56 protein-coding genes and 2 tRNA genes (2 of these 58 cut by a window edge) are annotated in these 55,474 nt (G+C 73.6%); 25 read left to right on the top strand and 33 right to left on the bottom strand.

The features are described from left to right. On the bottom strand, positions 1–1,141 hold the 5' end (the start) of the coding sequence (locus HN031_RS09065; RefSeq protein WP_172269147.1) for an alpha-L-rhamnosidase C-terminal domain-containing protein. The gene continues 1,610 nt to the left of window position 1, outside the view; 1,141 of the gene's 2,751 nt are visible here — the first part of the coding sequence; the start codon lies at positions 1,139–1,141; its stop codon lies off the left edge, out of view. A 76-nt stretch (positions 1,142–1,217) separates the two neighbouring features. Between HN031_RS09065 and HN031_RS09060 the strand changes: the two genes are divergently transcribed. Then, a complete protein-coding gene (locus HN031_RS09060) occupies positions 1,218–1,634 on the top strand; it encodes a hypothetical protein (protein ID WP_172269144.1) in 417 nt (138 codons plus the stop codon). 15 nt (positions 1,635–1,649) lie between these two features. Here the strand turns inward: HN031_RS09060 and HN031_RS09055 are convergent, their stop codons facing one another. After that, complete coding sequence (locus HN031_RS09055) at positions 1,650–2,246, bottom strand: DapH/DapD/GlmU-related protein (RefSeq protein WP_367650706.1); 597 nt, start codon at positions 2,244–2,246, stop codon at positions 1,650–1,652. Further along, positions 2,243–2,776: a cyclophilin-like fold protein gene (locus HN031_RS09050; protein WP_367650705.1), complete on the bottom strand. Its 534-nt coding sequence runs from the start codon at positions 2,774–2,776 to the stop codon at positions 2,243–2,245. The genes HN031_RS09055 and HN031_RS09050 overlap by 4 nt, the downstream gene beginning before the upstream one ends. A 111-nt stretch (positions 2,777–2,887) precedes the next feature. Between HN031_RS09050 and HN031_RS09045 the strand changes: the two genes are divergently transcribed. Together HN031_RS09045 and HN031_RS09040 are read left to right on the top strand one after the other, a co-directional pair. Next, positions 2,888–3,772, top strand: a complete 885-nt coding sequence (locus HN031_RS09045) for a helix-turn-helix domain-containing protein (protein WP_172269141.1) — start codon at positions 2,888–2,890, stop codon at positions 3,770–3,772. Positions 3,773–3,997: 225 nt separating this feature from the next. Then, positions 3,998–5,062, top strand: coding sequence for a phosphatase PAP2 family protein (locus HN031_RS09040; RefSeq protein ID WP_253943040.1), 1,065 nt, complete (start codon positions 3,998–4,000; stop codon positions 5,060–5,062). A gap of 25 nt (positions 5,063–5,087) precedes the next feature. Here the strand turns inward: HN031_RS09040 and HN031_RS09035 are convergent, their stop codons facing one another. The 4 genes from HN031_RS09035 to HN031_RS09020 form a co-directional block, all read right to left on the bottom strand. Beyond that, entirely contained in the window at positions 5,088–5,780 is a 693-nt protein-coding gene (locus HN031_RS09035) for an NADPH-dependent F420 reductase (protein WP_172269138.1), read from the bottom strand. A gap of 142 nt (positions 5,781–5,922) precedes the next feature. Further along, on the bottom strand, positions 5,923–9,603 hold the full coding sequence (locus tag HN031_RS09030) for a family 78 glycoside hydrolase catalytic domain (protein WP_172269135.1): 3,681 nt from the start codon (positions 9,601–9,603) through the stop codon (positions 5,923–5,925). A gap of 213 nt (positions 9,604–9,816) precedes the next feature. Next, positions 9,817–10,533 carry an SDR family NAD(P)-dependent oxidoreductase gene (locus HN031_RS09025; protein WP_172269132.1) on the bottom strand — a complete coding sequence of 239 codons (717 nt, stop codon included), beginning with the start codon at positions 10,531–10,533 and terminating at the stop codon, positions 9,817–9,819. Between the two features lie 56 nt (positions 10,534–10,589). Continuing rightward, positions 10,590–10,662: transfer RNA gene (locus HN031_RS09020), tRNA-Thr, on the bottom strand. A gap of 129 nt (positions 10,663–10,791) precedes the next feature. Here HN031_RS09020 and HN031_RS09015 point away from each other — a divergent pair. Next, positions 10,792–11,235, top strand: a complete 444-nt coding sequence (locus HN031_RS09015; RefSeq protein WP_172269129.1) for an OsmC family peroxiredoxin — start codon at positions 10,792–10,794, stop codon at positions 11,233–11,235. 305 nt (positions 11,236–11,540) lie between these two features. Here the strand turns inward: HN031_RS09015 and HN031_RS09010 are convergent, their stop codons facing one another. Genes HN031_RS09010 through HN031_RS08995 form a run of 4 tightly spaced genes read right to left on the bottom strand, consistent with a single transcriptional unit; the run spans position 11,541 to position 16,406 of the window. Continuing rightward, entirely contained in the window at positions 11,541–13,100 is a 1,560-nt protein-coding gene (locus HN031_RS09010; RefSeq protein ID WP_172269126.1) for an alpha/beta fold hydrolase, read from the bottom strand. Continuing rightward, a complete protein-coding gene (locus tag HN031_RS09005; RefSeq protein ID WP_172269123.1) occupies positions 13,097–14,284 on the bottom strand; it encodes a DNA polymerase III subunit delta' in 1,188 nt (395 codons plus the stop codon). Before HN031_RS09005 ends, HN031_RS09010 begins: the two co-directional genes overlap by 4 nt. Continuing rightward, positions 14,281–14,919: a dTMP kinase gene (gene tmk / locus HN031_RS21480; protein WP_172269120.1), complete on the bottom strand. Its 639-nt coding sequence runs from the start codon at positions 14,917–14,919 to the stop codon at positions 14,281–14,283. The genes HN031_RS09005 and tmk overlap by 4 nt, the downstream gene beginning before the upstream one ends. Positions 14,920–14,957: 38 nt before the next feature. Further along, positions 14,958–16,406, bottom strand: a complete 1,449-nt coding sequence (locus tag HN031_RS08995) for a hypothetical protein (RefSeq protein ID WP_172269117.1) — start codon at positions 16,404–16,406, stop codon at positions 14,958–14,960. A 285-nt stretch (positions 16,407–16,691) separates the two neighbouring features. On the opposite strand from HN031_RS08995, the gene HN031_RS08990 reads away from it, so the two are divergent. Further along, positions 16,692–17,084, top strand: a complete 393-nt coding sequence (locus HN031_RS08990) for a rhodanese-like domain-containing protein (RefSeq protein WP_172269114.1) — start codon at positions 16,692–16,694, stop codon at positions 17,082–17,084. Positions 17,085–17,099: 15 nt separating this feature from the next. On the opposite strand, the gene topA is transcribed toward HN031_RS08990, so the two are convergent. The 4 genes from topA to HN031_RS08970 all read right to left on the bottom strand — a co-directional run bounded on the left by topA (position 17,100) and on the right by HN031_RS08970 (position 22,992). After that, the gene (gene topA, locus HN031_RS08985) at positions 17,100–19,805 is read right to left on the bottom strand and encodes a type I DNA topoisomerase (protein WP_172269111.1); all 2,706 of its coding nucleotides are present in this window, start codon (positions 19,803–19,805) and stop codon (positions 17,100–17,102) included. A gap of 113 nt (positions 19,806–19,918) precedes the next feature. Continuing rightward, positions 19,919–20,269, bottom strand: a complete 351-nt coding sequence (locus HN031_RS08980; RefSeq protein ID WP_172269108.1) for a DUF3140 domain-containing protein — start codon at positions 20,267–20,269, stop codon at positions 19,919–19,921. A gap of 51 nt (positions 20,270–20,320) precedes the next feature. Then, positions 20,321–21,448, bottom strand: a complete 1,128-nt coding sequence (locus HN031_RS08975; RefSeq protein WP_172269105.1) for a Vms1/Ankzf1 family peptidyl-tRNA hydrolase — start codon at positions 21,446–21,448, stop codon at positions 20,321–20,323. Between the two features lie 47 nt (positions 21,449–21,495). Further along, positions 21,496–22,992: a class I SAM-dependent methyltransferase gene (locus HN031_RS08970; RefSeq protein ID WP_172269102.1), complete on the bottom strand. Its 1,497-nt coding sequence runs from the start codon at positions 22,990–22,992 to the stop codon at positions 21,496–21,498. 98 nt (positions 22,993–23,090) lie between these two features. Here HN031_RS08970 and HN031_RS08965 point away from each other — a divergent pair, with 98 nt between their 5' ends. Further along, the gene (locus HN031_RS08965; protein ID WP_172269099.1) at positions 23,091–23,984 is read left to right on the top strand and encodes an aminoglycoside phosphotransferase; all 894 of its coding nucleotides are present in this window, start codon (positions 23,091–23,093) and stop codon (positions 23,982–23,984) included. 97 nt (positions 23,985–24,081) lie between these two features. Here HN031_RS08965 and HN031_RS08960 read toward each other — a convergent pair whose 3' ends face one another. Then, positions 24,082–26,379: a sodium-translocating pyrophosphatase gene (locus tag HN031_RS08960; RefSeq protein ID WP_172269096.1), complete on the bottom strand. Its 2,298-nt coding sequence runs from the start codon at positions 26,377–26,379 to the stop codon at positions 24,082–24,084. 215 nt (positions 26,380–26,594) lie between these two features. Beyond that, on the bottom strand, positions 26,595–26,930 hold the full coding sequence (locus tag HN031_RS08955) for an anti-sigma factor antagonist (RefSeq protein WP_172269093.1): 336 nt from the start codon (positions 26,928–26,930) through the stop codon (positions 26,595–26,597). A gap of 161 nt (positions 26,931–27,091) precedes the next feature. On the opposite strand from HN031_RS08955, the gene HN031_RS08950 reads away from it, so the two are divergent. Together HN031_RS08950 and HN031_RS08945 are read left to right on the top strand one after the other, a co-directional pair. Beyond that, on the top strand, positions 27,092–29,440 hold the full coding sequence (locus HN031_RS08950) for a DEAD/DEAH box helicase (protein ID WP_322425694.1): 2,349 nt from the start codon (positions 27,092–27,094) through the stop codon (positions 29,438–29,440). A gap of 9 nt (positions 29,441–29,449) precedes the next feature. After that, on the top strand, positions 29,450–29,758 hold the full coding sequence (locus tag HN031_RS08945; RefSeq protein ID WP_172269090.1) for a hypothetical protein: 309 nt from the start codon (positions 29,450–29,452) through the stop codon (positions 29,756–29,758). A gap of 9 nt (positions 29,759–29,767) precedes the next feature. Here HN031_RS08945 and HN031_RS08940 read toward each other — a convergent pair whose 3' ends face one another. From HN031_RS08940 to HN031_RS08930, 3 genes are read right to left on the bottom strand one after another with little or no spacing between them, the layout of a single operon-like run. Next, on the bottom strand, positions 29,768–30,148 hold the full coding sequence (locus HN031_RS08940; RefSeq protein WP_216652091.1) for an Rv3654c family TadE-like protein: 381 nt from the start codon (positions 30,146–30,148) through the stop codon (positions 29,768–29,770). After that, on the bottom strand, positions 30,145–30,507 hold the full coding sequence (locus tag HN031_RS08935) for a TadE family type IV pilus minor pilin (RefSeq protein ID WP_172269087.1): 363 nt from the start codon (positions 30,505–30,507) through the stop codon (positions 30,145–30,147). Before HN031_RS08935 ends, HN031_RS08940 begins: the two co-directional genes overlap by 4 nt. Further along, the gene (locus HN031_RS08930; protein WP_172269084.1) at positions 30,507–30,680 is read right to left on the bottom strand and encodes a DUF4244 domain-containing protein; all 174 of its coding nucleotides are present in this window, start codon (positions 30,678–30,680) and stop codon (positions 30,507–30,509) included. The genes HN031_RS08935 and HN031_RS08930 overlap by 1 nt, the downstream gene beginning before the upstream one ends. A 171-nt stretch (positions 30,681–30,851) precedes the next feature. Here HN031_RS08930 and HN031_RS08925 point away from each other — a divergent pair, with 171 nt between their 5' ends. Beyond that, positions 30,852–31,355: a GNAT family N-acetyltransferase gene (locus tag HN031_RS08925; protein ID WP_172269081.1), complete on the top strand. Its 504-nt coding sequence runs from the start codon at positions 30,852–30,854 to the stop codon at positions 31,353–31,355. A gap of 11 nt (positions 31,356–31,366) precedes the next feature. Here the strand turns inward: HN031_RS08925 and HN031_RS08920 are convergent, their stop codons facing one another. From HN031_RS08920 to ssd, 4 genes are read right to left on the bottom strand one after another with little or no spacing between them, the layout of a single operon-like run. After that, positions 31,367–32,053 (bottom strand): type II secretion system F family protein, encoded by a 687-nt coding sequence (locus tag HN031_RS08920; RefSeq protein WP_172269078.1) that lies wholly within the window; start codon positions 32,051–32,053, stop codon positions 31,367–31,369. Beyond that, a complete protein-coding gene (locus HN031_RS08915; protein WP_172269075.1) occupies positions 32,050–32,727 on the bottom strand; it encodes a type II secretion system F family protein in 678 nt (225 codons plus the stop codon). Before HN031_RS08915 ends, HN031_RS08920 begins: the two co-directional genes overlap by 4 nt. Next, entirely contained in the window at positions 32,724–33,899 is a 1,176-nt protein-coding gene (locus tag HN031_RS08910) for a TadA family conjugal transfer-associated ATPase (RefSeq protein WP_172269072.1), read from the bottom strand. The genes HN031_RS08915 and HN031_RS08910 overlap by 4 nt, the downstream gene beginning before the upstream one ends. Further along, positions 33,896–34,906, bottom strand: a complete 1,011-nt coding sequence (gene ssd / locus HN031_RS08905; protein ID WP_172269069.1) for a septum site-determining protein Ssd — start codon at positions 34,904–34,906, stop codon at positions 33,896–33,898. The genes HN031_RS08910 and ssd overlap by 4 nt, the downstream gene beginning before the upstream one ends. A 133-nt stretch (positions 34,907–35,039) precedes the next feature. Between ssd and HN031_RS08900 the strand changes: the two genes are divergently transcribed. Next, a complete protein-coding gene (locus HN031_RS08900; protein ID WP_172269066.1) occupies positions 35,040–35,837 on the top strand; it encodes an HAD family phosphatase in 798 nt (265 codons plus the stop codon). Positions 35,838–36,142: 305 nt separating this feature from the next. On the opposite strand, the gene HN031_RS08895 is transcribed toward HN031_RS08900, so the two are convergent. Together HN031_RS08895 and HN031_RS08890 are read right to left on the bottom strand one after the other, a co-directional pair. Further along, positions 36,143–36,859: an oxidoreductase gene (locus HN031_RS08895; protein ID WP_172269063.1), complete on the bottom strand. Its 717-nt coding sequence runs from the start codon at positions 36,857–36,859 to the stop codon at positions 36,143–36,145. 21 nt (positions 36,860–36,880) lie between these two features. Beyond that, entirely contained in the window at positions 36,881–37,606 is a 726-nt protein-coding gene (locus HN031_RS08890) for a hypothetical protein (RefSeq protein WP_172269060.1), read from the bottom strand. 115 nt (positions 37,607–37,721) lie between these two features. Here HN031_RS08890 and HN031_RS08885 point away from each other — a divergent pair, with 115 nt between their 5' ends. The 7 genes from HN031_RS08885 to HN031_RS08860 all read left to right on the top strand — a co-directional run bounded on the left by HN031_RS08885 (position 37,722) and on the right by HN031_RS08860 (position 45,140). Further along, positions 37,722–38,573: a class I SAM-dependent methyltransferase gene (locus HN031_RS08885; protein WP_172269057.1), complete on the top strand. Its 852-nt coding sequence runs from the start codon at positions 37,722–37,724 to the stop codon at positions 38,571–38,573. Positions 38,574–38,595: 22 nt separating this feature from the next. After that, complete coding sequence (locus HN031_RS08880) at positions 38,596–40,044, top strand: calcium-binding protein (RefSeq protein WP_172269053.1); 1,449 nt, start codon at positions 38,596–38,598, stop codon at positions 40,042–40,044. A 73-nt stretch (positions 40,045–40,117) separates the two neighbouring features. Then, positions 40,118–41,329, top strand: a complete 1,212-nt coding sequence (locus HN031_RS21475; RefSeq protein WP_253943039.1) for a hypothetical protein — start codon at positions 40,118–40,120, stop codon at positions 41,327–41,329. 34 nt (positions 41,330–41,363) lie between these two features. After that, on the top strand, positions 41,364–42,494 hold the full coding sequence (locus tag HN031_RS08875) for a histidine kinase (RefSeq protein ID WP_322425704.1): 1,131 nt from the start codon (positions 41,364–41,366) through the stop codon (positions 42,492–42,494). An 8-nt stretch (positions 42,495–42,502) separates the two neighbouring features. Continuing rightward, positions 42,503–43,237 carry a LytTR family DNA-binding domain-containing protein gene (locus tag HN031_RS08870; RefSeq protein ID WP_172269047.1) on the top strand — a complete coding sequence of 245 codons (735 nt, stop codon included), beginning with the start codon at positions 42,503–42,505 and terminating at the stop codon, positions 43,235–43,237. After that, positions 43,234–43,626, top strand: a complete 393-nt coding sequence (locus tag HN031_RS08865; RefSeq protein WP_172269044.1) for a hypothetical protein — start codon at positions 43,234–43,236, stop codon at positions 43,624–43,626. The genes HN031_RS08870 and HN031_RS08865 overlap by 4 nt, the downstream gene beginning before the upstream one ends. Beyond that, on the top strand, positions 43,623–45,140 hold the full coding sequence (locus HN031_RS08860) for a cation acetate symporter (RefSeq protein WP_172269042.1): 1,518 nt from the start codon (positions 43,623–43,625) through the stop codon (positions 45,138–45,140). The genes HN031_RS08865 and HN031_RS08860 overlap by 4 nt, the downstream gene beginning before the upstream one ends. 132 nt (positions 45,141–45,272) lie before the next feature. On the opposite strand, the gene HN031_RS08855 is transcribed toward HN031_RS08860, so the two are convergent. Then, complete coding sequence (locus HN031_RS08855; RefSeq protein ID WP_172269040.1) at positions 45,273–45,956, bottom strand: VOC family protein; 684 nt, start codon at positions 45,954–45,956, stop codon at positions 45,273–45,275. Between the two features lie 128 nt (positions 45,957–46,084). On the opposite strand from HN031_RS08855, the gene HN031_RS08850 reads away from it, so the two are divergent. Further along, a tRNA-Gly gene (locus HN031_RS08850) sits at positions 46,085–46,155 on the top strand. Positions 46,156–46,357: 202 nt separating this feature from the next. On the opposite strand, the gene HN031_RS08845 is transcribed toward HN031_RS08850, so the two are convergent. Continuing rightward, positions 46,358–46,795 (bottom strand): hypothetical protein, encoded by a 438-nt coding sequence (locus HN031_RS08845; protein ID WP_172269038.1) that lies wholly within the window; start codon positions 46,793–46,795, stop codon positions 46,358–46,360. Positions 46,796–46,850: 55 nt separating this feature from the next. Here HN031_RS08845 and HN031_RS22280 point away from each other — a divergent pair, with 55 nt between their 5' ends. The 3 genes from HN031_RS22280 to HN031_RS08830 all read left to right on the top strand — a co-directional run bounded on the left by HN031_RS22280 (position 46,851) and on the right by HN031_RS08830 (position 49,699). Beyond that, a complete protein-coding gene (locus HN031_RS22280) occupies positions 46,851–48,308 on the top strand; it encodes a phospholipase D-like domain-containing protein (RefSeq protein WP_172269036.1) in 1,458 nt (485 codons plus the stop codon). Between the two features lie 132 nt (positions 48,309–48,440). After that, the gene (locus tag HN031_RS08835; RefSeq protein ID WP_172269034.1) at positions 48,441–49,064 is read left to right on the top strand and encodes a maleylpyruvate isomerase N-terminal domain-containing protein; all 624 of its coding nucleotides are present in this window, start codon (positions 48,441–48,443) and stop codon (positions 49,062–49,064) included. A gap of 26 nt (positions 49,065–49,090) precedes the next feature. Next, on the top strand, positions 49,091–49,699 hold the full coding sequence (locus HN031_RS08830) for a class I SAM-dependent methyltransferase (RefSeq protein WP_172269032.1): 609 nt from the start codon (positions 49,091–49,093) through the stop codon (positions 49,697–49,699). A gap of 324 nt (positions 49,700–50,023) precedes the next feature. Here HN031_RS08830 and HN031_RS08825 read toward each other — a convergent pair whose 3' ends face one another. The 3 genes from HN031_RS08825 to HN031_RS08815 all read right to left on the bottom strand — a co-directional run bounded on the left by HN031_RS08825 (position 50,024) and on the right by HN031_RS08815 (position 52,171). Continuing rightward, on the bottom strand, positions 50,024–50,227 hold the full coding sequence (locus tag HN031_RS08825; RefSeq protein WP_172269030.1) for a cold-shock protein: 204 nt from the start codon (positions 50,225–50,227) through the stop codon (positions 50,024–50,026). Between the two features lie 202 nt (positions 50,228–50,429). Beyond that, positions 50,430–51,476 (bottom strand): S-adenosylmethionine:tRNA ribosyltransferase-isomerase, encoded by a 1,047-nt coding sequence (locus HN031_RS08820; protein ID WP_172271503.1) that lies wholly within the window; start codon positions 51,474–51,476, stop codon positions 50,430–50,432. After that, positions 51,476–52,171, bottom strand: a complete 696-nt coding sequence (locus HN031_RS08815) for an SDR family oxidoreductase (protein ID WP_253943038.1) — start codon at positions 52,169–52,171, stop codon at positions 51,476–51,478. Before HN031_RS08815 ends, HN031_RS08820 begins: the two co-directional genes overlap by 1 nt. Before the next feature lie 76 nt (positions 52,172–52,247). Between HN031_RS08815 and soxR the strand changes: the two genes are divergently transcribed. Together soxR and HN031_RS08805 are read left to right on the top strand one after the other, a co-directional pair. Beyond that, positions 52,248–52,700, top strand: a complete 453-nt coding sequence (soxR, locus tag HN031_RS08810) for a redox-sensitive transcriptional activator SoxR (protein ID WP_253943037.1) — start codon at positions 52,248–52,250, stop codon at positions 52,698–52,700. A gap of 37 nt (positions 52,701–52,737) precedes the next feature. Further along, positions 52,738–53,151: a GNAT family N-acetyltransferase gene (locus HN031_RS08805; protein WP_172269021.1), complete on the top strand. Its 414-nt coding sequence runs from the start codon at positions 52,738–52,740 to the stop codon at positions 53,149–53,151. A gap of 15 nt (positions 53,152–53,166) precedes the next feature. On the opposite strand, the gene HN031_RS08800 is transcribed toward HN031_RS08805, so the two are convergent. Together HN031_RS08800 and HN031_RS08795 are read right to left on the bottom strand one after the other, a co-directional pair. Then, positions 53,167–53,559: a VOC family protein gene (locus HN031_RS08800; protein ID WP_172269018.1), complete on the bottom strand. Its 393-nt coding sequence runs from the start codon at positions 53,557–53,559 to the stop codon at positions 53,167–53,169. A 53-nt stretch (positions 53,560–53,612) separates the two neighbouring features. Continuing rightward, positions 53,613–54,515 carry an NAD(P)-dependent oxidoreductase gene (locus tag HN031_RS08795; protein WP_172269015.1) on the bottom strand — a complete coding sequence of 301 codons (903 nt, stop codon included), beginning with the start codon at positions 54,513–54,515 and terminating at the stop codon, positions 53,613–53,615. 236 nt (positions 54,516–54,751) lie between these two features. On the opposite strand from HN031_RS08795, the gene HN031_RS08790 reads away from it, so the two are divergent. Next, the gene (locus HN031_RS08790) at positions 54,752–55,093 is read left to right on the top strand and encodes a DUF485 domain-containing protein (RefSeq protein ID WP_172269012.1); all 342 of its coding nucleotides are present in this window, start codon (positions 54,752–54,754) and stop codon (positions 55,091–55,093) included. Then, a protein-coding gene (locus tag HN031_RS08785) for a cation acetate symporter (RefSeq protein WP_172269008.1) crosses the window boundary here: on the top strand, positions 55,093–55,474 show its start. Its footprint extends 1,226 nt past the window's final position; the window shows 382 of its 1,608 coding nt (coding positions 1–382); the start codon lies at positions 55,093–55,095; its stop codon lies off the right edge, out of view. Before HN031_RS08790 ends, HN031_RS08785 begins: the two co-directional genes overlap by 1 nt.

Genomic DNA, 55,474 nt, shown 5'->3' with positions numbered 1-55,474 from the left:
GGGACCACTTGACGTACTGCTCACCCACGTCGCCGAGCGTGCTGATCGCCGTGGGGCCCTGGATGATGAGGTCGCCCGTCCAGATGCTGCCGTCGCGCTTGGCGCCGTCGTAGATGCGGCCGTCGGGCAGGCCGCGCAGGCCGGGCAGCTTGAGGTTGGTCTGCAGCGTGTACGCGCCGGCGTACCAGAGCCGGTTGAGCTCGTCGTCGCTCGACTCGAACCAGCCCCTGTAGTCCTTCGCCGTCGCCCGGTAGGCCTGGAAGTCCACTCCGAGGTCGCGCAGCACCAGCGTGCCGGGCGTCTGCAGGGTGAGCATGACGAAGCGGAAGCCGGGGTGCGCGCCGGCCTCGACGCGGCCCGGGCCGGTGGGGGTGAGGTAGTCGTTGCCACCCACGAGGGACTGGCCGGGGTTCTCGTCGGAGGCCGGGCCGAGCGCGGAACTGGTGACGGGGGTGCCGGGCACCGACGGGTTGCCGCCCGAGGCGGGGACCGGGCCGGTGACCGGAGCGGTCAGCGGCTGGTCGAGCGTGATGGTGCCGGCGCCCTGACCCGGGACGGCGTTGGGCAGGAACGCCACGATCGTGCGGCGCTGCGCGGCCTCGCCCGTGCCGATGACGACCTCGCTGTCCACCTCGAGCCCTGCGGTGGAGGCCACGGGGATCACCGTGGCACCCGCCGGGGTGTTCGCGGAGACGGCCGTGGCGGCGGCGCGCCGGAGGAAGGACCGGGCCTCCCCGGTCACGACCTGGAGGGTCGGGGCGGCACCGCCTGGCGTCGCCGGCGTGGTCCTGACGACGTCCATGAACGGGACGCCGCTCATCTCCTTGCCGAAGTCCAGCACCACGGACGCAGGGGTCTCGCCCGGGCGGGTCGTCAGGGTCATGGACCCGTTGCGCTCGACCAGCGCCTCGGGTCGCGTCACGTCGCCGCGCGGGTCGGCGAAGGCGGTCGGGTAGACCTGGGGCGAGTCGGGGCCGAGGACGTACCTCGCCCACGAGTCCGCGGCGCCGTCGGCCGCCGCGGAGGCACCGGCACCGACGCTGCTCCCGGTCGCGAGCGACAGTCCCCCCGCCACCAGCAGCGCCGACGTGGCCAGGGAAGCGACGCGCAGACCGCGTCGTCGCAGTGAGTACTTCGACATGTGTCATCTCCAGTGTTTGACCGATACACCCAACCGGACCCTTCGCGGGACGGTGGTGGGCCCGCAGCCGGACCGCGTGATGGCCATCACAGTAGGCACCATCGTTGAAACGTTGCAAGTGAGGAGAACCGGTCACTTCACCCCGCCAGTCCATTCCCTGTTGACACTGCCGGCCCCGGTGCCGTCCACTCAGGACATGCGGATCCGGGACGACGTCCACTTGATCGTTTCACCACGTCCGGGCGCCGGCGCGGACGGCGCTGGGGCCCCGACGGACGAGCCGAACGCCGCGGGCGTTCCTCCGCGGTGGAACAGCCGTGACGTCGCCATCGTCGAGCTGCTGGCGCGCAGCACGCCGCGCACCGAGGTCGCCGCGCGACTCGGGTGCTCCCCCTCCACGGTCGACCGCCGCCTGGGGGTGCTGCGGGACTCGCTCGGTGTGCACACCACGATCGAGGTGATCGTGGAGGCCGTGCGCCGCGGTGTGATCTGATCGCACCGGCCGGGTCTAGCCCGGAGCGCTCACGTCGTGACCGGTCGCCCTGACCAGACGCGCCGGGACGCCGGCGACGACGACGTCCGGCGGCACGTCCCTGGTGACCACGGCACCGGCTCCCACGATGGCGCCGTCGCCGATCGTCACCCCGGGCACCACGGTCACCCCGGCGCCGAGCCACACCTTGCGCCCGATGACGACCGGAGCGGGGACCATGTCGGCGCGCCGGTGCGGGTCGACCGCGTGGTTCAGCGTGGTGACGGTGCTGCCGTGACCGATGAGGGTGCCGTCCCCGATCGTGATGCCGCCGGTGTCCTGGAAGCGGCACCCAAGGTTGATGAAGACGTCCTCGCCCAGGGACAGGTTCTTGCCGAACTCACTGTGGAACGGGGGGAAGACGGTGACCGACTGGTGGACCGGCCGGCCCGTGAGCCGGCCGAGGAGCGCGCGCACCTCCTCGGGCGTGCGGTAGCCCGCGTTCAGCTCGGCGGTGATCCGGAAGGCGTCCTGGGCGGCGTGGTGCATGAACACGTGGTGCTCCGAGCCGCCCGCGATGACCGCACCGGTCGCGACGTGGTCGAGGAAGTCCTGCAGCTGCACGGCGCTCACCCCGCCTCGACGGTCGCGGTGACCGGTCCGTCGATCTCGGCGATCCTCGCGGCGGCGTCTCCGTCGAGGCGGCCCAGGACCACGATGCCGGGGAAGGCGGACTGGTCGCCGTAGTAGAGGACGAGGTCGTGGCCCGGCGCGTAGTAGCCGAGGTCACCGACGTCGGGGTCGGCGCCGTCCGGCTGGCCGTCGAGGGACAGCGGAGCCGGCAACGGTCCGGTCTTCTCGACACCGCCGTGGTCGGTCATGTCGACGGTCACCGGCAGCTGCGTGAGGAGGTCGGCGGCTGCGGCGCTGGCGTCGAGGGTCGCGGTGAATCGTCGGTCGCCGATGGTGATGCGGACCTGCATGTCGTCCTCCGTGAGGTCGGGGGTGGGTCTGGTGCTGGCCGTGGGGTCGTCGGCGCCCGTGGGCCCGCTCGGCGCGGTGCTCGACCCGGTGCTTCCGCCGCCGCACGCACCGAGCGTCGCGGCCAGGGCGACCGCCGCCAGGCGCGCGCCGGGGGCGCGTACGGGGTCGCGGGTCGTCACGACAGCGAGTCAACGCGTCAGGACGTCAGTGAGGGAGTCCCTGCCGAGGGGCGTACTGACAGGACACCTCTCGAGCGCCCGCCGCCGCCCCGGCCGGCCTACGCTCGGTGCGTGGACAACCGGCAGGAGGTGCGCGAGTTCCTCACCACGCGCCGCGCCCGCATCACCCCGGACCAGGTCGGGCTCGCGACCACGGGCTCGCGCCGGGTGCCCGGCCTGCGGCGCAGCGAGGTGGCCACGCTCGCCGGCCTCAGCGTGGAGTACTACGCACGGCTCGAGCGCGGCCAGATCGCCGGAGCTTCCGCGAGCGTGCTCGAGGCGCTGGTCCGCGCACTGCAGCTCGACGAGACCGAGCGGGCCCACCTCTTCGACCTCGCCCGCGCCGCCGATGGCATCCCCGCCTCGAGCCGCGCGCGGCGGCGTACGCCGGCCCGCGCCGTGTCCCGGATGAGCCTCCGGTGGGCGCTCGACGCCGTCACCGACGGGGTCGCCCTCGTCCGCGACCCCTGCCAGAACCTGCTGGCGACCAACGCCCTGGGCCGCGCGTTCTACTCCCCTGTCATCGGCGAGGGCGAGCAGGGCAGGGGACGGACACCCAACCTCGCGCGCTTCCAGTTCCTCGATCCCGCCTCGCACGACTTCTACCCGGACTGGGAGGCGTTCGCCGCGATGTGCGTCGGGATCATGCGCACCGAGGCGGGACGCGACCCGCACGACCGGGAGCTCCAGGACCTCGTCGGCGAGCTGTCCACCCGCAGCGAGACGTTCCGCCGCTTGTGGGCCGACCACGACGTGCGCACGCACGGTGCGGGCACCAAGCGGTTCGCCCACCCCGTCGTCGGCGAGGTCACGCTCGCCTACGAGGAGCTGGCGGTCACCGCCGAGCCCGGCCTGGTGCTGCTCGTCTACACCGCCGAGCCCGGCTCCCCCTCCGCCGAGCGCCTCCGGCTGCTGGCGTCGTGGGTGGCGTCCGAGCAGGTGCCCGGGTCGCGCTGACGTTCCGACCGGATCAGGCGCGGCCGGAGGAGCGCGCATTCGCCTGCCCTTGGCCGTCTCGGGCACACTTGTCTTTCCCCCTGCATGTCCGGCGCACGTGCGGCCACCGCGTGCTGGACGGCGGGTGCGTCGAGTGCCTGCGCCCGGTCGCGGCACCCGGCCGGCACACCTCGAACCGCCCCAGCAGTCCCATGCCCACCGCTCGTCCGAGAGGAGCGCACCGTCATGGCAGTGACGACCCAGCACGAGGCCGCGGCCGTCGCGACCACGGACTCCATGCCCCGGCGCGCCTCGACCTTCCTCGTCGCGAACGCGTTCGTCATCGGCGCCCTCGCGTTCGCCGCGAGCCTGCTGCTCGACCGGCCGATCGCCGACCCCGAGGGCAGCTTCCTCGGGCCGTCGTGGGTGCGGCTCCCGGTGCTGTGCGCGGCGGCTATCGTGGCCGACCTCCTGCCCCGCGCGCTGTGGCAGGGCCGCCTCGACCCGGTGCGCACGGTCGACGCGGTGCGCCACCGGCTGCGCACCCACTGGACGGGTCCGCGGCTGCGGCTCGTCGTCGTGGGGATCTCGGCGTTCTACGTCATCTACGTGTCCTACCGGAACCTCAAGTCGGTGCTGCCGCTGGTGCGCGACGTGAAGTACGACCGCGAGCTGAGGGTGCTCGACCGGCTGCTGCTCCTCGGGCATGACCCGGCCACCGTGCTCCAGGATGTCCTCGGCACCGGCGTGGTGGCGCACCTGCTGTCGGCGGTCTACCTCACCTACATCCCGCTGGTGGCGATCCTCGTCACCGTCTGGCTGGTGTGGTCCACCAACATCCGCTACGGCTGGTGGTTCGTCACTGCGCAGGGCATCGCCTGGACGCTCGGCGCGGCGTCGTACTACCTGCTGCCGACGCTCGGGCCGGGAATCATGTACCCCTGGCTGACGACCGACCTGACGCCCAACGGCACGTCGGACCTCATGGACTCGCTGGTCCACGCCCGGCAGGGCTTCCTCTGGGGCGACGGCGACTACCAGGGCGTGGCCGGGTTCGCGAGCCTGCACACCGCGATCGCGCTGCTGTGGGCCCTGATGGCCCGCGCTACGATCGCGAACCGCACGATCCGCACCGTCTTCTGGCTCAACTTCGCCGCGACCGTCGTGGCCACGCTCTACTTCGGCTGGCACTACATCGCCGACGACCTCGCGGGCGTGGCCATCGCGATCGCGGCGTTCCGGATCGGGGCCTGGGCCACGGGGCACCGGCTGGACCCGGTGCGACCCGCCGAGCGCGTCAGCAGCTCCTAGGCCCGGCCGGCGCGGACCCGAGGCGTCAGGTGTCGCGGCGTCGCACCGCCGCGGCCAGAGCCGCGCGCAGGTCGTCGGCGGTGGCCCGCCGGGTGCCCGTCGCGAAGTCCTGCGCGCCCGGAGCGACGTACGGCTGACCGTATGCCGGGGTGTCGGGCTGGTAGCGCCAGCCCTCGGCGAGCGGCCCGGCGTCGTGGGCGTCGTAGCCGATGGAGTCGAGGAACGCGACGACCGCCTCCTTGGCCGCGGCGTCGTCGCCGGCGATCGCCAGGGCGGAGCGCTCCGGGTCGCCCGAAGGGCGCTGGAGGCTGCCGAGGTGCGCAGCTGCGATGTTGTTGAAGGCCTTCACGACGTGCGAGTCGGGCAGGTGGGCCTGGAGGAGCTCGGAGCTCGTGGTCGAGTCGTCGTCGAGCTCGGCGATGTGGCCGTCGCGCTGCGAGTAGTAGTTGTTGGTGTCGATGACGACCTTGCCGCGCAGCGGCTCGACGGGCACCTGCCGGTAGGCCTTCAGCGGCACGGTGACCACGACGACGTCGCCCGCCTCGGCGGCCTCCGCGGCCGTCGCGGCCCGCGCGCTGTCACCGAGGTCGGCGACGAGGTCGACGAGCGTCTCGGGGCCGCGACTGTTGCTCAGCACGACCTCGTGCCCGGCATCGACCGCCAGCCGGGCGACCGTGCTGCCGATGTGTCCACTGCCGATGAGTCCGATGGTCGTCATGGTGGGGTGAACGGGCGCGGCCGGGTGTTCATTCCGGCGAGCCCGGAGGACGCCGCGAGGACGCCACGAGGGACGCCACGAGGGACGCCACGAGGGGCCGCACCTGTCGGCGCGGCCCCTCGGCGACCCGTCAGACGTGCGACTACCGGCTCTTCGCCCTCAGCACCCGCACGGTGGTCCTGGCCAGCACCTCCCCGTCCCGGTCGAGGACCCGGAGGACGAGCCTGCCCTTCAGCCGCTTCGGCACCGCCGTGCGGACGGCGAAGCGCCCGTCCTCGACCTTCGCGGAGGCGAGCCTGCGTCCCCCGAGCGTGATGCCCACCCGGCGCACCGCGACGTCGCGGCCGACGACCTTGAGCTTCTTCCCGGCCCGCACCGTCCCCGGCTCGACCCGCACCGACGGCTCCACGACGGGCGTGGGGGTGGGGGTGGGCGTCGGGGTGGGCGTTGTGGTGGGCGTCGTGGTCGGGGTGGGCGTCTCGGTCGGCGACGGCGTCCCGGTCGGCGTCGAGGTGGAGGTCTCGAAGGTCCACGTGCCCGACCCGACCTCGTACCGGACGACGCCGTCGGCTGCTCCGAGCGACTGCGCCTCGGCTCCGTCCGGCCCGCGGACGACGTACTGCTCGCCCGTCGGGGCGGGGAGCTCCACGACGGCCGTGGTGTTCACGGGCAGGGTCGTCGTCAGCGTGGTGCCGGCCGCCGAACGCGTCCAGTCGGAGGAGACCCGGCCGTGCTGCGTGAGCTGCGACCCCTCGGCGTGCGTGAGGCCGGTGCCCGGGATGGTGACGAGCAGCTCCTTGCCGCCGGGAGCGGTGACCTCGATGCCGAGGACCGAGTCGAGGAGGTGGACGATCGAGCGGGAGCCCCAGCCGTGCGAGGCGCTGTTGGCCGACCCGCTCAGCTCCCACGACTCCGGGGTGAAGGTGCCACCGTCGGCCAGCCAGCCGGCCCAGCCGTAGTCCTCCTCGTTGGTGAGCACCCTCAGCAGGTCCTCGTCCCGGCCGGAGTCGGCCAGGGCCTCGACCAGCCAGTGCGCGGTCATCGGTCCCTGCTTCATCCCCATGGCACCGAGGTGCGCGCCGAGCCGGGGCAGGTCGTCTGCCGGGGCGATCCCGAGCGCGACGGCGTACGACGTCGCGTGCTGCCCGGCGTGCGGGCTCTGCGAGCCGTCCTCGAGGAGCCCGTCGACGTAGGTGCCGTCCGGGCGGCGCAGGGTCGCGTTCATCCGGGCCGCCAGTGCGTCCGCGTCGGCGCGGTAGGACTGCACCTCCGCGGCCGGACGGCCGAGCGCCTCGCCCACCAGGGCCACCTTGCGCAGCACGTCGACGCCGAGCGCGTTGACCGTGGTGCGGGCGGCGGCCGCCATGTCGTAGCCGAACCGGCCGTGAGCCGGCCAGTCGACGATGCCGTGGAGGTACTGGCCGCTGCCACCGGAGAGCCGGGTCACCAGTCCCTGGGTGGCTCCCGCGGTGGCGATGTGGCGGCGGACGTAGCCCGCGGTCGCGGCGAGCTCGTCGTAGGTGTCCTCGAGGACCGCGGTGTCGCCCGTCTCCATGTAGTAGCGCCAGATCCAGTCCGGCACGACCTCGGTGAAGTCGGGGATGTCGCGCTTGCCGTCGCCGTTGGGGTAGACGGCGTTGTAGCGGCCGGCGTCGTTGCCCGCGTTCCAGTAGCGCTGCTGGCTCAGCATGAACTCGCGGATCGCCTGCCGGGTCGCCGCGCGCTCGTGGTGGCTGGCCATCAGGCCGTACGAGATGTTGACGGTGTCGTGCAGGAACTGGCCCTGCTCACGCGTCGGGGTGTCGACGAAGGTCTCCTGCACGGAGTACTCCAGCGAGCGGGCCATCATGTCCCACACGGCGTCGAGGGTCGGGTCCGAGGAGTCGAACGTCGCGGTGCCGCCCTCGGGGTAGGCGGTGGTGACGACCGTGGCGCTGACGTCGTCGACGGTGATCTCCTCCTCCGCACCGGGGATCTCGAGGTAGCGGAAGCCGAGGTGCCCGAACGCCCGGTAGTCCTGCTCGCCGGCGACCTGCGTGTAGGGGAAGGACATGTTGGTCCCCTGCGTGTCCACGCCGCTGGTGGAGACCCGGCCGCCCTCCGCGAGGCCGTAGCTCGCGCGGATCTGCACCACGCGGCCCTCGACGCCCTGCTCGAAGTGCACCGCCGGACGGGCCGGGACGACCTTGCCGAAGTCGGCGACGGGGGTCCCGTCGGCCGCCACCAGGATGCGCTCGGGACGCACGACGGTCTCGGTGAGGCGGGTCTGCTGGGGCTCGAGGTGGGTGAACGGCGCCGTGGGGTGCTGTCCGACCACGACGGCGTCGGACCAGCTGCTGTCGTCGTACCCGACCTCGGTCCAGGCGCCGATCGCCCGCGCGGCCGGGCCGTCCTGGTGCTCGACGTAGAGCCCCTCGCCGTTGCGCGTGCCGACGAGGACGAACGGTCCGCGGCGGACCTTCCAGCTGCCGTCGGTGGTGACGACGAAGCTCGACCCGTCCGCGTAGTCCACGACGACGCGAGCGAGCAGGCCCGGGACGCCGGCGGCGCGTCCCTGGCCGCCGCTGAGCCAGTGGAGGTGGGCACCGACCGACAGGCGCTCGCCCGCCGTGACGAGGTCGGTGACGTCGGCGACCTGGTAGTAGCCCTCGCCGGGGTAGCGGTAGTTGCTCATCCGGTCGGCGCGCTCGCCGTCGAGGTAGAGCGCGGCGGTGTGGCTCGCCGCGAGGTAGCTGCGGGCCCTCACGATCCGGCCGGCCGGGACGTCGACCTCGGTGCGGGCGTACGTCCTCTCGTCGGCCTCCTGCGCCGTCGAGCCGCGCACCCACTGCGACAGGTCACCGGAGAAGTCCTCGGAGAAGAGCGTGGTGGCGCCGTCCAGCGAGGTGACCTCGATGTCGTCGAAGTCCGCGACCTCGCCACTGGCCTGGCGGAAGCCGATCGTCCCCGCGCGCGACCCGGTGGCGGAGGGGTCGGTCCAGGTGTCGACGACCTGGCCGTCGATGCTCGTCTGGAACGTCTGCCCCTCGACGCGGATGCTGAGCTCGTAGGTCACACCGGGGTCGATCACGTGGGGGACCGTCTGTCGCGCGTCGGTCGGGAAGGCACCCGCGACCATGCGGTGGGTCTTGATGGCGTTGTCGTTGGCGTGGAGCTGCCACATGTAGCCCGTCGCGCTGTCGGGAGCGCGGAACACCACTGCCGCGGCACGGCTCACCGGCGTGACGTCCATCGTGACGACGTAGTCGGTCCACTCGGTCCCGGGCTTCGCCAGCGAGACGTTTCCGCCGCTCACCCGGCCCCGGCCGTCCACGGTGCTGATCGCGAGGGCGTCCGGGTTGCCGGGCGGACGCCGGATCCAGGAGGCCTGCCCCCAGTCGTCGTCGCCGATCGCGGTCTCGAAGGGCGTCCACGCCGACCACGGCGAGTGGCGCTCGTCGCGGTCCCAGGTGCGCACGCGCCAGGTGTAGGCCTCCCCCGGCTCGAGCTCGGGGCCGCCGTAGGGCACGTACGACTGCTGCGCCGACATCACCCGGCCGGAGCTCCAGACGATGCGGTCCTCGGCATCCTTCACCTGGATCCGGTAGGCCGTCTGCACCTCGTTGGCGTCCACGTCCTGCGGGAGCCAGCCGAAGCGGGGCCGGGTGCTGGCGTCCAGCGGCGCCGCCAGGTCGTCGACCACCAGCCGTTCAGGCGCGGCGGGACGGGTGCCGTCCGCGGCGCTCGCCGTGCTGACGGGCCACACCGAGGCGCTGAGCGCCAGCGCGGTGGATGCGGCCAGGGCGACGCCGAGGCGGCGTGACCTGGATGTCGGGTCGTTCATGGACTGCTACCTCCGAGGTGGTGGACTCCAACACGGCACGTGACGCCGCTCACACACCTTCCGACGCCGCGTTGAAACGTGTCAACCGTCGCGGCCTCGGTGACCGGAATCGGTCATAACCGATCTTCGTCGGGGCGCTGACTCCGCATGAACCGTTTCAGGTGGGCCACCGTTGCTGGCTCGGTGGCCGGCACGGGCCGGTGGGGGACGTCCCTAGTCCCGGTCGTCGATCCGCACCCCGGTCAGTCCCTCGAGGCGCTCCAGGACGCTCGCCTGGAAGGCGGCGTCACGCGTGGCGGGGTGCGGCTCGCGGCTCTCGTGGTGGTGCCAGTAGCCGCCGGTCCGCGGCTCGATCTCCTCCTCCGGCGCGCTCGCGAGCCAGACCTGCGTGCGGTGGCCCTCCACGAGGTCGTCCGGGGCGCTGCGCCCGCCCATGCGCGTCGGCACCCAGCCCGGGTCGACGGCGTGGGACAGCGTCCCCGGTCGCCGCCCGGCCAGCGCCATGGTCAGGGCGGTGACCCACAGCTTGGTGTCGGAGTAGCTCCCGCCCCGCCGGAGGTCCGTCGTGCCGGAGCGGTGCATGCCGCTGCTCAGCACGATCGACCGCCCGGGCGGCCGCATCAGCGCGGTCAGGACGTAGGGCGCGACGACGTTGACCGCCGTCGCCAGCGACCGGTCCATCGTCCCGGCGTTGTGGACCACCGCGTCGAACCGGCCGAACCCGTCGAGCTCACCCGCGAGCCCCACCGTCGCGTCGAGGTCCGCCAGGTCGGCGTACGCCGTGCCGGCGACGCGGTCGAGGACGCTGGGGTCCTCGACGCGGTCGGCGCTGCGGGCGTGCAGGACGACGTCGTGGTCGGCGTCGAGCAGCGCGGTGACGGTCGCGAGGCCGAGCCCGGTGGACGCACCGGTGACGAGGACGAGGCTCATGCCACCAGTCTGACGTAGAAGACTCCCCCAGGGTCTCGGGTCCCCGGGGGAGTCAGAGCCGCCTGTCAGAATCGAACTGACGACCTAGTCATTACGAGTGACTCGCTCTACCGACTGAGCTAAGGCGGCGCAGCCCTCGAGCAGTGCTCGGCGGACCGCGGGCAACTATACGGATGGCGCCCGCTGGGACCGAAATCCGGGGTGGGCCCGACCGGCTAGGTTCGGGAGCGACCGCACCACCTCACCACAGGAGGCACGATGCCCACTCGCTCCGCACGCACCGCTTGGAACGGCGGACTCCAGGACGGATCCGGCCAGGTCGAGCTCTCCAGCTCCGGCGCCGGCACCTTCGACGTCAGCTTCCCCAAGCGTGCCGCCGACGACGCGCAGGGGACCACGAGCCCCGAGGAGCTCGTCGCCGCCGCGCACTCCGCCTGCTACGCCATGGCGCTGTCCAACATCGCGACCGAGGCCGGCGGGACCGTCCAGTCGCTCGACGTGTCCGCCGACGTCACGCTCGGCCCCGACAAGGAGGCCGGCGGCTTCAAGCTGACCGGCATCGTGCTCAAGGTCCGCGGCGAGGTCGACGGCCTCGACGACGCCGCGTTCAAGGACGCGGCCGAGCAGGCCAAGGCCGGCTGCCCGATCAGCAAGGCGCTGGCGGCGGTCGACATCACGCTCGACGCCGCCCTGGAGGGCTGAGGCCCTCGGCCTTGCATCCTGGCGTCATACGGACCGGCACCTGTGGGTGCGGGTCCGTATGACGTGGGGCTGCCCCCGACCGGGCACTTCCTGCCCGTCCCGCACCTCGACCGGGCAGCTTCGTTGCGCAAGGAAGTGCCCGCTCGGCGCGTCAGACCGGCAGGAAGTGCCCGCTCGGCGCGTCAGACCGGCAGGAAGTGCCCGGTCGCGCGTCAGACCGGCAGGAAGTGCCCGGTCGCGCGTCAGACCGGCACGAAGTGCCCGCTCGGCGTGTCAGACCGGCACGAAGTGCCCGCCAGCGGCCCTCAGCAGGTCGTCCCGTCGTCGGGGACGGCCCCCTCGGTGAGGTAGTCCTCGACGACGGCGTCGATGCACGCGTTGCCGGCGTTGTAGGCGGTGTGGCCGTCGCCGTCGCGCTCGACGAGCACGCCCGACTGGAGCTGGGCGGAGAGCGCCCGCGCCCACTTCAGCGGCGTGGCCGGGTCGCGCGTGGTCCCGAGCACGAGGATCGGCGCCGCACCCTCGCCGCGGATGGTCAGCGGCTCCTCGCTTGGTTCGAGGCCGATCCCGCGGCAGCCGGCCGTCCCCCAGGCGAACACCCTCCCGAACGTCGGGGACGCCTCCTCGAAGGCCGGGAAGAGCGACGGCACCTCGTCGAACGGCACGGCCGCGGGGTCGTCGAGGCAGTTGATGACGTAGTTGGCCTCGACGGAGTTGTCGAGGTAGGTCCCGTCGCCGCTGCGCGAGGCGTACGCGTCGGCGAGCTGCAGCAGCGCGGAGCCCTTGCCGTCCAGGGCGGAGGCCAGCGCGTTGCTCAGCAGGAACCAGTAGTCGCGGTTGTAGAGCGGCGTGATGATGCCGTAGAACGCGCTCCCCACGGTCAGCTCGCGGTCGCCGGCCGGCAGCGGCTCGTCCTCGAGCGAGTCGAGCAGACCGGTGATGGTGGCCAGGCCCTCCTCGACGCTGTCGCCGAGGAAGCAGTTGTCGGTGGAGTCGAGGCAGTTCTGCACGTAGGCGCGCAGCGCGGTCTCGAAGCCGGTGGCCTGCTCGAGGGACAGCTCCTGGGGGTCGAGCGAGACGTCGACCGCCCCGTCGAGCACGAAGCGGCCCACCTGCTCGGGAAAGAGCTCGGCGTAGGTCGCGCCCAGCTTGGTGCCGTAGGAGGCGCCGAAGTAGGTCAGCGTCTCCTCGCCCAGCGCAGACCGGAGCACGTCCATGTCGCGCGCCGCCTCCGTGGTGGTGACGTGGGCGACGACGGGGCCAGACCCCTGCGCGCACTTGTCGCCGAAGGTCAGCACCGAGGTGCGGTAGTCGGCCTGCTCCTGCGGCGTGTCCGGCGTCGGGTCGCCGGCGAGGTAGACGTCGAGCTCGTCGTCGCTGAGGCAGTCGACCGGCGCCGACCGGCCGACCCCGCGCGGGTCGAACCCGACGAGGTCGAAGGCCTGCAGGAGCGGCTCGCGGAAGACCTGCCCGGCCGCGGCGGCGTACGACGTCCCGGGCGCGCCGGGGCCGCCGGGGTTCACCACCAGGGAGCCGAGCCGCTCGCCGCTCGCCGGGACGCGCAGGAGCGCCAGGTCGATCGACTCGCCACCGGGCTCGGAGTAGTCGACGGGGACCTCGAGGAGACCGCACTCCTGGTCGGCGTTGGTCTCGCACGGCTGCCAGTCGATGCGCTGGGAGTAGACGTCGGCGAGCGCGGGCTCGGGCGGCTCCGTCACCGAGGCGGGCGGCGGGGTGGTCGGGGACGGCGTGGGAGGAGGACCGGAGCGCGCCGACGAGTCGCCGCCGCGGAACGACAGTCCCACCGCCACGACGGTCACCAGCACCACCGCCAGCACGACGACGAGGGCGACGACGCGCTTCACGGGCGCCCGCCGGGGAGCTGCAGGGCGACCGTCATCGACTCCAGCGCCAGCTGCGGCGGCACGTTGAACTCGAGCATCTGCTCGCGGGCGGTGAAGATGGCGTCGATCATGCGCAGGACCTGGTCGGGCGAGGCTGCGCGGGCGACGACGGCGACGTCGCCGCGGAGCTCCTCGTTGACCAGCATGCCGGGGGCTCCGACGGCCAGCGCGATGGCGTCGCGGTAGACCGAGACGAGGTCCATCAGCGCCCGGTCGATCACGTCGAGCACGCGGCGCTTGGCCTTCTGCTTCTGCATCCGCTCGAGGTCGGCGAGGGCGGCGCGGTAGGCCCGGGAGGTGGTGTCCTTGCGCTCGGAGCCGAAGACCGACTGCAGCTCGGCGACCTCGGCGGCGTTGGCCTCGGCGGTGATCGCCTCGGTCTCCTCCTTGGCGAGCTCGGCGAGGTTGGTCGCCGCGGTCATGCACGAGCCCAGGGACGTCAGCCGGGCGGGGATGCTGACCACCTCACGCCGACGCGTCCGGGTCTCCTCGTTGAGGGCGAGGGCCCGGGCCCGGCCGATGTGGCCCTGGCTCGCGCGGGCGGCGAAGCTCGCCAGCGTCTCCGAGACGCCGTCGGTGCGGGCCAGGAAGGTGGCGACGTCGGACGTGCCGGGCGTGGCCAGGGTGAGGGTGCGGCAGCGGGAGCGGATCGTGGGCAGCACGTCGCGCACCGTCGGCGCGCAGAGCAGCCACACCGTCTTGGGCGTGGGCTCCTCGATGGCCTTGAGGAGGGCGTTGCCGGTGCCGCGGGCGTGGTCGGGGTCGCCGAGCCGGTCGGCGTCCTCGATCACCATGACCTGCCAGCGGCCGTGGGAGGGCGCGAGCGCCGAGCGCTGCACCAGCTCGCGGACCTCCTTGATGTAGAGCGTGGACGTCTCCGACCGGGTCACGCTCACGTCGGGGTGCGAGCCCGCCAGCACGGACCGGCAGTCGCTGCACTCACCGCACCCGCCGAGCCGGCACTGCAGCGCGGCGGCGAACGCGAGGGCGACGTTGGAGCGGCCGGAGCCCGGCGGGCCCGTGATCAGCCACGCGTGGGTCATGCCCTGCCCGGCTGCGGCATGCTGGAGGACGTCGATGGTGGAGCGCTGGCCGACGAGGTCGGACCAGACGGTGCGCGTCCCGCTCCCGGCCGGGCTGGTCACGCGTCCTCCAGCAGGGGCGCGACACGGGCCTGGATCGCGGCGGCGATCTCGTCGATCGGCGCCCGCGCGTCGAGGACGACGTAGTGGTCGGGGTCGGCGGCGGCGAGGTCGAGGAACCCCTGGCGCACGCGCTGGTGGAAGGCGAGCGACTGGCCCTCGATGCGGTCGCGGCCCGTGAAGCGGTCGAGCCCCGTCTCGGGGGCGAGGTCGAGGACGACGGTGAGGTGGGGCCGCAGGTCGCCGGTCGCCCAGCGCGCTACCGCCTCGACCTCGGCGACGTCGAGCGTGCGCCCGGCCCCCTGGTAGGCCAGCGTCGAGTCGACGTAGCGGTCGGTGATCACGACCTCGCCCCGCTCGAGCGCGGGCAGCACGACGTGGTCGACGTGCTCGGCCTTGTCGGCGGCGTAGAGCAGCGCCTCGGTGCGGTCGGACAGGTCGCCGGTCGCCGGGTCGAGCACGATCCGGCGCAGCTCCTTGCCGACCGCGGTGTCACCGGGCTCGAAGGTGAGCAGGACGGTGCGGCCCTGCTCGACGAGCCAGTCGCGGAGCAGGCGCGACTGGGTCGACTTGCCGGCCCCCTCGCCGCCCTCGAAGCAGACGAAGAGTCCCCGCTCCGCATACACGCCCTCGCTCACGCGCACACCCTACGGGCGGGGTGGGACACGCCCCCCGCTCAGGCTCGGCGCACCTTGATCGTCCGCTTCGCGACCACCTTCGCCGAACCCGGCGCGGTCAGCTCGACCCGCACCTCGACGACGCGGCCGGGGCGCAGCCGCTCGAGGCCCTTCTTGGAGAGCTTCACCGCGACCTTCGCCCTCGTGCCGGCGGCGGCGCGGTAGGCCCGCGGCTTCGCGAGCGCCTTGCCGCCCTTGGCCAGCTCCACCCGCAGCGCGCCGGTGCAGCCGGCTGCCACGCCGGCGGGGCAGGTGACCGGGACCTTCAGCCTGCCGCGCTTGACGGTCGTGACGCCCTTGACCTTCGGCACGCTGCCGACGACCGCGGGGGCCTGCGGCGGCGGGGTCGGGGCGGTGGGGGCGAGCATCGTGACGCCGTCCCCGAGGTCGACGTTGGTGGCGCCGAGCTGGTCGGTGGTCACCCGGACGATCGCGTTGTTCTTGCTGTCGGTGAACCAGATCGCCCCGTCGGGGCCGAAGGTGAGCGAGGTGGGCTCGTAGTTGCCCACCGAGCTGATCGCGCCGACGCCGTTGGCCGCGATGTGCCCGATGCCGGGCGCCGCGCCGACGTTGGTGAACCACATCTGGCCGTCGGGCCCCTGCACGAGGTCGGTGGGGGCGGAGCGCGACCCGGTCTGCCAGATCTTCGTCGCGCCGCTGGCCTGGTCGAGGTAGCCGATCGAGCCCCGCGAGGGGCTGGTGAACATGGTCCCGCTGCTGCTGCGGGTGAACCAGATGGAGCCGACCGGGCCGGCGGCGAGCCCGTTGGGGTACGTCGCGTCGCTGGGCAGCGGGTAGGTCGTCCCCCCGCTCGCGTCTGCGTTCACCTTCGTGATCGTGTCCTGTCCGGAGGAGCTGCCGTTCTGGCACCACATGGACCCGTCGGCGGCCTCCCCCAGGACGTCGTCGCACTCGGGCGAGTTGTTGTAGGCCGTCAGCTGGCCGGACGTGGTCATCTTCACGATGAACGAGCTGCCGTAGTTCATGGTGACCCAGGCCGTGCCGTCCGGGCCGACCCTGACCTCGCCGCCGTAGGGACACGTGCTCACGCAGCCGTCGTAGTTGGGGAAGGTCCAGTCGGCGAGGAGCTGCCCGGTGCTGGAGAGACGAGTCAGGTTGCTGCCGTGGTCGGTGGTGACCCACACCGAGCCGTCCGGCGAGACGTCCAGGCCCTTGGCCGGGCCGTCGACGCTCGAGTCGGTCGGCGGAAGCGCGAACTCTTGGATCTGCCCCGAGGTGGTGATGCGACCGACCTTGTTGGCGTCGCTCATCAGGAACCACATGCTGCCGTCGGGCGCGGTGGTGATCCGGCCCAGCTCGGCGTTGCTAGTCGGCACCGGGAACACCGACACGGCGGCGTGCGCGGGCGCCGTACCGGTGACGAGCAGCAGCGGGCTGACGACCAGCGCGAGGGCGGTGAGCAGGGCGGTCCGGGCTGGGATGGCCATCGAGGTCGCTTTCGTCCGCGGCGCGCGTGCCCCCCATGACCACGCGGTCACACCGTGGCGGTCACGGTAGCGAGAAGCCGGGCCGCGGGAACAGTGACGATGGGATGAACTCTCGGTGCCCTGCGGCCGCACCGGTTGGCACGACGAACGGACCGTACGCCCCGACGCCCCGCGACCGTACGCCCGGCGGGCCCGCGATCGCGACCGTTGGGTCCGTTCGTCCGCTTAGCCGGCACCCCCGTTCAGGCGTGGCGACCACCCGGCCGCCGCTGGTCGGATGGAGCCATGGCGACGGCGTCCCACACCATCGACGACCTGCTGGCAGAGGCACGTGCGGACCTCGTCCGCCTCTCCCCCGCCGAGGCGCTCGCCGCGCAGCAGGCCGGCGCCGTGCTGGTCGACGTCCGTCCCGAGGCCAACCGGCTGGCCGAGGGCGAGCTGCCCGGAGCCCTCATCGTCGAGCGCACGGTGCTCGAGTGGCGGCTCGACCCGGCGTGCGAGGCGCGCCTGCCGCTTGCGTCGTACGACCTGCACGTCGTGGTCGTCTGCAACGAGGGCTACTCCTCGAGCCTGGCGGCCGCCACCCTGCAGCGGCTCGGGGTGCACCGCGCCACCGACCTCGTCGGCGGCTTCCGGGCGTGGAAGGCCGCCGGCCTGCCGGTGGCACTCCCGCGGTGACCCTTCGAGCGGCGGTCAGGACTTCTTGGCCGCAGCCTTCTTGGTCGTCTTCTTGGCCGCCGTCTTCTTCGCGGTGGTCTTCTTGGCCGCCGTCTTCTTGGCGGGGGCCTTCTTCGCGCCCTTCTTGGCCGCCTTCTTGGCCGGACCGCGCTCGCGACGCTCGGCGAGCAGCTCGGCCGCCCGCTCGAGGGTGATCGACTCGACGGTGTCGTCCTTGCGGAGGGTGGCGTTGTACTCGCCGTCGGTGACGTACTCGCCGAAGCGACCGGCCTTCACGATCACCGGCTGGCCCGAGACGGGGTCGTTGCCGAGCTCCTTGAGCGGCGGGGTGGCCGCACCGCGACCGCGCTGCTTGGGCTGGGCATAGATCGCCTTGGCCTGGTCGAGGGTGATGTCGAAGATCTGGTCCTCGCTGGTGAGCGAGCGCGAGTCGGTGCCCTTCTTGAGGTAGGGCCCGTAGCGACCGTTCTGCGCGGTGATCTCGGTGCCGTCGTCGTCGACGCCGACCACGCGGGGCAGGTCGAGCAGCTTGACCGCGTCCTCGACGCTGACGGTGTCGAGGGTCATGGACGTGAAGAGCGAGCCGGTGCGCGGCTTGGCCGACTTGGGCGCGTCGTCGGGCAGCACCTCGGTGACGTAGGGCCCGAAGCGACCGTTCTTGGCCACGATCTGGAGACCGGTGTCGGGGTGGTTGCCGATCACCTGCTCCTCGCCGGCGGGGTTGGCGAGCAGCTCCTTCGCCTTGACCACGGTGAGCTCGTCGGGCGGCAGGTCGTCGGGGACGTTGGCGCGGACGGGTGCGCCGTCGCCGTCCTCGGGCGCCGGGCCCTCGACGTAGGGACCGTAGCGGCCGACGCGGAGGTCGATCCCGTCCCCGATGGGGAAGGTCGCCATCTCCTTGGCGTCGATGTCGCCGAGCTCGGTGACCAGCGTCTTGAGGCCGACGACGTCGCCGCCGCCGTAGTAGAACTCGCCGAGCTCGGTGGCCCGGTCGGCGCGGCCGCCGGCGATCTCGTCGAGCACGTCCTCCATGTCGGCGGTGAACTCGTAGGACACCTGGCGCGGGAAGTGCTCCTCCAGCAGCCGCACGACCGAGAACGCCAGCCACGCCGGCACCAGCGCCGTGCCCTTCTTGTAGACGTAGCCGCGGTTGAGGATGGTGCCGATGATCGAGGCATAGGTCGACGGGCGGCCGATCTCGCGGTCCTCGAGCTCCTTGATCAGCGTCGCCTCGGTGTAGCGGGCGGGCGGCTTGGTCTCGTGGCCCTCGGGCGTCAGCGTCGCCGCGGAGACGGCGGCACCCTCGGTGAGGTTGGGCAGCCGGGTCTCGGCGTCGTCGCGACGCTTGGAGGCGTCGTCGATGTCCTCGACGTAGGCCTTGAGGAAGCCGTGGAAGGTGATGGTGCGACCGCTGGCGCTGAACACCACGTCGCGACCGTCGGCGGCGGCACCGCCGATGCGAATCGTCACCGAGCTGCCGACCGCGTCCTTCATCTGCGAGGCGACGGTGCGCATCCAGATCAGCTCGTAGAGGCGGAACTGCTCGCCGGACAGGCCGGTCTGCGCCGGCGTGCGGAAGGTGTCGCCGGCCGGGCGGATCGCCTCGTGGGCCTCCTGGGCGTTCTTGACCTTGGAGGCGTAGGTCCGCGGCGAGTCGGGGAGGTACTCCGCGCCGTAGAGCTCGCGCACCTGGTCGCGGGCGGCGCCCACCGCGGCGTCCGACAGCGTCGTGGAGTCGGTGCGCATGTAGGTGATGAAGCCGTTCTCGTAGAGGCGCTGCGCGACCGACATGGTCACGCTCGCGCTCATCCCGAGCTTGCGGCTGGCCTCCTGCTGCAGCGTGGTGGTGCGGAAGGGGGCGTACGGCGAGCGGCGGTAGGGCTTGGACTCGACCGAGCGGACGGCGTACGTCGTGTCGGCGAGGCCGGTGGCCAGCGACTCGGCGTCGGCGCGCGACAGGTGGACCCGCTCCGCCTTGCCCTTGAGCTCACCGGTGTTGTCGAAGTCGGCACCGCGGGCGACGCGGACGTCGTCGACGCTGTGGAGCTTGGCGGGGAACATCCGCGGGTCGTGGCCGGTGCCGGCGTCGAACGTGGCGTCGATGTCCCAGTAGGAGGCGACGCGGAACTTCATCCGCTCGCGCTCGCGGTCGACGACCAGGCGGGTGGCGACCGACTGCACGCGGCCCGCGGACAGGCCGGACATGACCTTCTTCCACAGCACCGGCGAGACCTCGTAGCCGTAGAGGCGGTCGAGGATCCGGCGCGCCTCCTGGGCCTCGACGAGGTCGTCGTTGATCTGGCGGGGGTTCTCGACCGCCGCGAGGATCGCCTGCTTGGTGATCTCGTGGAAGACCATCCGGTGGACCGGCAGGCCCTTCGGCGGCTTGAGCTCGTCGAGGAGGTGCCAGGCGATCGCCTCGCCCTCCCGGTCCTCGTCGGTGGCGAGGTAGAGGGCGTCGGCGTCCTTGACCAGCTTCTTCAGCTTGGCGATGTGGCTCTTCTTGTCGCGCGGCACGACGTAGTAGGGCTCGAAGCCGTTGTCGACGTCGACCGCGAGGCGGCCCCACGGCTTGTCCTTGATCTTGGCCGGGGTGTCCGCGGCGTTGTTGGGCAGGTCGCGGATGTGACCGATCGAGGACTCGACGACGTAGTCCGAGCCGAGGTACCCGCCGATCGTGCGGGCCTTGGCCGGGGACTCGACGATGACGAGCTTTGCCACTTCTGATTGCTCCCTCTGTTGCTGCCTCGTGTTGCTCAGCGCCGCAACGGTAGCGCCACATCCCGAGATCACCACCCCGCGGCGTCCACAGGCACAGGTGAGGGAGCGTCGGGTCAGGCCCCCGCGGGCTTGAGCGGGTCGTGTCCGAACGACATCAGCATCCGCCGCAGGTCGTCGTCGTACGCCTCGGGCTCGGGCTCGTCGCCGCGGATCGTGCGGACCTGCGCGACGACCTGCTCCATGGTGTCGACGTCGTCGGGGGTCAGGTCGGTGCGGCGCTTGCCGAGGATGGCGAGCACCTGGTTGCCGACCTCGTGCTCGGGCAGCACGCTGTCCGGCTCGATCAGCTCACCGCCCTCACCGGTCGCCTCGACGCGCAGCCAGTCGGACAGCTCGCGGGAGGTCATGTTGACCACGGTGTGGAACTCCTGCCAGAGGTCGTCGCTCACGTGGCTCTCAGCCATGGGTGGCTCCTTCGTCGATCGTGGGGTGGTCGGGTGCGGGCCGTCGGCGGCTCACGAGGCGGACTGGTCCGGCCGGGTGTCGAAGCGCAGCACGGCGCCGACGCCGTCGGGCAGCAGGCTGACCGGAGCGTACAGAGGCAGGAGGTCGGCGTCCTGGCCGATGGCGGCGCGCACCATCGCCTCGTCCAGGCGGGTGGCCGCCGGGTCCTCGACGCCGAACGCGGTCAGCTCGTCCGGCGTGTGGCCGAGCAGGAGCGGCTCGGGGCCGACGTAGGCCTCGCGGTCCTCGAGGGCACCCTGGAGCAGCACGAGCGTCTCCACCTCGCCGCGCCGCAGCGCCTCGACGGTCTCGGCGACGCCGACCGCCTTGGCTCCGCCGCCGAGGCGGTCGAGCACGCCGTCGATGCGCCCGCTGCGGTAGCGCTGGATCGCGGCCTCCACCTCCTCGTCGAGGAGGTCGTCGGAGGCGCCCTCGGCGCGGCTGCCGTGCTCGAGGACCTCGAGGCGCTCGGCGACCCGCGTGCCCACCTGGTCCCGGACGCTGGCGACGCTGGTGGGGTCGCCGGTGATCATCACGAGGTCGATCCGCTCGTTGCCGGCGAGGCGGTCGAGGTCCTTGGCCACCGTCTCGGCGTTGCGCTCGATCGAGTCCTCGACCCGCATCTGGTATCGACGCTGGGACCAGCCACCGACCTTCACCTTGGTCAGCTCGTCGTGGTCGCCCTCGCTCGTCATCTCCCGCTGCACGGGGCTGACGGTGCCGGCCACCGTGATGTCCGCGCCCGAGCGGTCCACCCGGACGAGTGCGTAGCGGACGTCGTCGGCCTGGGCGCGGGCCAGCTCCAGCAGGTGGGCGATCGGGCCCTGGTGCTGCTGGGCGGGCACCGCGCTGGCGAGCACCATGTCGGTCACCAGCTCGCCGCCACTCGCCGCGACCACGCGGAAGGTCTCGCCGCCGTGACCCGTCGGCTCGACGACGCGCGCGGCGACGGCCTCCACGGCCGCCTCGTCGGCTCCGGCGCCGAGCAGCTCACGGCGCAGGTTGTCGGCGCGCACCTCGATCTCCTGGGCCGCGTTCTCGTTGGTGCGGCTGACGTCGACGTAGGCCGTGACGACGTCGCCGTAGACGTCCGCGGCCGGGCGCAGCGCTGACAGGGAGGCCATCCTGGGTGTCGTCATGCGGCGCTAGTACCCGATGCCCCCCGCCGCATCCCCCGAACCAGGCGTCAGCCCACCCCCAGGAAGCCCTCCGCGACCAGCTCCCGGACCGCGGGGAGGTATGCCGCGCGCAGGTCGGCCTCGTCGCGCTCCAGCAGGGTGCCGAGGGCGCCCAGGAGCCGGCCGACGGTGAGGTCGCCGTCGCAGGCGCCGAGGAACGCCGCCTCGACGGTGTCGGCCGTGCGCGCGCGGCGGAACCCCCGCTGCTGGCGCAGCACGATGGCCTCCGGGTCCTCGGCGCCCGGCCGGCCGACGGTCTCCTGCTGCACGTCCTCGCGGGCGCGGAGCGTACAGGCGAGCAGCTCGTCGTCGGTGAGGCCGCGGAGCGCGGAGGCGGCCTCGCCCCAGGCGTGGACCGCCGGGCCGACCGGCTGCTCGACGTCGTAGGGCCACTCGAGCAGCTCGTGCCGGCCTCCCCCGGACCTCGCTCCGTCGCCGAGGCGAACGTTGATCCAGCCGAAGCCGATCCCGCGGATGCCGGCCTCCTCCAGCCACGACAGCCAGGTGTCGTAGCGCCGGGCGTAGTCCGGGCCCCCGTGGTGGCCGGAGTCCTTGAGCCACAGCTCGACGTAGGCCGACGGGTCGAGCGTCTCGCGCTGGACGACCAGCGCGTCGCAGTCGTCGCGCAGCCACGAGCCGAGCCGCTCGTCCCACGGGCGGCCGTCGACGATCGACCAGTTCGCGAGCACCTGCAGCCAGCCGCCGTCGGTGAGGTGGTCCGGGCCCGTGCGGACGATGTCCTCCACGACCCGGTCGCCCGGCAGGCCGGAGTCGCGGTAGACCAGCCGCTGCCCCGTGGCCGGGGAGATCACGAACGGCGGGTTCGTGGCGATCAGGTCGAACCGCTCGCCCCGCACGGGCTCGAAGAACGACCCGTCGCGCACGTCGACCTCGACGCCGTTGAGCGCGGCGTTGAGCCGGGTCATCCACAGGGCGCGGGCGTTGACGTCGGTCGCGACCACGGAGCCCGCGTGCGCGGCGAGGTGCAGCGCCTGCACGCCGCAGCCGGTGCCGAGGTCGAGGGCGGAGCCGACCGGCTCGCGCATGGTGAGCTGCGCCAGGCTGGTCGAGGCGCTCGAGATGCCGAGCACGTGGTCCGGGCCCACCGCGACCGGGGCGCCGTCGAGGCCCGGTGTCAGGTCGGAGACGACCCAGAGGTCGCGGTCCTCGCCCGTCTCGGAGGTGGCGTAGGGGCGGCAGTCCGTGCGGGCGGCCACCTCGCTGACGCTCTGCTCGAGCAGCCCCGCGTTGCAGAGCCGGTCGACCAGTCCGGGCAGCGCCCGCTCGGCGTCGTCGTGGGGCACCGGGGTCTGCAGCAGGAACAGCCGCACGAGCGTGTCGAGCGGCCCGCCCGACGTCGTACGCCGCAGCGCGGGCAGGGTCTCGTTGCGGCCGAGCGCCCGGTGCGCCTCCTCGCCGAGCGCCTCGGCGACGCGGTCGTAGGTGAAGTCGGCAGAGACGAGCGCGTCGCGCAGCGGGCCGGTGAAGTCGAGGTCCGAGTGCATGGACCCAGCCTCGCAGGCCCCGGGTGCCGCCGGCACAGCGTGTGACGAGGTGGTCGCTCCGGCGACCGCTCCGTCACACGTCGTGGCACCATCACCGGGTGCTGGAGCCACCGGACGACCTCACGGACGCCGAGGTGCTCGAGGCCGTACGACGCCACTGGGCGCCGGAGGCCGACGCCGTGGAGCACCTGCCCGTCGGGTGGGGCGCGCACCACTGGCGCGTCGACGCCGCGGGTGAGCCCGCCTACTTCGCCACCCTCGACCCCGACCTCCCGCGCCACACGCGGGCGACGCTGGAGGCGGCCTACGCGAGCGCGGCCGCGTTGGGCCTCGACTTCGTGTGGCCGTCGCTGCCGACGCTCGACGGCGACGTGACACTGCCGGTGGGCGCCCGCACGGCCAGCGTCGCCCGGTGGCTCCCCGGGGAGCGTCCCGAGACGTCCGTCGCCGAGCTGCCCGGGATGCTCGCCGAGCTGCACGCGACGCCGCCTCCCCGGACGGCGCGCGCTTGGGCGAGCGAGGTCGACGCGGACCTGCCGGGACGGCTGCGGGCCCTGCTGCAGCAGCCGTGGGAGGGGCCGCTCGGCCCGGCCGCCCGGGAGCTGGTGGTCGACCACCTGACCCAGGTGGGCGCCTGGTCGCGCGAGCACGCACGCCTGGTCGCGCTGGCCGACGTGACGACGTACGTCGTCACGCACGGCGAGCCCGGTGTGCACAACCAGTGGCTCGCCCGCGGCCGGACGTGGCTGCTGGACTGGGAGTCGCTCCTCCTGGCCCCGCGCGAGCGCGACCTCGCCACGCTGGTCCACGAGGGCCGCGACGTCGACCACGACCCGGAGATGGTGCGGCTCTTCGACCTCGAGTGGCGGCTGTCCGAGGTCTGGTCCTTCGCCCGGTGGATGCAGGGCCCGCACCTCGGTGGCGCCGACGACCACACGGCGCTCGGCGGCCTCACCTACGAGCTGACCCGTCCGCACTTCGACGAGCACTGACCGGGCCGGTACGACCTGCCGGGACGACCCGCCGGGACGACGACGGCCCGCCACCCCCGGAGGAGTGACGGGCCGTCGCGACGACCTGCGGCTCAGGTCAGGCGACCGCGGCCGGGGTGTCGTCGGAGATGGTGACCTCGCGACGCTTGGAGATGACCACGGCGACGACGATGATCGCGACCGCGGCGAGCGCGATCAGGAGACGGACCGGGTCGTTCTGGTCGTCGCCGACGCTCAGGGAGACGACCGCGCTCGCGATGAGCAGCGAGACCAGGTTCATCACCTTGATGAGCGGGTTGATGGCCGGGCCGGCGGTGTCCTTGAACGGGTCGCCGACGGTGTCGCCGATGACGGTGGCCTCGTGGGCGGGCGAACCCTTGCCGCCGTGGTTGCCGTCCTCGACGAGCTTCTTGGCGTTGTCCCAGGCGCCACCGGCGTTGGCCAGGAAGACGGCCATCAGGGTGCCGGCGCCGATGGCACCGGCGAGGAAGCCGGCGAGCGCGGTCACGCCGAGGCCGAAGCCCACCGCGATCGGCGCCATCACGGCCAGGATGCCCGGCGTCACGAGCTCGCGCAGCGAGTCCTTGGTGACGATGTCGACGACCTTGCCGTACTCCGGACGGCCAGTGCCCTCCATGATGCCGGGGATCTCGCGGAACTGGCGGCGCACCTCGTAGACGACCGCGCCGGCGGCACGGGCGACGGCGTTGATGGCCAGGCCGGAGAAGAGGAACACCACGGCCGCGCCGAGCAGCACGCCCACGATGACGGCGGGGTTGAAGACGCTGAAGTCGAGGAGGTAGACCTCGTCGGCACCGACGTTGGCCTTCTCCAGCGACTCGAACACGGACGTGGCGTAGGAGCCGAACAGCGCGGTCGCGGCCAGCACGGCCGTCGCGATCGCGATGCCCTTGGTGATCGCCTTGGTGGTGTTGCCGACCGCGTCGAGCTCGGTGAGGATCTGCGCGCCCTCGGGGCTGACGTCGCCCGACATCTCGGCGATGCCCTGGGCGTTGTCGGAGACCGGGCCGAAGGTGTCCATCGCGACGATGACGCCGACCGTGGTCAGCAGGCCGCAGCCGGCGAGGGCCACGGCGAACAGCGACACCGTGAGCGCCGCGCCACCGAGCAGGTAGGCGCCGAAGACGGCCGCGCCGATGACCAGCGTGGTGTAGACCGCCGACTCGAAGCCGACCGAGAGGCCGGACAGGATGACGGTGGCCGCGCCGGTGAGGGACGTCTTGCCGACGTCCTTGACCGGGCGGTACTCGGTGCCGGTGTAGTAGCCGGTGAGGGCGAGGATGCCCGCGGACATCACGATGCCGATGACGACGGCCGAGGCCGCGATGAACCGCGGGTCGCCCTCCGCGCCGGCGAGGCCGTCGGCGATGTTGGTGAACTCGGCGAAGGTGCTCGGCAGGTAGACGTAGGACAGCACGACGCTCGCCACGGCGGCGATGCCCGAGGAGAGGTAGAAGGAGCGGTTGATGGTCGTCAGGCCGTTCTCACCGGCCTTGGGCTTGGTGAGGTAGACGCCCGCGACGGCGGTCAGGGCACCGATGGCGGGGATCAGCAGCGGGAAGACCAGGCCCTGGTCACCGAAGGCCTGCGAGCCGAGGATGAGCGCGGCGACCAGCGTGACGGCGTACGACTCGAAGAGGTCGGCGGCCATGCCGGCGCAGTCGCCCACGTTGTCACCGACGTTGTCGGCGATGGTGGCGGCGTTGCGCGGGTCGTCCTCGGGGATGTTCTGCTCGACCTTGCCGACCAGGTCGGCGCCGACGTCGGCGGCCTTGGTGAAGATGCCGCCGCCGACCCGCATGAACATGGCGAGGAGCGCGGCGCCGAAGCCGAAGCCCTCGAGCACCACGGGCGCCTCGTCCTGGAAGAAGAGGACGACCAGGCTGGCGCCGAGCAGGCCGAGGCCGACGGTGAGCATGCCGACCATGGCGCCGGTGCGCAGGCCGATCGTCATGGCGGGCTCGCGGCCCACGGTCTCGGCCGCCGCGGCGACGCGCAGGTTGGCGCGCACGGCGAGGTTCATGCCGAGGTAGCCCACGGCTGCGGAGAAGCCGGCGCCGACGATGAAGAACACCGAGCGGAAGATGCGCACGACGGTGTCGTCGGCCGGCAGCACGAGGAGCGCGAAGAACGCGATCGCTGCGAAGACGGCCAGGGTGCGGAACTGGCGGGTCAGGTAGGCGTTGGCGCCCTCCTGCACGGCCTGGGCGATGGTCCTCATGTTGTCGGTGCCCTCGCCGGCGGTCAGCACCTGGGACCTGAACATCGCGGCCATCCCGAGCGCGCCGAGCGCGATCAGGGCGACGACGACGACCAGGATCAGATTTCCACCATCGAGCTCCGGCTTCACGACCGCGGGCAAGATCCCCGTCATGCGCGTCCTCCTAGGACTGGAATTGATCCATGAACGCGCCGGAGTCTACGCAGACGTGATCCGCATCACGGGGCAGGGTGACCCACGCCACACCGGGGCCCACCGCAAGGGGTGGGCATGTGTGGACACAGGTGGGCACGACCTCGGACGGCCGGGCGAACTGGTCGACGAGCTCGCCGGGCGGTCGGGCTCGGCGGACGAGTCGCGCGGAGCGCTCAGGCGCCGGGGGCCAGGCCGACGGAGTCGTGGATCACGAACACCTTGGCCAGGCCGGTGATCCGGAAGATCTTGAGCAGGCGCTCCTGGGTGCAGACCAGGTCGAGGGAACCGTCGTGGGCGCGGACCTTCTTGAGGCCCCCGACCAGCACGCCGAGGCCGGTGGAGTCGAGGAACTCGACGGCCTCGAGGTCGACGACGATGTCGTAGGAGCCCTTGCTGACCAGGTCGGTGATGCAGTCGCGAAGCTTGGGCGCGGTGTAGACATCGATCTCCCCGCCGACGGCGACGATGGCGCGCCCGTCCACCTCGCGTGTCGCAAGGGTGAGATCCACGACTGCTCCCCGGTCCCCGAAAGTGCTGTTCGGACAGTGCGCCTGCGGGACACCCTGCGTGCCCCTGTCAACGTTTCGGGTGGTATCAAACCACGAGTCCCAACCGTTGCGCAGGAGTCCCTCACAGTTCCACCGTCCCCGCCCTTTGCGAGACTGCCGAGGTGAGTGACTCCCCGTCCCGCGCGCTGCCCCCGGTCGAGGCGCTGATCCGTCGGCTGACGGGTGTCCCGGGGCGCGAGGACCGCCTCCAGCACCTCGAGGTGCTGCCTGCCCGCGAGGCCGTCCACGAGGACTGGCCGGGGTGGGTGCCGGACGACGTACGCGGTGCGTTCGCAGCCCAGGGCGTGGCGCGACCGTGGCGCCACCAGGTGGTCGCGGCGGACGCCGCCCACGCCGGCGACCACGTGATCGTCGCGACCGGGACGGCGTCGGGGAAGTCGCTGGCCTACCAGGTCCCCGCGCTCTCGGCCATCCGCTCCTCCCGCGGCGTCCGCGGCGAGCGCGGGGCGTCGGTGCTCTACCTCGCGCCGACGAAGGCGCTGGCCCACGACCAGCTCGCCGGGCTGGCGTCGCTGCGCCTCGACGTACGCCTGGCCGCGCACGACGGCGACAGCTCGCGCGAGGAGCGCGACTGGACGCGCGACTTCGGGGAGTACGTCCTCACCAACCCCGACATGCTGCACCGGTCACTGCTGCCCTCGCACCACCGGTGGTCGAGGTTCCTGGGGTCGCTGCAGTACGTCGTCGTCGACGAGTGCCACCACTACCGCGGGGTCTTCGGCGCGCACGTCTCGCACGTGCTGCGGCGGCTGCGGCGGGTGTGCGCGATGTACGGCGCCCACCCGACGTTCGTGCTCGCCTCCGCGACGGTCGCCGAGCCCGAGGTCACGGCGTCGCGGCTGACCGGTCTCGACGTCGTGGCGCTGACCCGGGACGACTCGCCGCGCGGCCGGGTGTCGCTCCTGCTCTGGGAGCCGCCGTTCACCTCGCACGCCGGCGAGAACGGCGCGCCCGTGCGCCGTGCCGCCTCCTCCGAGGTCGCCGACCTGCTGGCCGACCTGGTCGCCGAGGACGTGCGCACCCTCGCCTTCATCCGCTCGCGCCGCGGCGCGGAGCAGGTCGCGCTGACGGCGGCCGAGCTCCTCGAGGAGGTCGACCCCTCCCTCCCGAGCCGGATCGCGGCCTACCGGGGCGGCTACCTGCCCGAGGAGCGGCGCGCCCTCGAGGCGGCGCTGCGCCGCGGGGACCTCGTCGGGCTGGCGGCGACCAACGCGCTCGAGCTGGGCATCGACATCAGTGGGCTCGACGCCGTCCTCATCGCCGGCTTCCCGGGGACCCGCGCGGCCTTCTGGCAGCAGGTCGGCCGCGCCGGCCGCGGCGCGCAGGACGCGCTCGGCGTGCTGGTCGCGAAGGACGACCCGCTCGACACCTACCTCGTCACGCACCCGGAGACGCTGATCGGCGCACCGGTCGAGGCGTCGGTGTTCGACCCGTCCAACCCGCACGTGATGGGCCCGCACCTCTGCGCCGCGGCCCAGGAGTCACCGCTCACCGAGGCCGACCTGCCACTCTTCGGGGCCACGGCCCGCGAGGTGGTGGACCGGCTGACCGAGCTCGGGCTCCTGCGGCGACGCCCGCGCGGCTGGTTCTGGACCGACCGCAGCCGGGCGGCCGACCTCGCCGACATCCGCTCCGCCGGCGGCGCGCCGGTCCAGCTGGTCGAGGCGGACACGGGACGCGTCGTCGGCACCGTCGACGCCGGCGGGGCGCACAACCAGGCCCACCCCGGTGCGGTCTACGTCCACCAGGGCGAGACCTGGTTGGTCGAGGACCTCGACCTCGAGCACCACGTCGCGGTCATGCGGCGCGACGAGCCGGCCTACAGCACGACGGCGCGGGAGACGACCGACATCGGCATCGTCGCGACCCACGAGCGGCAGTCGTGGGGCGGGTGCGAGCTGTCGCTGGGCGAGGTCGACGTCTCCCACCAGGTCGTCTCGTTCCTCAAGCGGCGCCAGCCCGGCGGCGAGGTGCTCGCCGAGGAGCCGCTCGACCTGCCCGAGCGGACGCTGCGCACCACCGCGGTCTGGTGGACCGTGCCCGACGACGTGGTCGCCGAGGCGGGGCTGGCGACCTTGGACGTCCCGGGTGCGGCGCACGCCGCCGAGCACTGCTCGATCGGCCTCCTCCCCCTCTTCGCGACGTGCGACCGCTGGGACATCGGTGGCGTCTCGACCGCCCGGCACGCTGACACGGGTGTGCTGACGGTCTTCGTCTACGACGGACACCCGGGCGGGGCGGGCTTCTCCGAGCGCGGCTTCCGCACCGCGCCCGCCTGGCTGGCCGCGACCCGCGAGGCCATCGCGAGCTGTGAGTGCGTCAGCGGGTGTCCCTCGTGCATCCAGTCGCCCAAGTGCGGCAACCAGAACAACCCCCTCGACAAGGCGGGCGCGATCGTCCTGCTCGACGCTCTCCTCGGGGGTGAGCCGTCCGCGCGGACCGGGGGCTAGATTCGGCCCATGGTCTTCCTCGGTCTGGCACTCATCATCCTCGGCGGCATCGCCATCCTGTCGGCCGTGTTCGTCAGCGAGCCGGGCACGGGCGGCGAGCTCCTCGGGTTCGACGTCACCACCCTGGAGTCCTTCCTCGTCGGCGTGGCCGCAGGTGCCGCCATCCTGTGGGGCTTCTCGATCCTCAAGTGGGGCACCAAGCGGGGCCTGGCGCACCGCAAGGAGCGCAAGGAGCTGCACGACCTGAACCGGAAGCTGGACCGGGTGGAGACCGAGCGCCGTGAGGACGGCCCGGACCACCAGCGCGAGCAGATCTGACCGGCGCGCTCACCCGGGTCCCGGGCCTGCCCGCGCCTCGGCGCTCACCCGCACGGACCGCCACGGCACTGCGGGCCCGTCCACCGACACCTCGACGGTGACCTCGGTCCCGGCGACGACGCAGGCGTCCAACTCCGCGGCGTTGGCCGCGGCGACGCGGGCCGCCTCGCCGCACCCGACCGGCGAGACGGACGCTCCGGCCAGCGCCGCGAGGTCGGCGGCCGCCTGTGCCCGGCGCTGGGCGACGACCAGACCGCCGGCGGCGGCCAGCCCGACCATGACGAACATGAGCACGCCCGCCATCGCCACCACCAGCACCGTCGCACCGCCTGCCTCGTGACGTCGCCGGCGGAGGCGGTGCTCCACCCGCGACTCGTGCCCGGGGCTCACGGCTCCTCCATGAGGGCGACGGCGTCGGCCGAGACGGTGACCCCGGGCAACGACCCGAGCAGCCCTCCGGGGCCGGCGACACGTGCCGTCGTGGTCACCACCACCCGGCCGCCGCCCACCTCGACGCGCACCCGGGCGCCCTCGGGCGCGATCCGGGTGGCGACGTCGCGGGCAGAGGCCACGTCGTCGCCGCGGGCCACGGCCCGGGCCGCCTCGCGCGAGGCGTCGACGACCCGGACCTGGGCCGCGCCGAGCGCCAGCATCCAGACGAGTCCGGCGGTCAGCGCGACGAGCAGCGGGATGCCGAGCGCGAGCTCGGCCGTCGCCGCCCCGGTGTCCTCCCGCGCCCGCGCAGCCATCAGCCGATGCCGAGCAGGCCCATGACGTGCTTGAACAACCGCTCGAGCAGCTGGTCGCCGAACTTGCCGGTGAGCAGCGTGTAGAGCAGGCCGGCGAACCCGGCCCCCGCGGCGGTGCCGACGGCGTACTCCGCAGTGGTGATGCCCCGCTCGTCGTGACGGTCCTGTGTCATTGCTTCCCCTGTCGTCGTGGGCTCCCGATGAGCCCGGTCAGGACCACCCTCGACGCCCCGCCGACGAGTCGCACGGGCGGCGACCGCGGGCTGTGGAGCAGGGCCGGCGTCGGGTCCCTGTGGACGGAAAACGGCGTTCGCCCGGTGCCCGGAGCGGGCTAGCCTCCCGTCATGCGCGACATCGAGCTGGTGCGGATCGGGCCGGACGACTGGGCCGAGCTCCGCGACGTACGGCTGGCGGCGCTGCTGGACGCCCCCGGCGCCTTCGGGGCTCGTCACGCCGACTGGGCGGACGCCACCGAGCAGCGGTGGCGCGCCCGGCTGGCCGACGTGGCGCTCACCGTGGTCGCCCGCAGCGACACCGGTCCGGTCGGCGTGGTGTCGGGAGCGGAGTCGGAGGACGTCGTCGAGCTGATCTCGATGTGGGTGGCCCCCGGCGAGCGCGGCACCGGGCTGGCGGGCCGGCTCATCGACCACGTCGTCACCTGGGCGGCCGACCGTGGCCGCACGACCTGCCTCATGGTGCGCGACGACAACGCCGCGGCGATCCGCGCCTACGCGCGTGCCGGCTTCGTCGACCTGGGCGTGCCCGCGGGCCAGCCCGACGACGTCCCCCGCGAGCGGCGGATGCAGCACGGCGGAGCCGATCATGCAGCCGTCGCGGGCATCGGCTGAGCCACCGTCGGCTAGGGCGCCACCGACTGGAACAGCGTCGCCACGGTCGGCACCACGCCGAGCAGCATGAACGCCGGCAGCAGGCAGACGCCGAGGGGCACCGCCGCCGAGACGCCGACCTTGCGCGCCGCGTCCTCGGCCCGGGCCAACGCCTCTCGCTCGAGCTCGACGGAGAGGCGCTCGACCGCGAGCACGACCGAGGCCCCCGAGGTCTGCGAGCGCACCATGGCCCACGCCAACGGGGCCAGCGCCGGGTCGTCGGCGACCGCGGACCACGCCTCGGCGCCCGAGGCGCCCCATCGCGCCTGCTCGACCACGGGGCGCAGGCGCTCCGCCGCCGGACCGGGCAGCGCTGCGCAGACGCGAGCGAGACCAGCGACGGGCTCGGCGCCGGCGTGCAGCGTCGAGGCGAGGAGCTCGATGAGGTGGGGGAGCGTCCGCTCGACCTCCTCGCGGTCGCGCCGGCTCGAGGGTGCCTCGACCCCTGCCAGCACCCTGCGCGCGACGACGCCGGCGACCACCCCTGCTGCGATCCCAGTGGCACCGCCGACGACGAGCCACGCGCCCAGCCCGACCCCGACCGCGGCCACGGGGCGCAAGTCCGGACCGGAGCGGCCGTGCGACCTGGTCGTCCGGACCGGGGCCGGCAGCCACGTGAGCACGGCCAGGACGGCGCCGGCCACGCTCACCCAGGTCACGGCGACGCCGCCCGGTCGGCCAGTCGCTCGATCCACCACAGCCCCAGCCCGATGAGACCCACCCCGGTCACCAGGCACGCCCCTCCCACCGGCGTCGCCAGCAGGAACGCCCACGGGGACCCGCCGGCTCCGGAGCCCATGAGCAGGACCGCCAGCGGCAGGCAGGCGACGAGCCGCGCCGTCGCCCGCGCGGACGCGAGCTCGGAGTCGACGAGCCGCCGGGTGCGGCGTCGGGCGCGCAGACCGCCCGCGGTGCGCTCGAGCGCCGACGCGAGTCCGTGCCCGGAGTCCTGCGCGACCTGCCACGCCCCGGCGACCCAGCGGAGGTCCGACGCCCCGCGCCACTCCGCGGCGAGGCGCCTCATCGCGTCGGGGACGTCCGCGCCGAGCCGCGCCGCCTCGACCACCGACGTCAGGGGTGGCCACCGCTCCGCGGCGCTGGCGAGGGCGGCACCGGGCGGGCGGCCCGCGGCGAGCTCCGCAGCCAGCAGGTCGCAGACCTGGAGGACCGCCGCCTGGGTGCGGGCCGTCTCGCGGCGCCTGCCCCACGGGACCCCCGCGGGCCACCGCGGCGGGACGGCCGGTTGCCGCCCCGCCCGCGCCGACAGGGAGCGCGGCGGGCACCACAGCACGACGGCGGCGCCCGCCAGGACGGCGGCGAGCAGCGCACTCACCAGCCGACCGAACCCAGCCGCGCCGCGAGGACCGGGGCGGCAGGACCGGGGACCACCCGGTCGCCCTCGAACGTCGCGGCGGTGCTCAGGACGACGAGACCCGAGCCGTCGCGCTCCGGCACGCCGAGCTCGAGGACCCGGCGCCGGCCGTCGCGACCACGGCCGAGGTGGATGACGACGTCGAGCGCCGCTGCCAGCTGGCTGTGCGCCGCCTCGCGGGGCAGACCGGCGGCCAACGACAGGGCCTCGATCCGGGCGGGGACGTCGGCCGCGGAGTTGGCGTGCAGCGTGCCGCAGCCCCCGCCGTGACCGGTGTTGAGTGCTGCCAGCAGGTCCACGACCTCCGCTCCCCGCACCTCGCCGACCACGAGCCGGTCCGGACGCATCCGCAGCGCCTGCCGGACGAGGGTCTGCAGGGTGATCTCACCGGCACCCTCGATGTTGGGCGGCCGTCCCTCGAGCGCCACCACATGGGGGTGGTCGGGGCTCAGCTCGCTCGCGTCCTCGACCAGCACGATGCGCTCACCCGGGTCGACCAGCGACAGGAGCGCCGAGAGGACGGAGGTCTTGCCCGACCCGGTGCCACCGGTGACCAGGAACGCGCAGCGTGAGTCGACCACCTCCTCGAGCAGGAAGGCGCCGTCGGGTGGGAGAGCCCCTGCGGTGACCAGCTCGGCGAGCGTCCAGACCCGGGCCCGCGGGACGCGCAGCGAGACGACCGTCCCCGAGCGCGCCACCGGCGCCAGGACCGCGTGGAAGCGGGTGCCGTCGGGGAGGCGGACGTCGGCGTGCGGGCTGGCGTCGTCGAGGCGGCGACCGGCCGACGCCGCGAGGCGCTGCGCCAGCCGGCGGACCGCGGCGTCGTCGGGGAAGGTGACGCTGGTCCGCTCGAGCCCGCTCCCGCGGTCGAGCCACACCTCCTCGGGCCCGTTGACCAGGACGTCGGTGACGTCCGGCAGCCGCAGCAGCTCCTCCAGCGGGCCGGCGCCGAGGACGTCGCGGCGCAGCAGGTCGTGCACGGCCAGGACCGTCGCATCGCCGACGGGCGAGCCGGACGCCCGCAGCGCCTTGGCGACCCGGTGCGGGGTGAGGTCGCCGGCCTGCCCGGCCAGGCGACGGCGTACGTCGTCGAGGACGGCGGTCGGCACCGGGATGCCGGCGTGGACGGTCATGCCGCCGCGAGCAGGTCGCGGGCGGCGCGCGCCAGGGGCCCGCGACCGGCAAGCGGGCCGAGGCCGCGGTCGACGGACGCCGCGAGGCCGCGCTGGTCGCCGACGGTGGCGACGAGGGGCAGCCCGGTGACGCGCTCCGCGTCGGCGTCGCTGAGCCCGCCGGGGCGGAGCACGAGACCCGCCCGGCCGTCGCGGCCCAGGTCGGCGACCAGCCGGGCGGTCGCCGCCAGCCCCGGCACGGTGGCGGGCGTGACGACCAGCAGGTCGTCGCAGCGGTCCGCGAGCTCGGCCAGGACCGGCCCTCCCTGACGCGGGAGGTCGAGCACGACCAGGTCGTGCCCGCCCACGGCCGTCGGCAGGATCCGGCGCGCGGTCGGCACGTCGAGCCGGCGGCGCAGCCCGGACCACGTCAGCACGCCGAGGTGCTCGCGGCGCGGCACGCCCTCGCGCAGCGCCCGGGCGCCCAGCCGGCCCGACGTCTCCGCCAGCGCCTCCCACCGCACCCCGGGCAGGTCCTCCATGCCCAGCAGGCGGTCGAGCCCGGGCCCGAGCGCGTCGCAGTCGACCAGCAGCGTCGACGCCCGCCCGGCGTGCCACTGCGCCAGCGCGCACGCCAGCGTGGTGGAGCCGGCACCCCCGGCGCCGCCGACCACGCCCACGACGCGTCCCGGCGAGGACCGCTCACCGACGTCGGCGAGCGTGTCCACCAGCCAGTCGGAGGCGCCGGGGAGGTCGAGCACGGATGCCGCGCCCAGCGCGACCGCAGCGCGGAACACCTCGTCCCCCGGGGACAGGCCGACGACGTGCACCCCCTGCCGCCGCGGCGGCGCGAGCGCCACCACGAGGTCCGCGACGTCGTCGCCCACGAGGACCAGGTCGGCGCTGGTCCAGTGGGACAGCGACAGGGCGGGCTCGGGACACACCTCCACCTCCACCCCCACCGCTGCGCAGAGGGGGACCACGGTGTCGGCGACGTGGGGGGAACCGGTGACGAGGAGGACGGCCATGACGACAAGCCTCGGCGTCGGCACCGACGCGTGGGCCGGCCGACGCGACCGGCTGTGGAGAACGGCGTGCCCGGACGACCTGTGGACGTCCAAAGGCCCGGAACCGGGACCGCGGGGCGCCTACGATGAACGCATGACCCGCCCCACCGCGGCATTCTTCGACCTCGACAAGACGATCATCGCCAAGTCGAGCACGCTGGCCTTCAGCCGCGAGTTCCAGGCGGGTGGGCTGATCTCACGGCGCGCCATGCTGCGCTCGGCGTACGCGCAGTTCGTCTTCTTCACCGGCGGTGCCGACCACGACCAGATGGACAAGATGCGCGAGTTCATGTCGCAGCTGTGCGCGGGGTGGGACGTCGCCACGGTGCGCGAGATCGTGCACGACACGCTCACCAACATCGTCGAGCCGCTGGTCTACGACGAGGCGGTGACCCTGATGGAGGAGCACCGCGCCGCCGGTCGCGACATCGTCATCGTCTCCGCCTCCGGCGCCGAGGTCGTCGAGCCGATCGGCCAGATGCTCGGCGCGGACCGGGTGATCGCCACCCGCATGGAGATCGTCGACGGCAAGTACACCGGCACCATCGACTACTACGCCTACGCCGAGGAGAAGGCCCGGGCGATCGAGCACCTCTCGGCCACGGTCGGCTACGACCTCGACGCCTGCTACGCCTACAGCGACTCGGTCACCGACGTGCACATGCTCGACGTGGTCGGGCACCCCTTCGCGGTCAACCCCGACAGGGAGCTGCGCCGGATCGCCGCCGCGCGCGAGTGGCCCGTCCTCGCCTTCGTCCGCCCGGTCGCGCTGCGCCGACGCCTCCCGGTCCCGCCGGCGCGCCCCACGCTCGCCGCGCTGGCCGTCGGCGGCGCCGTCGCCGCGGGCAGCGTCATCTGGGCCAACCGGCGGCGCCGCGGCCCGGACGCCTGACGAGTTCTCCACCCAGTTCTGCTCAAGTTCTCCGCCGAGTCCCGCGCACCCACCGCGGCGCCCCAAAGTCAACCCTTGCGGGACCCAGCGGGGAGGACTACAACGGACGGTAGAACTCCACAGCAGCACGTGACCCAGGTACCCACGCGGCGATCCACCCATCCGATGGGGTGCTAGCCAATCGGGATCTGCCCGAGGGCGGCGACTTAGAGAGTGCACGCTTGGTAGCCAGGAGTCACGTGTCGGCGGCGGCACCCGATCCACGCGAGCGGGTGCCGCTCGCATGCTCGGCCGACGGCACCGGGTCAGCCCCGCAGCGGTGACGCCTCCGCGCCGGCGGCGAACGCCTCGGCCCCGTAGAGCGCCCAGGCGTGGACCCCGCTCGGACCGCCGCTGCCGTAGGCACGCAGGTTGGACTCGTACGCCGCCCGGTGGGCCAGGTGCCCGGCCTCCGGCACGACGAGCGACTTGGCGTCGACGCCGCGCGAGACCAGCACGAGGCGCTCGAGGGCCCGGGCCACGATGCCGTTGTGCGAGGCGAACGGCGCCGCCGTCGCCACGTCGGCGTGCGCGACCGCCGCGACGAGCAGCGCCGGCGCCTCGGTGCCGGAGAGCAGCAGCTCGGCCACCCCGCGGAGCCGGTCGGCCGAGGCGGCGTCCCGCGGGCGGCCGAGCTCCTCGGGTCCGAGCGCGGACGCGCCCACCACGGCGTGCAGCCGCGCGACCGCCTGCAGCGGCGCGGTCTTGAGCAGCGGCGCGAGGGCCAGCATGGAGGCCGAGAGCCGTACGGCGTCGGCGGCGATGTCGTCGCCCTCACCCGCCCGCACCTGCTCGAGCGTGGCCGTCGAGCCCTCGAGGACGGCGCTCGCGTGGGCGCCGCGCAGCAGGGACTCGGCGGTCATCTCCGGCGACGTACGCCGCAGGCCGCGGTCGCGCAGCATCACGTCGATCCCGTCGCGCGTGCCGGCGTAGGCCGAGCGGACCCCTTCGAGGTCGGTGAGCCAGGCGAGCGGGTCGGTCATGGGGAGGAACGGTAGTCGCGCTCAGTCCACGACCGGGCGGGCGCCCTCGCGCGGCAGCAGCGAGATCTTCTGCCAGATCTTGCGCGACATGCCGGTGGTCAGCGTCTCGAGGTCGCTGACCGTGGTCAGCACCAGTGAGTCCCTGGACTCCTCGGCGCACAGCGCCGCCACCTTGCCGACCAGGGACAGCAGCTCCGAGCAGTAGTCGAGGTAGTGCTCCATCTCCGCCCGCGTGAGGTCGAGCGCCACGGAGGCCTCGGTCTCCTCGAAGTCCGCACGCAGCCGCTCGGGGTCCTTGGTCAGCTGGTGCATGTCGACGATGTGGGCCAGGGACCGCAGCCGGTGCAGCAGGTCGAGGAGGTGGCCGCGCTCGAGCCGCTGCGGCAGGGCGTAGAGGAACCACAGGGCGAGCCCCGCGAAGACGAGGTCGTTGATGGTGGACTCGATCAGCGGCACCCACTCGAAGGAGCGGTCGGGGCCGGCTCGTACGGCGTCGCGCGAGGCGAGCACGAAGACCGCGACCGTGGCGAGCAGCACGAGCGCCGCCACGGCGCGCGAGGCCAGGCGTACCCACCGGATCCGCTCGCGGATCGCCGACGCCCCCGCCGCCACGTCGGCGGTCAGCACCCGCAGCTCACCCGCCACGGCGAGCAGCCCGCGCTCGGGGAACCGCGCCCGGATGCGGGACTCGAGTCGCGCCACGGTGTCCTGCACGGGCGCCGCGTCGAGGCGCTGGAACGAGCTCACGCGAGCAGCGTAGGGCGCGGCGACCCCCGCCCGGGCGCACGCGCGGCGCGGCTGACGGCTGACGCGCTGCGAGGCACCTCGCTGAGGGCCCCCGTGCGCTTGTAGCCTGAGGCGGATGAGCGACGAGAGCCCCGAGTCCCCCGCCGGCGTCGACCCCGCGCGGTCGTTCGGTGCCGTCGCGGAGGCGTACGACCGGGGCCGGCCGTCGTACCCCGTCGAGGCGGCCGCGTGGCTGGCGGGCGGGGAGGCCAAGGTCGTCCTCGAGCTCGGGGCCGGCACCGGCAAGCTGACCCGGCAGCTGGTCGACCAGGGCCACGCGGTCTTCGCGACCGAGCCCGACGAGGCGATGCTGGCGATGCTCCACGAGCGGGTGCCGGAGGTCAGCGCGAAGGTCGCGACCGCGGAGGAGATCCCGGCCAACGACCGCTCGGTCGACGTGGTGGTGGTTGCGCAGGCGTTCCACTGGTTCGACCACGAGGCGGCGCTCGTCGAGATCGCCCGGGTCCTCAAGCCCGGCGGCCACCTGGCGCTGGTGTGGAACAGCCGTGACGAGCGGATCCCCTGGGTGCGCCGGATGGGCGACATCCTCGGCCGCCAGGACTCCAACACCTCCTCGGCGCAGCACCTGGCCGAGAGCGAGCTCTTCGGCGCCATGGAGGAGGCGAGCTTCAAGCACTGGCAGGAGGTCAACCGCGAGACGGTCCTCGACCTCGCCCGGTCCCGCTCGAGCTTCGCGACCATGGACGACGCCGCGCGGGAGCGGCACCTCGCCGAGCTGCTCGCCTTCTACGAGGACTACGGCCGTGGCATGGACGGCATGCAGGTCCCCTACGTCACCCGGTGCTACCGCGCCGCGGTGGTCGACCGCGACGAGCAGGCAACTTCCGGCGGGGGCGAGCCGTCACAGGAGGGACCGGTCGTGAGCGACGGCACCGACACCGACATGTTGCTCATCGACTTCCGCTGAACCACCGCACCTCGGGGGACCTATGCGTCGTACGACGACACTCACCGCTGCCGGCCTGCTCGGGCTGGCCCTGCTCGCACCGACCACGTCCGCCACCGCCGCGGCGCAGACCTGCCGCGGGGAGGCCGCGACCATCGTGGGCACTGGCGCGAGGATCACGGGCACGGAGGGTCGGGACGTGATCGTCACGGCCACGGCCGGTGTCGTGGACGCACGCGGCGGCGACGACCTGATCTGCGTCGCCGTGACCGACACCAGCTCCAACGCGCTGTCCGTGGCCGCGGGCGCCGGGGCCGACGTGGTGGACACGACGGCGACCTCGGGGACCTACTACGTCTCGAGCGAGCTGGGGCCCGGCACCGACTCGTACTTCGGGGGCAGCGTCAACGACACCGTCTACGGAGGCGACCGGGCCGCGCCGCAGACCGACACCGAGGCCGACACGATCGACACCGGCGCGGGTGGTGACGGCGTCTTCACGGGCTCGCCCGGCACGCCCAACCGTGACGTCGTACGCCTGGGCGACGGGCCCGACCAGCTCTACCTCGGCGCTCCCGCCCTCGCTGCGGACGCCGTGGTGGACGGCGGCGCGGGTGGCGACGCGCTGCGCCTGGCCGCCGGCGACGGCGACCTCGCCGTCGACATGGTCCTCGGCACCTTCACGACCGCCGCGGGGACCGCGAGCTTCGGCTCGTTCGAGGCCATCGACCTGAGCGTCGGCGACGGCACGGTGGGCTACCGGGGAACCGAGGGACCGGACGACCTCGACGTGCAGCCCGTGGACGGCACGCCCGTCCTGCAGGTGGCGACAGGCGGCGGCGACGACTCCGTCAGCGTCGCCCCCGCCACGATCGCGGCCGGGAGCCGCTTCGACGCCGGCGCCGGGCAGGACGACGTGGTCGCGGCGACCAGGACCGGCCGGCTCGCGGTCGACCTTCCCGGTGACCTCCTGGCCGTCGACGGCGTCGAGGTGCCGGCCCTGGGGGTGGAGCACGCCTGGCTGCTGGCTCCCACCGTCGCCATGACCGGCGACGCCGACGACAACGACCTGACGTGGACCGGCTGCGACGCCGTCCTGCGTGGCGGTCCGGGCGACGACAGCCTGCGGTGGGCCTACGACTCGCTCTTCGAGAGCTACGAGTTCGACTGCGTCGGCGACGCCTCCGTCGACGGCGGCGACGGCCGCGACACCGTCCGCGGCAACTCGGGCGACGACCGCCTCATCGGCGGCCCTGGGCGCGACCAGGTCGAGGGCCGGGGCGGCAGCGACCGCATCCGCGGCGCCGGCGGGAACGACGTCCTCGACGGCGGCGAGGGCCGTGACGACGTGCGCGGGGACCAGGGCCGCGACGTGCTGAGGGGCCGGGCCTCCGCCGACACGCTGCTTGGCGGACCGGGTCGCGACACTGCCGACGGGTCGAACGGCCGCGACCGCTGCGTCGCCGAGCGCGAGCGCGGCTGCGAGCGGTGACCGCTCCCGCAACTCCGCGGCCGCCTCGCGCATCACACCAGCCGACAAGCGACATCGATCTCCGAGGGACACCATGCGTCGTACGACACTGACCGCGGCCGGCCTGCTGGGCCTGGCCCTGCTCACACCGACCACCGTCTCGGGCCCGGCAAGCGCCGCGGCCGAGACCTGCCAGGGCCGGCCGGCCACGGTCGTGGGCACGGCCGACCGCCCCGTCGCCGGCACCGACGGCCCGGACGTCGTGGTCAGCAACGGCGCGACGCGGGTCGACACCCTCGGCGGCGACGACCTGGTCTGCATCTCCGGCGAGCGCCACCCCTACCTGCTGGTCGACACCGGCGGGGGCAACGACGCCGTCGACGGGACGGGCTCGCCCCGGCAGGCGGTCTTCGCCACCCTCGGCACCGGCGCCGACTCCTTCCTCGGCGGTGGTGCCGAGGACCGGATCACCGTCAGCTACCCCGACGCCACCTCCGCGACCGCCGACGTCGTCGACGGCGGCAAGGGCTCGGACGCCCTGTTCCTGACGACCGGACCCGGGAGCGCCGTCGTCGACAACGTCGCTGGCCGGTTCACCTCCGACGGCGTCGTGCGGACGACGTGGAGCGGGCTCGAGGAGTTCTGGACCGGCGCCTCGACCGAGCCACGCCCGCTCACCTTCGTCGGCTCCGACGCCGACGAGGTCGTCGTGGACCGGAGCCGCGTGCCGTCGCAGGTGGACGTCGCGCTCGGCAGGGGTGACGACACCTTCCGCACAGGCGTGGCGCCGCTCGAGGGCAGCCGGGTCCAGGGCGGCTCCGGCCGCGACCTCCTCGGGGTCACCTCCGTCGACGTCGCGCTCGAGGTCGACCTCAAGCGCTACCGGATCGTCGTCGACGCCCCGACGTCCTACCGTGTCATCGTGCCCGACTTCGAGGACGCCGAGGTCGTCGCCCCTGAGCTCCTCCTCCGCGGCGACCCGGACCGCAACACGCTCGGGTTCACCGCGTGCCGCGCCGTGGTCAAGGGCCGCGAGGGCGGCGACAGCATCCGGCGCACGTACGACCCGATCTTCGAGCCCGACCTCGACTGCGAGGAGTCCGCGCGCATCGACGGCGGACCGGGCGCGGACGCCATCGCGGGCACGCGCGGCAACGACGTCGTCGCCGGCAATGACGGACGCGACGTGCTCCGCGGCGGCAACGGCACGGACCGGCTCACCGGCGGCGGGGACCGCGACAGGGCCGACGGCGGCCTGGGCCGCGACCGGTGCGCCGCCGAGCGCGAGCGCCGCTGCGAGCGCTGACCGGTCGCGGCCCGCTCCGGCTAGGGTCGCGACCGTGGCGAGGTGGCGGTGGCGGCGTACGTCGCTGGGCGGTGAGTCCGACCGCGCCGCCTTCCGCGCGCTGCACAACGCCTCCCTCGCCAGCCCTGCGCTGCGGGAGGGGCTGACCTCGGCGAGCGCCGAGCGGTCCGTGCGCCACCTGCGCGCGCTCCTCGGCACGCCGGCCGCCGGCCTGGGCGACACGAGCGGGCTGCTCGCGTGGGACGGGCTGGGCGGGCACCACCGCACCCAGCTGCCGGGCACGATCCAGCAGGTCGCCGAGACCGGGCGCACGATGATCGTCGACCAGCGGACGCTCGTCTGCGAGGACGGCGGCTGCGAGGTGCGCCAGGCGATCGTCAGCCCGCTGGTCGTCGAGGACACGCTCGTCGGGGCGCTCGTCGTGGGCGCCCCGCACACGACCGGGGGCCTCGTCCGGGCCGCAGACGAGGTGGCGTCGTGGGTCAGCGGCCAGCTCGAGCTGGCCGAGCTGGACCTGTCGCGCACGCGCCTGATGGAGGCGGAGGTCCGCGCGCTGCGGGCCCAGATCAGCCCCCACTTCATCTACAACTCGCTCGGCGCCATCGCCAGCTTCGTGCGCACCGACCCCGACCGCGCCCGCGAGCTGCTGCTCGAGTTCGCCGACTTCACCCGCTACTCCTTCCGCCGCCACGGCGAGTACACGACGCTCGCCGAGGAGCTCCGCTCCGTCGAGCGCTACCTGCTGCTGGAGCAGGCCCGGTTCGGCGACCGGCTGCAGGTGACGCTGCAGGTCGCGCCCGAGGTGCTGCCGGTGGCGGTGCCGTTCCTGTGCATCCAGCCGCTCGTCGAGAACGCCGTGCGCCACGGCCTCGAGGCGAGCGCCGACAAGTCCGACGGCGTCGGACGGCTCTCCATCACCGCGCGCGACCTCGACCAGGAGTGCGTCATCGAGGTCGAGGACGACGGCACCGGCGAGGACCCCGAGCGGGTCCGGCAGGCGCTCGCCGGGGACACGTCGATGGACTCGGTCGGCCTCGGCAACGTGGACGCGCGGCTGCGCAACGCCTACGGCGACGACTACGGTCTGGTGGTCGAGACGGCCCCCGGTGCCGGCACCAAGGTGATCGTCCGGGTGCCGAAGTTCGCCCCCGGAGTGCAGGTGTGAGTGCAGGCATGAGTGCAGGCGTGAGTGGTGTCCCGCCCCTGAAGGTCCTCGTCATCGACGACGAGCGGCCCGCCCTCGACGAGCTCACCTTCCTCCTCGGCCGCGACCCGCGCATCGGCGAGGTGCGCGGCAGCGACTCCGCCACCGAGGCGCTCCGGGTGCTGCAGGCCGAGGAGGTCGACGCGGTCTTCCTGGACATCCAGATGCCCGGGCTGACCGGGCTCGACCTGGCGCAGGTCCTCTCCCGCTTCAAGCAGCCCCCGCCGGTGGTCTTCGTGACCGCCCACGAGGAGCACGCGGTCGCCGCCTTCGAGCTGCGCGCCGTCGACTACGTCCTCAAGCCGGTGCGCGAGGAGCGCCTCGCCGAGGCCGTACGCCGCGTCGTGGAGGCCGGCGGCCCGGCACCGTCGGGCGACGTGCAGATCCCGGTCGAGCGCGGCGGCGTGACCCGGTTCATCAACCGCTCGGAGATCACCCACGTGGAGGCGCAGGGCGACTACGCCCGCCTGCACACCGCCGACGGGTCGCACCTGGTCCGCACGCCCCTCGGCTCGCTCGCCGAGCAGTGGGCGTCGGCGGGCTTCGTCCGGATCCACCGCTCCGTGCTGGTCGCGCTCCCCCACGTCGAGGAGGTCCGCAGCGAGGGCGGCCGCGTGAGCGTCGTCATCGGCGGCACCGAGCTCCCGGTGAGCCGGCGGCACACCCGCGAGCTCCGCTCGGTCCTGACCCGGCGCGACTCGTGAGCGACCAGCCGCCGCCCCGGGTGCGGGTCACGGGGCCGCCGCGGCGTCGCGCGGACGTCGTACGCTCCGCCGGGACGCGCGAGATCGACGCCGAGACCGCGCTCGGCGAGGTCTTCATGCGCTCGCTGCTGCGCGAGCAGCTCGTCCTCGCGCTGCGCGTGCTGGCCGCGCTCGCGCTGACGGTCGGCCTGCTGCCGGTGGCGTTCCACCTCCTCCCCGGCCTCGGCGAGGTGCGCATCGGGCCGGTGCCGCTGGCCTGGCTCCTGCTCGGGGTGCTGACCTACCCGTGGCTGGTGGTGCTCGGCTGGGTCTACATCCGCCGCGCCGAGAGCAACGAGCGCGACTTCGCCGACCTCGTGGGGACCGTCCTGCCGGAGGACGAGGCGTGAGCACCGACGTCGTGCCCGGCGTCGTGGCGGTCGTGCTGGTGTCGCTCGCGACGCTGGTGATCGGCACGTGGGGGCTGCGCATCTCCCGCACCACCAGCGACTTCTTCGTCGCCTCGAGGACGGTCCGGCCCCGGCTCAACGCGAGCGCGATCGGCGGGGAGTACCTCTCCGCCGCGTCCTTCCTCGGCGTCGCCGGCCTGCTGCTGGTCTTCGGCGCGGAGATGCTCTGGTACCCCGTCGGCTGGACCGCCGGCTACCTCGTCCTCCTGGTCCTCGTCGCCGCTCCGCTGCGCCGGTCCGGGGCCTACACGCTGCCGGACTTCGCCGAGGCGCGGCTCGGCTCCCGCGGCGTGCGCAAGCTGTGCTCGGTGCTGGTGGTGGGCATCGGCTGGCTCTACCTGCTGCCGCAGTTCCAGGGCGCCGGCGTCACGCTGCGCGCCACGATCGGCGCACCGCCGTGGGCCGGCTCGCTCGTCGTCGCCCTCGTCGTGGTCGCGTCGGTCAGCCCCGGCGGGATGCGGTCGATCACCTTCGTGCAGGCGTTCCAGTACTGGCTCAAGCTGACGGCCCTCCTCGTGCCCGTCTTCGTGCTCCTCGCGGTCTGGCTGGCCGACGGTGCCGCCGACCCGGCGGCCGCGGCGCCGCGGTCGTGGTCGGTGCCGCTGGCCTCGCCGGGCGGCGGGATCGGGCTCTACACGACGTACTCGCTGATCGTCGCGACCTTCCTCGGCACCATGGGCCTGCCGCACGTGGTCGTGCGGTTCTACACCAACCCCGACGGCCGGGCCGCCCGCCGTACGACGCTGGCGGTGCTGGTGCTGCTGGGGATCTTCTACGTCCTCCCCCCGCTGTACGGCGCCCTCGGCCGCGTCTACGCACCCGACCTGGTCGAGGGCCGCTCGGACGTGCTGGTGCTGGAGCTGCCGAGCCTCGTGGTCGGCGGGCTCCTCGGGGCCGTGCTCACCGGGCTGGTGACCGCCGGCGCGTTCGCGGCCTTCCTGTCCACCAGCTCGGGGCTGACGATCGCGGTGGCCGGCGTGCTGTCGCAGGACGTGACCGGACGGCGGTGGGGCCGCCACCGCCTCGGCGGGGTCGCGGCCTTCCGCGTGGCGGCCGCGGTCGCGGTCGTCGTACCCCTGCTCGTGTCACTGCCCGCGCAGGACGTCGCGGTGGCACGGACGGTGGGCCTGGCCTTCGCGGTGACGGCCTCGACCTTCGCCCCGCTGCTCATGCTCGGCATCTGGTGGCGAGGCCTCACGCCGGCCGGCGCGGTGGCCGGCCTGCTCGTCGGCGGGCTGGGGTCGGGGGCCGCGGTGGCGTGGACCCTCGCGACCTCGTCGTCCTCGGGCTGGACCGCCGCCATGCTCGGCCAGCCCGCCGCCTGGTCGGTGCCCGCGTCGTTCCTGACGATGGTGGTCGTCTCCCGGGCGACCCGCGCCTCGGTCCCCGCCCACGCCGGCCGGTTCATGGTGCGGCTGCACACGCCGGAGGCCGTGGAGCTGGAGCGCGGCTAGCGGCACACGTGTCCGCGTTGTTGCCCTCCGGCGGTGGCTCCGAGGGCAGTTTCTCGGACACGTGTCCGCGTTGCTGCCCTCCGACGGTCGGTCCGAGGGCAGTTTCTCGGACACGTGTCCGGGACTGCCCCCTCAACCCCCGCGCACCCAGAGCTCGTTGCCGTCCGGGTCGGCCATCTCGACCCGACCGCCCAGCCGCCGCACGACCGTGGCGCCGAGCCCCACCAGCCGGTCCACCTCGGTGTCGAGGTCGTCGGCGACCAGGCAGAGGTACGTCCGGTTGGGACCGCGCCGCTCGTCGAGCGGCGGTCCGCCCCACGCGATCTTGTGCCCGCCCTGCGGCGGTGCGATCGCGGTCTCGCCGTCCTCGTCCCACACCAGCGGCCAGTCAAGGGCCGCGGCCCAGAAGACGCCGACCTCGCGGGTGCCGTCGGCAGCGAGCTCGCCGAGGAACGCGGTGCCCGCGAGCCAGCGGTTGCCCTCCTCGATGACGCAGAACGCGTTTCCCTCGGGGTCCGCGAGGACGACGTGGTCCTCGTCCGGCTGCTGCCCGACGTCGAGGTGCGACGCGCCCAGCGCGAGCGCCCGGGCCACGGTCTCCTCCTGCGTGGTGGTGTTGCTGGTCAGGTGGAGGTGGACCTGGTTCGGGAGCAGCACCGGCTCGTCGGAGGCGACGAACGACAGGTCGTAGGGAACGGTCCCGTCCGACTCGAGCGACGCACCGGACCGTGCCCAGCCGAGGAGGTCGCCCCAGAAGGACGCGGCCCGCTCGGGGTCGGCGGCACGGACGGTCAGCGACTCCACGCGTACGGCCATCCCTGCAGGCTAGGCGCCTCGCCGCAGGTGCAGCCACCCACACTCAGGGCGGGGCCCGCGGGTGGGCACGGGCGTCCGGCCGTCGTGGTCCATACTGATCACCGTCAGCCTCGTCAGGGGCCGGCTGTGCGGACGTGGTGTAGTTGCAGCACACTTCCCTTCCAGGGAAATGGTCGAGGTTCGAATCCTCGCGTCCGCTCCGGCCCTGACGGCTCCAGACCCGGTCCGCCCAGTCCGTCGAGCGTGCCAGGTGAGCCCTCAGGCGACCGCGAGGCGGTAGCCCCGCTTCACGACCGTCACCACCGCCTTGGGCGGCGGCCCACGGAGAAGGCCGCCTCCACGAGAGCGGCCACGGCGGGGTCGCCCCCATGTGACAGGCATGAAAACTGCCCGGCACGACCTCACACGGTGAGCAGCTCCGGGCGCATGGCGGCCAGGGCCTCGAGCTGCCCAGGCGTGACGTACGACGGGTTGCTGCCGGCCGGCATCCGCAGCACCTCCATGGTGGACAGGTCCGGGTGGCCGACCAGCTCCGACCGTGGCAGCGGGTCGGTGAGCGGCTCGAGCGCCACCGGCATCACGCCGTCGGCCGCGGGGCCCGCGGTCCTGCCGTGCGCGTAGATGCCGGCGGGCAGGTCGGCCTCGGTGCCGCTGACCCACAGCAGCACCGGCTGCCCGGCCGCGACCAGCGCCGTCCGGTAGGTCGGTCGCACGCACCACGTCTCCACGCCGGTGAAGCCCGCGCGGACGTGGGCGATGGTCGACGGAGCGGCGCCGGTGGCCTTCACCAGCCAGGCACCGAGGGTCTCCGGGGTCAGCGCCCGTGCACGATCAGCCACGCCCTGAGGGTGGCACGCCGTCGACGTCCGGGGCGACTGCTGCCAACCTGAGCGGGTGAGCGAGTGGTTCCTTTCCGAGTCGGAGCGGCCGTGGACGTCGGGCAACCTCGTGGTGCCGCGGGTCCACGGCGTCGACTACTTCGCGCGACTGGTCGAGGCCGTCTCGGCGACCGGTGCCGGCGACCGCATCTTCTTCACGGACTGGCGCGGCGACGCCGACGAGCGGCTGACCGAGGACGGTCCCACGGTCGCGGAGCTGCTGCGGGCGGCGGCCGCTCGCGACGTGGAGGTGCGGGCCCTGATGTGGCGCTCGCACCCGGGCCGGCTCAACGGCGAGGAGAACGAGCACCTGGGCCGGATCATCAACGAGTGCGGCGGCGAGGCCCTGCTCGACGAGCGGGTACGGCGCGGCGGCTCGCACCACCAGAAGCTGTTCGTCGTGCGCCGTCGGGGCCGCCCCGAGGAGGACGTCGCGTTCGTCGGCGGGATCGACCTCTGCTACAGCCGGCGCGACGACGCGGCCCACGGTGGCGACCCGCAGGTCGCACCGCTGGACGACCGCTACGGCGACGCGCCGCCGTGGCACGACGCGATGGCGGAGATCCGGGGACCGGCCGTCGCCCACGTCCTCGACACGTTCGCCGAGCGGTGGGACGACCCCACGCCGCTCGACCACCGCAACCCCTACCGCGCCGTCGCGCACCGGATCGCCCGCATGCCCCGCCATCCCGAGCCGCTGCCCGAGCGCTGGGACCCGCCGCCGGAGGCCGGGCGCCACCAGGTGCAGATCCTGCGCACCTACCCGCGCAAGCGGCCGGCGTACCCCTTCGCACCCGAGGGCGAGCGCTCCATCGCACGGGCCTACTCCCGCGCCTTCAGCCGGGCACGTCGGCTCGTCTACATCGAGGACCAGTACTTCTGGTCCGACGTGGTGGCCACGACGCTGGCCGACGCGCTGCGGCGCGAGCCCGGGCTGCACGTGATCGCTGTCGTGCCGCGGTTCCCCGAGGACGACACCCGGTGGGGCGGTCCCCCGATGAAGTACGGGCAGCGGCTCGCCTGGGACCGGCTGCGCGAGGCGGGCGGGGACCGGTTCGAGATGTTCGACCTGCACAACCCGCAGGGCACCCCGGTCTACGTGCACGCCAAGGTGTGCATCGTCGACGACCAGTGGATGACGATCGGCTCCGACAACCTCAACCTCCGCTCGTGGACCCACGACTCGGAGCTCACCTGCGCGGTGGTCGACCCGGACGACGAGCTACCGAGCGGCCTGCGCACGTCGCTCTGGGCCGAGCACCTCGGCCTGGCCGACGACGACCCGCGCCTGGCCGACCTCGACGACCCGCTGTCGCTGTGGCGCGAGCGCGTCGACGCACCGGGCAGCCGCATCGGCCTGCACCGCCCGCCCCGGCTCTCGCGGCGTACGACGCTGTGGGCCCGCCCGACCTACCGCCGGCTCCACGACCCCGACGGCCGACCCCGCGGCCTGCGCGGGACGTCGGACTTCTAGGCGGCGCCCGCCTCGGGCTACTCGGCCGCGCGCCGCGGATGCCTGCGCTGTCCGTAGCCCCGCCAGCCGGTCCGCAGACGCGGCAGCGTCGGTCGGCTGGACCCGCCCGCGCGGAGGCGCGACGATCAGGACATGTCGCAGCCGCCCTCGACCTGGGACGAGTCGCGCCACGCCTTCGAGGAGGCCGCGGCGTGGTTCGTCACGACCACCGCGTCGGTCGGGGACCGCTGGGACCGACCGGGACTGGGCGAGTGGGACGTGCGCAGCCTCGTCGGCCACACCAGCCGGGCCCTCCTCACGGTCGAGACCTACCTGTCCCGGCCCGCCGACACCGTGCAGCTCGCGTCGACGGCGGACTACTACGCGGCGACGCGGACCGTCGCCGGCGGGACCGACGTCGCGGCCCGGGGACGCGAGGCGGGCGCGGCGCTCGGTCCGGATCCGTCGGCGGCCGTGTCCGCCGTCGCCGCGCGGGTCGTACCCCTGCTCGCCGCGTGCTCCGGCGCCGAGCTCGTCACCACCATCGCGGGCGGGATGCGGCTCGCGGACTACCTGCCCACCCGCACCTTCGAGCTGGTGGTGCACACCGCCGACCTCGCCCGGGCGCTCGACCTCCCCGCCGACCCGCCTTCCACGGCGGCGTCGCACGCGTTGGCGCTCGCGTCCCGGCTCGCCGTCGACCGCGGGCTCGCGGGCCCGCTGCTGCTCGCGGCCACCGGTCGCGACGGGCTGCCGGCGGGGTTCTCCGTCCTGTAGCGCCCACCCTCTGCCACCCTGATCGGGTGAGCGGCGAGCGGCCGACGTGGCAGGCGTACAACGAGGCGCAGCTGACCCGACCCGTCCGGCCACTGGCGAAGCGCCTGCTGGAGCACGCGGGCCCGGGCAACGGGCGAGCGGCCCTCGACCTCGGCTGCGGCAGCGGAGTCGAGACCCGTGCGCTGGTGACCGCGGGCTGGCGCGTGACGGCGGTCGACTCGGACCCCTCGATGCCGGACCGGCTCCAGGACCTGGTCGCCGGAGGGGACGTCACCGCCGTCGTGGGCGACCTCCGCGACGTGGCGCCGGGGCGGGTGGCGCTGGTGCACAGCAGCCTGAGCCTGCCGTTCGTCCCGAGCACCGACTTCGCGTTCGTGTGGGAGCGGGTCCGCCGCTGCCTGCTGCCCGGCGGCTGGCTCGGGGTGGACCTCTTCGGTCCGCGTGACGACTGGCACGGCACGCCGGGGCTGAGCTTCCACCCGCGATCCGGCGTCGACCAGCTGATGGCCGGGCTCGAGGTCGTCGACCTCGTCGAGGAGGAGCGCGACGCCCCGTCCTTCGGAGGCGTGGTGAAGCACTGGCACACGTTCCACGTCATCGCCCGGCGGCCCGGGGAGGCGGAGGGCGCACCCTGACCGCTGCCCGCTACCCAGCCGGGGGGCGTCCGCGGGCAGCCTCCCGACCAAGAGCGCGGAAGATCCGGGTCACCGGGTGGCTCGGATCTTCCGCGATGTCCCGGCGGTCACCGGATATCCGGTGACTCCGGAGCCGCCGGTGCTCATGCGACGAGCATCGTCACGTCGCGTGTCGGGCGCCCTCACGGTGCGGTGGCGACGCCGTCACATGGTCCTCACGGACTCACGCCACGACCCCGACCCGGCCCGCCCCCGGCCCGCACCCGGCCCGCAACGCACGAGGAGCCCCGACCGCACAGGCGGTCGGGGCTCCTCGAAGCGAGATCAGGAGACGCGGACGTTCTCGGCCTGGGGACCCTTGGGGCCCTGGGCCAGGTCGAACTCGACCTTCTGGTTCTCCTCGAGCGACTTGTAGCCGCTGGACTGGATCGCGGAGAAGTGGACGAACACGTCCTCGCCGCCGCCGTCCTGCGCGATGAAGCCGAAGCCCTTGTCAGCGTTGAACCACTTGACAGTTCCCTGAGCCATGATCTGTTCCTTTGTTCTCGTGTCGGGCGCACTCTGCGCCCGCACCGCTGAAGACATCCATCCGTACTGATGTCCAGCGAACCGAAAACCAGGAAAAACGAGATACGAGCCGCGACGTCGTGTGCGGCCAGGACAGCGGACTGTCCCTTCAACGTGGTCCACCCTACGGCATCAGCGGCGCGGGTGGGGTTTCGGCGCCCCGTCATCTCCGCAGCAGCAGCGCCGAGTCGCCGAACTCGTGCCAGAGGTAGCCCTCCGCCACGGCCGCGTCGTACGCCGCCTGGGTGAGCCCGGCGCCCGCGACGGCCTCCACCAGCAGCAGGTGCGAGGCCATCGGGTCGTGCCACCCGGTGACCAGGCCGTCGACGACGCGCGGCGGCTGCGCGGGCGTCACCACGCGCGAGGTCCAGCCCCGGCTCGCGACGACGTGCCGGCCGAGCACCGACGACTCCACGGCCCGGGTCGCCGTCGTGCCCACCGCGATCACGCGGCCGCCGTTGTCGCGGGCTCCGTTGATCAAGCGGGCACTCGTCGGCGGCACCTCGAACCACTCCGGACCCGGCGCCTCGCCGGCCTCCTGCGAGGAGACACCGGTGTGCAGCGTGACCGGCGCGACCTGGACGCCCGCCGTGACCAGCCGGGTCACCAGGTCGGGGGTGAAGGGCCGGCCGGCCGACGCCATCTCGGCGCTGCCCGGGTGGGTGGCGAAGACGGTCTGGTAGTCGGCGAGGGGATAGCGGCGGTCGAGGTAGCCGTACGCGATCGGGCGCCCGTTCCAGTCGAGCTGGCGGTCGAGGTCGCCACGCACCGAGGCGCGCCAGAGGCGGTTGCCGGACCCCGTCGGCGAGGACGCCCCACCCGGCCACGGGCCCTGCAGCACCAGGCGTACGTCCCCGACCGTCACGACCGCTCCGGGCACGGCGTCCAGGACGGCGCGGGCGGCGTCAGGCGCCATGCGCAGCTCGACCACGCGGTCGCCGTCCTCGAGGTGGTGGGCGACGTGGAGCACGACCGGCGCGCCGTCGAGGGAGGCGTCGACCTCGCCCGCGGTGGTCGCCGAGGTGTTCACCACGAGGACGTCGCCGGCGTGCACGTGGGCGGCCAGGTCACGGAAGTGCGCGTGCTCCAGGCCGTCGGGGGTGCCGACCAGCAGCCGCACCTCGTCGCGCGCGAGGCCGCGCTCCTCCGCGGGCCGGGGCGCGAACGCGGATGCGGTGAAGCGAGTCTGCGGGGTCTCCGACAGCAGCATCACGACGCCTCCTGCACGGCGAGGTCCGAGGCGCGGTAGCGACCCGACGGCGGGCGGGTGCCGAGCAGGGCGAGCAGCTGCGGCACGACGCTCTCCGGCAGCGGCCGGTCGGAGATGTCCTCCCCCGGGAACGCGTCCTGGTGCATGGCGGTGCGCATGTCGCCGGGGTCGACGGCATAGGCGGTCAGCCCCGTCTCGGCGGCGTAGGTCAGGGTCACGTGGTCGAGCGCGGCCTTGCTCGCGCCGTACAGCCCCCACCACTCGTAGTGGTTCACCGCCGCGTCGGAGCTGATGGACAGCACCACCCCGTCGGCCAGCCCGAGCCAGGGCAGCAGCGCGGAGGTGAGCACCAGCGGGGCACCGATGTTGGTGCGCCACACCTGCTGCAGGTCCGCGACGCCCACCTCGGCCAGCGGCCGCATGGGGAGGGGGCCGAGCGTGCTCGCGTTGTGGATCAGCAGGTCGAGCCGGCCGCGTGCCGCCACCTCCGCGACGAGGTGCGCCCGGTGCTCGGCGTCGGTGATGTCGCCGACCACCGCGGTGACCCCGTCGGGGAGCGCCGCGTCCGCGAACCGCTCCTCGGTCCTCCCGTCCGTCAGGACCTGCCAGCCCTGCTCTGCCAGTGCCCTGCTCAGGGCCAGTCCGAGACCGGCCGATCCTCCGGTGACCAGTGCCACCCGTGCTGACGTCGTCATGTTCATGGGGCTATCGTTCAAGTTGAAGTTAACTTGAGTTCAAGGGGTGACGATGGATCCTCGCGATCTTCTTCCTATGGGTGAGATCTCCCGGCGCAGCGGCTTCGCCGCGTCGGCGATCCGCTACTACGAGGCCGAGGGGCTGATCGAGGCGCACCGTTCGTCCGGTGGTCAGCGGCGCTTCGAGCGCAGCGTGCTGCGCCGCCTCGGCTTCATCCGCGCCGCCTCCAACGTCGGGCTGAGCATCGAGGAGATCCGCGACGAGCTCGCCCGGCTGCCCGGCAACCGCACGCCCACGAAGGCCGACTGGCACCGCATCTCGCGGCACTGGGGCGCCCGGCTCGACGAGCAGATCGCCGCCCTCCAGCGGCTCAAGAGCGGGCTCGACGGGTGCATCGGGTGCGGCTGTCTCAGCCTGCGCAGCTGCGCCTTCTCCAACCCCGGCGACTGGGTGGGCGAGCGCGGTCCCGGCGCCCAGCTGCTGCCCGACTCGCTCCGGCGTCCGCACCCCACGAAGCGGTCGGGGTAGTCGCCCCGGTCGTCGCCGCGCTGGGAGGATCGGCCCCATGACCGACGGCTACGAGATCCGCACCGACCTCGCCGAGATGGACCTCGACCTCGTGCACGAGTGGCTCAGCACCGACGCCTACTGGGCGCTCGGACGTAGCCGGGAGAAGATCGCGACCGCCGCCGCGCACTCGCTCAACTTCGCCGCCCTCACGACCGACGGGCGGCAGGTGGCGTACGCCCGCGTCCTCACCGACCACGCGAACTTCGCCTGGCTCTGCGACGTGTACGTCGCCCGTGGCCACCGCGGCCAGGGCCTGGCGCGGCGGCTGGTGGACGCCGTGCTGGCGGCCGTCGAGCCGATGGGTCTCAGCCGCGTCGTCCTGGCCACCCGCGACGCCCACGCGGTCTACGCGCGGGCCGGCTTCACCCCGCTGGCGGAGCCGGGGACGTTCATGGAGCGGCGCACCTGACCGGACCGGGCACCCTCACTCGCGGACCGTGAAGAGGGTCAGTTGCATGCCGTCCGGAGCGGCCACGCGCGCGTTGCGGTCGCCCCAGGGCGTGTCGACGGCAGGGGCGACCGGGGAGGCGCCCGCACCGGCCAGCGCCGCCGCCGTGGCGTCGGCGTCCGGCACCCGGAGCGCGAGGCGGACCGTGCCGGAGACCCGGCGGCCGGCCTCGAGGTCGTCCACCATCGCCGCCTGGCGCTCGTCGAAGAGCTCGAGCGTGGCGCGGCCCGCGTCGAGCAGCAGCACCCGCCCCTCGTCGCTGCTCCAGTCGGCCACCTCCGGCAGCCCCAGCGCGTCGCGGTAGAGCCGCACCGCCGCGTCGAAGTCGTCGACGGTGAGGGTGATCCGGAGCTCCTGCACATCGGTCATGGACCGATCCTCGCGGCTCACGTGCACCTGAGGTCAACAGAACCGGGCTCCGGTCAGCCGCGCAGGCCGTCCTTCAGCTCCGCCAGCGCGTCGTCGAGCGACACCCGCGGCGCCCAGCCCCACCGGCGGGCCCGGTCGGCGACGATCTGGCCGGTCCACGCGGGCTCGTCGTCCCACGTCGGCTGCAGCCCCAGCGCCTCCGTGACGGCGCCGACGTAGTCACGCTGCGTCGCCGGGCCGCTCGCGGCGTTGACCGGCGTGCAGCCCCCCGCCACCGGTCCCCGCTCCGGGTCGTCGCCCTCCGCGACGGCGCCGGTGGCGACGTCCGCGACCAGCGCGGCCAGGTCGTCGACGTGGATCCACGCGAAGGTAGCCTCCGGCACGGCGTGGCGTTGGCTCTCGTCGTCGCGCATCCGCTCGGGGCGCAGGGTGTTCCACACGGACGACCCACCGCGGCCGAGGATCGCCGGCGGTCGCACCAGGACACGGGTGGTGCCGCTCAGCCCCGCGAGCGCGGCGTCGACGTCACGCTTCACGACGGCGTAGTCGCCACCGTCCTCCCCGACGAGCCGGCCGTCCTCGTCGGCGTCACCGGCGCCGGGGCTGCGGTCGTAGACGCCGGCCGTCGAGATGTGGACGTGCCGGGCGACGTCGGCGGCCACCGCGGCGCTCGCGATGGCCATCGTGCCGTCGACACCGACCCGGCGCTGGCTCTCGCGGTCGTCGCCCATCGGGTGGACGGTCGTGACGAGTGCGCCGGCACCGGCGACCACGGTCTCGGCGAAGCCGGGGTCGGCGAAGTCGCCCACGTGCTCCTCCACGCCGGGGCCGTCCGGCGCGGTGCCGGCCCGGCGTACGACGGCACGCACCGTCGCGCCCCTCTGGCTCAGCGCGCGGACGACGTGGCTGCCCACGAGGCCGTTGGCTCCGGTCACGACGACGAGAGGAGAAGTCATGCGTCCCACGATGACACCGGCCCCGAAGCGGCTCCGGAGCGGCCCGGCTCCCTGCTCGGGCGGCGCCCGGGCGGCGGGCGGCCCCGACCGCTCGTCGTACGACACCGACCGCTGGGCGACCAGCCGCGCCCACCGGCCGACCGGGGGTCGTCCTCCCCTCCCCCGGCCGACGTGACCGGTGTCACGGTGACGGCGGTCACACCCGGTGGCCGACCCGTGCTCGGAAGGACGCGATCGTGACAGAGCAAGAGCAGGCCGCGCGCCACGACCCCATCTACGACCGCTTGCACGCGACACCCGAGTTCGCCGAGCTGCGACGCCGCTACCGCGGCTTCGTGTTCCCGGCGACGGTCGCGTTCCTGGTCTGGTACCTGCTGTACGTCATCCTCTCCAACTGGGCCGGCGACTTCATGTCCACCCAGGTGGTCGGCAACATCAACGTGGCCCTCGTCTTCGGGCTGCTGCAGTTCGTCACCACGTTCGGCCTCGCCTACATGTACGCCCGCTTCTCCCAGTCCAAGCTCGACCCGCTGGCCCGCCAGCTCGACGCCGACTACCGCAAGGGGGGCGACGCCTGATGGACACCCAGGTCCTCACCACGATCCTGTTCCTCACGGTCGTCGCGCTCACGGTCGGCATCACCTTCTGGGCGAGCCGCCAGACCAAGACTGCGGCCGACTACTACTCCGGCGGGCGCTCGTTCTCCGGCTTCCAGAACGGCCTGGCGATCGGCGGCGACTACATGTCCGCCGCGTCGTTCCTCGGCATCTCCGGTGCCATCGCGCTCTACGGCTACGACGGCTTCCTCTACTCCATCGGCTTCCTCGTGGCGTGGCTCGTCGCGCTGCTGCTCGTCGCGGAGATGCTGCGCAACGCCGGTCGCTACACGATGGCCGACCAGCTCGCGTTCCGGATGCGGCAGCGCCCGGTCCGCACGGCCGCGTCGATCTCCACCGTCG

Origin of the sequence: Nocardioides sp. zg-1308 (assembly GCF_013155375.1) — a bacterium.
Lineage (GTDB): Bacteria > Actinomycetota > Actinomycetes > Propionibacteriales > Nocardioidaceae > Nocardioides > Nocardioides renjunii.
Note: the sequence above shows the minus strand (reverse complement) of the source record. Positions and strands in the feature narration are given on the sequence as shown.

What these genes read in the sequence shown, in the direction of transcription:
- HN031_RS09040 (WP_253943040.1), top strand. Translation starts at nt 3,998, where the DNA reads ATGGCAGTGACGACCCAGCACGAGGCCGCGGCCGTCGCGACCACGGAC.
- HN031_RS09035 (WP_172269138.1), bottom strand. Translation starts at nt 5,780, where the DNA reads ATGACGACCATCGGACTCATCGGCAGTGGACACATCGGCAGCACGGTC.
- HN031_RS09030 (WP_172269135.1), bottom strand. Translation starts at nt 9,603, where the DNA reads ATGAACGACCCGACATCCAGGTCACGCCGCCTCGGCGTCGCCCTGGCC.
- HN031_RS09025 (WP_172269132.1), bottom strand. Translation starts at nt 10,533, where the DNA reads ATGAGCCTCGTCCTCGTCACCGGTGCGTCCACCGGGCTCGGCCTCGCG.
- HN031_RS09015 (WP_172269129.1), top strand. Translation starts at nt 10,792, where the DNA reads ATGCCCACTCGCTCCGCACGCACCGCTTGGAACGGCGGACTCCAGGAC.
- HN031_RS08995 (WP_172269117.1), bottom strand. Translation starts at nt 16,406, where the DNA reads ATGGCCATCCCAGCCCGGACCGCCCTGCTCACCGCCCTCGCGCTGGTC.
- HN031_RS08990 (WP_172269114.1), top strand. Translation starts at nt 16,692, where the DNA reads ATGGCGACGGCGTCCCACACCATCGACGACCTGCTGGCAGAGGCACGT.
- HN031_RS08980 (WP_172269108.1), bottom strand. Translation starts at nt 20,269, where the DNA reads ATGGCTGAGAGCCACGTGAGCGACGACCTCTGGCAGGAGTTCCACACC.
- HN031_RS08975 (WP_172269105.1), bottom strand. Translation starts at nt 21,448, where the DNA reads ATGACGACACCCAGGATGGCCTCCCTGTCAGCGCTGCGCCCGGCCGCG.
- HN031_RS08970 (WP_172269102.1), bottom strand. Translation starts at nt 22,992, where the DNA reads ATGCACTCGGACCTCGACTTCACCGGCCCGCTGCGCGACGCGCTCGTC.
- HN031_RS08960 (WP_172269096.1), bottom strand. Translation starts at nt 26,379, where the DNA reads ATGACGGGGATCTTGCCCGCGGTCGTGAAGCCGGAGCTCGATGGTGGA.
- HN031_RS08945 (WP_172269090.1), top strand. Translation starts at nt 29,450, where the DNA reads ATGGTCTTCCTCGGTCTGGCACTCATCATCCTCGGCGGCATCGCCATC.
- HN031_RS08935 (WP_172269087.1), bottom strand. Translation starts at nt 30,507, where the DNA reads ATGGCTGCGCGGGCGCGGGAGGACACCGGGGCGGCGACGGCCGAGCTC.
- HN031_RS08930 (WP_172269084.1), bottom strand. Translation starts at nt 30,680, where the DNA reads ATGACACAGGACCGTCACGACGAGCGGGGCATCACCACTGCGGAGTAC.
- HN031_RS08925 (WP_172269081.1), top strand. Translation starts at nt 30,852, where the DNA reads ATGCGCGACATCGAGCTGGTGCGGATCGGGCCGGACGACTGGGCCGAG.
- HN031_RS08910 (WP_172269072.1), bottom strand. Translation starts at nt 33,899, where the DNA reads ATGACCGTCCACGCCGGCATCCCGGTGCCGACCGCCGTCCTCGACGAC.
- ssd (WP_172269069.1), bottom strand. Translation starts at nt 34,906, where the DNA reads ATGGCCGTCCTCCTCGTCACCGGTTCCCCCCACGTCGCCGACACCGTG.
- HN031_RS08900 (WP_172269066.1), top strand. Translation starts at nt 35,040, where the DNA reads ATGACCCGCCCCACCGCGGCATTCTTCGACCTCGACAAGACGATCATC.
- HN031_RS08895 (WP_172269063.1), bottom strand. Translation starts at nt 36,859, where the DNA reads ATGACCGACCCGCTCGCCTGGCTCACCGACCTCGAAGGGGTCCGCTCG.
- HN031_RS08885 (WP_172269057.1), top strand. Translation starts at nt 37,722, where the DNA reads ATGAGCGACGAGAGCCCCGAGTCCCCCGCCGGCGTCGACCCCGCGCGG.
- HN031_RS08880 (WP_172269053.1), top strand. Translation starts at nt 38,596, where the DNA reads ATGCGTCGTACGACGACACTCACCGCTGCCGGCCTGCTCGGGCTGGCC.
- HN031_RS21475 (WP_253943039.1), top strand. Translation starts at nt 40,118, where the DNA reads ATGCGTCGTACGACACTGACCGCGGCCGGCCTGCTGGGCCTGGCCCTG.
- HN031_RS08870 (WP_172269047.1), top strand. Translation starts at nt 42,503, where the DNA reads ATGAGTGCAGGCGTGAGTGGTGTCCCGCCCCTGAAGGTCCTCGTCATC.
- HN031_RS08855 (WP_172269040.1), bottom strand. Translation starts at nt 45,956, where the DNA reads ATGGCCGTACGCGTGGAGTCGCTGACCGTCCGTGCCGCCGACCCCGAG.
- HN031_RS08835 (WP_172269034.1), top strand. Translation starts at nt 48,441, where the DNA reads ATGTCGCAGCCGCCCTCGACCTGGGACGAGTCGCGCCACGCCTTCGAG.
- HN031_RS08825 (WP_172269030.1), bottom strand. Translation starts at nt 50,227, where the DNA reads ATGGCTCAGGGAACTGTCAAGTGGTTCAACGCTGACAAGGGCTTCGGC.
- HN031_RS08820 (WP_172271503.1), bottom strand. Translation starts at nt 51,476, where the DNA reads ATGCTGCTGTCGGAGACCCCGCAGACTCGCTTCACCGCATCCGCGTTC.
- HN031_RS08815 (WP_253943038.1), bottom strand. Translation starts at nt 52,171, where the DNA reads ATGACGACGTCAGCACGGGTGGCACTGGTCACCGGAGGATCGGCCGGT.
- soxR (WP_253943037.1), top strand. Translation starts at nt 52,248, where the DNA reads ATGGGTGAGATCTCCCGGCGCAGCGGCTTCGCCGCGTCGGCGATCCGC.
- HN031_RS08805 (WP_172269021.1), top strand. Translation starts at nt 52,738, where the DNA reads ATGACCGACGGCTACGAGATCCGCACCGACCTCGCCGAGATGGACCTC.
- HN031_RS08800 (WP_172269018.1), bottom strand. Translation starts at nt 53,559, where the DNA reads ATGACCGATGTGCAGGAGCTCCGGATCACCCTCACCGTCGACGACTTC.
- HN031_RS08795 (WP_172269015.1), bottom strand. Translation starts at nt 54,515, where the DNA reads ATGACTTCTCCTCTCGTCGTCGTGACCGGAGCCAACGGCCTCGTGGGC.